Here is a 55,190-nt window from a genome sequence, read left to right on the forward strand (position 1 = left end):
TGACGTACGGTCGCTCCGAAGCCCGCAGACACAGAGCTTTCACTCAGCAGGACCCCCGGGCGACACGGGGACGACGAGGAGGGGACCTTCCCATGCGCACCACCCCCGCACGCCGCCGCGCGCGCCGCGCACTCGCGGGCGCGGGCGCTGCGGCCGTGCTGCTGGCCGGCCCGATGACGGGGTGCGGCCCGGGCGGGTCGGACGGTGGCGGGGGCCGGAAGGAGGCCCATGCCGGGCCGCGCTGGAACACGGCGCCCGCCTCCATCGCGGCGGTGGGCGACTCGATCACCCGTGGTTTCGACGCCTGTTCGGTGCTGGCGGACTGCCCGGAGGTCTCCTGGGCCACGGGCAACGACCCCGCGGTGCGTTCGCTGGCCACGCGCCTCATCGGGGACGTCGAGGCGCCCGGGCGCAGCTGGAACTTCGCGGTGACCGGCTCGCGCATGGCGGATCTGACGGGGCAGCTGGCAGAGGCGGCCGGGCACAAGCCCGACCTGGTCACGGTCATGGTGGGCTCGAACGACGCCTGCCGGCCCACGGCTTCGTCGATGACGCCGGTGGCGCAGTTCCGGGCCGGTTTCGAGCAGGCCCTGGCGGCACTGCGGGCCGCGTCGCCCGCCTCGCAGGTGTACGTCTCCAGCGTGCCGGACCTCCAGAGGCTGTGGGAGCAGGGCAAGGACAGCCCGATGGTGCGTCAGGTCTGGAAGCTGGGCATCTGTCAGTCGATGCTCGCCGATCCGCTGTCGGCGGGCTCGGGCGCGACGGCCCGGCGCGAGCAGGTGCGGGCGCGGGTGGTGGAGTACAACGAGGTGCTGCGCGAGGTCTGCGCGAAGGACGCGCTGTGCCGCTACGACGGCGGCGCGGTGTTCCAGTACCCCTTCTCGGCGGAACAGTTGAGCCGCTGGGACTGGTTCCATCCGGGCAAGGACGGGCAGGCGCGGCTCGCGGAACTGGCGCACCGACAGGTGACGGCCGCGGAACCGCCGCGTTGACGCTCGTTTGAACGAAGAAGTGGGCGAAGGACCGGGGACGGGGGTCGGGACCTTCCCCCAGCTACCGCTGGGGGACCCCCTCCCGGTCCGGCTTCCATCGACCCCGACGGGGTTGATTTCCGGCCATACGGCGTGTCACGCGAGGTCGAGCGTCGCGCTCAGTCGCGTGTCGCCGTGCGAGTGGCTCGCGCGGACCTCGTAGGTGCCGCCGATCCGCTGCCAGCCGCGGGCCTCCTCGTCCCAGATCTCGAAGGCCCGGGCGGGCAGGGCGATCTCGGTCTCGACGCTCTCGCCGGGGCCCGCCTCGACCCCGGCGAAGGCGGCCAGCCAGCTCGCCGGGCGCTCGACACCGTCCTCGGTCGGAGCCAGGTAGACCTGGACGACCTCGCGGCCCGGACGGGTGCCGGTGTTGGTGAGGCGGACCCGGACCGTGTCGGGGGTGACCTCCAGCGACTCGTACGCCCAATCGGTGTAGCCGAGGCCGTGCCCGAAGGGGAAGGCGGGCTCCACGGACCGCGCCTCGTAGGCCCGGTAGCCGATGAACAGGCCCTCGGTGTACTCCAGGCGGCCCTCGGTGGGGACGACCTCGGTGACGGGCGCGTCGGCGAAGCGTGCGGGCCAGGTGGTCGGCAGGCGCCCGCCCGGCTCCTTGTCGCCGAGGAGTACGTCGGCCAGCGCGGCCCCGCCCTCCTGCCCGGGGAACCAGGTCAGGAGCACGGCGGCGACGTCCTCGCGCCACGGGAGCTCGACCGGGGAGCCGGCGTTGACGACGACCACGGTGTTCGGGTTGACGGCGGCGACGGCGCGCACCAGGTCGTCCTGGCGGCCCGGGAGCGCGAGGTCGGTGCGGTCGAAGCCCTCGGACTCCACGCGCTCGGTGGTGGCGACCACGACGACGGCGGTGTCGGCGGCGCGGGCGGCCTCCACGGCCTCGGCGATCAGTTCGTCGGCCTCGCGCCGCGGGCCGAGGTGGAGCAGCGAGAACATGATGGCCCGCATCGGGAGCCCGCTGGTGTCGGGGACCTGGTAGGTCAGCGAGACCTCGACGGGGACGCCCTCGGTGAGGGTGAGGCGGGTCCGCTCGCTCGGGGCGCCGAAGAAGGCCTCGAAGGGGTCGGCCTCGTTGCCCATCTGCTGGACGCCCTCCCAGCGCCGCTCGCCGTCGACGGCGAGGGTGAAGGCCCCGAGGCCGCGGGTGCCGAAGGCGTGCTCGCCGCTCTCGCGCGGCAGGAAGGTGCCGGTGACCTCGATGCTGGCCATGTTCGCGTAGCTCGCGCCGGCGGGCAGGTCGTCGCCGATCCACTGCACCTGGCCGGTCGGCAGGGTGCCCTCGCCGACGACCGCTCCGGAGGCGTCGCGGCAGATCGCGCGAAGCTCGAAGCCCTTGTCCGCGGGGGTCAGTTCGTCGGAGGGGTCGGCGCCGACGGTGTAGGTGAGCGCTCCCTCGGGCAGGGCCGCGGCCAGCCCGTCGAGCGGCGAGACGATCCGCTCGGGGAAGACGGTGGCGCTGCCGCCGCCAAGGACGCGGGCGTCGCGGGCCGCGGCGCCGATGAGGGCGACGGTGCCGGCGGAGGCGTCGAGCGGGAGGGTGCCGTTCTCGTTGCGTACGAGGACGAAGCCGCGGGCGGCGAGCTCACGGGCCAGGGCCTGCCCGTCGATCGGGGCGGGGAGCTGCCGGGCGGCGGCGGGGACGCCCTCCAGGGCGCCGACACGGGCGGCGAGGCGCAGCACGTTGCGGACGGCGGTGTCGACGGCGGACTCGGGGACCTCGCCGGCGCGGACGGCTGCGGCGAGGGCGGGGCCGTAGACGGTCTGGGGGCCGGGCATGGCCACGTCCATGCCGCCGAGGATGTCCCCGGTGGTGGATCGGGCGGCCATCCAGTCGGACACGTTGTAGCCGTCGAAGCCCCATTCGGCGCGCAGGACGTCGTTGACGAGGTACTGGTGCTCGGTCATCGTGATGCCGTTGACCCGGTTGTAGGCGGTCATGATGCCCCAGGGATGGGCATTGGCGACGATGGCCTCGAAGGGCGCCAGGTACAGCTCGCGCAGCGGGCGCGGGGCGATGACGCTGTCGACGGTGAACCGCTCGGTCTCCGCGTCGTTGCCGACGAAGTGCTTGACGGTGGTGCCGACGCCGCCGTCCTGGACGCCGTTCACGTAGCCGCTGCCGATGACGCCCGTGAGGTAGGGGTCCTCCGAGTAGCACTCGAAGTGCCGGCCGCCGAGCGGGGAGCGGTGCAGGTTGACGGTGGGGGCGAGGAGGACGTGGACGCCCTTGCGACGGGCCTCCTGCGCGAGGAGCCGGCCCGCGCGGCGGGCGAGCGCCGGGTCCCAGGCGGCGGCGAGCGCGGTGGGCGAGGGCAGCGCGATGGACGGGTCGTCCGCGGTCCAGCGCACGCCGCGGACCCCGATGGGGCCGTCGGACATGACCAGGGACTTCAGTCCGATCTCGGGGATCTCGGGCAGGGTCCACATGTCCTGCCCGGACAGCAGGCGGGCCTTGGTGTCGAGATCCAGCTTGTCCAGGGCCGCTTCCACGGCGTCTTCACGGATCTGCTCGCGGGCCTGATCGGCATCGGTCACGGCCGTGCCTCCTCGTCGATTGCGGTGCGGGTGCTGTGCGGTGCCCCCATCGTGGACCCGTTCCCTGTTGAACGGTAGGGTTCGTGATGCGTTCGTGATGTAGGGATGCCGTACGGTCCTCTGGAGGCGGTGGAGGGAAGGGGTGCGGGGATGGTCCGAGCCAGGAGCGAGGAGCGTCGCGAGGAGATCGTCCTCGCGGCCCTCGAAGTGATCGCGGAGCGCGGCTACCGGGGCGCGGCCCTGGCCACCGTCGCCGAGCGGGTGGGCCTGACCCAGCAGGGGCTGCTGCACTACTTCCCGACGAAGGAGGCCCTGCTGGTCGCGGTGCTGGAGGAGCGCGACCGGTGGGACACGGGCGGCGGCTCGCGCGTCTCGGCCGACAGCTGGCGCCTGGACCTGCTGGATTCGCTGGTGGAGTACAACGCGATGCGCCCGGGCATCGTGCAGACCTTCTCGGCGCTGCTCGGCGAGAGCGTCACCGAGGAGCATCCGGCCCGCGCGTTCTTCACCGAGCGCTACGAGCAGGTCCGCCGCGAGATGACCGCGCTGCTGCAGAGGGAGTTCGGCGACCGCCTCCCGTCGGGCCTCACCCCGCAAGAGGCGGCTCCGCTGCTGACGGCCGTCATGGACGGGCTCCAGTACCAGTGGCTGCTCGCCCCGGAGTCGGTGGACATGCCGGCCGCGTTCCGTTCCTTCCTCACGCTGTTGCGGGGCCCCGCCGCGTAGCCGCCGGGTCCGTCCGGGCATCCTTCTCCCGACGGACTACCGGGGGGAGTTGGGGATGGAGACCGAGAAGAAGGTCGCGTGGTCGGAGCTGTTCTTCGACCTGGTGCTGGTGTTCGCCGTGACGCAGGTGTCGACCCTGCTCCACCACGACCACGGCTGGAGCGGCACCGGGCGGGCCGTGATCGCGTTCGTGCCGATCTACTGGGTGTGGGTCGGCAACACCGTCTACTCCAACACCCATGACGCGGAACGGCCGCTGAACCGGATCGCGCTCTTCGCGGCCGGTCTGTGCGGCCTGATGATGGCCCTGGCCCTGCCGGAGGCCTTCGGGGACCGCGGGCTGCTGTTCGCCGGGGCCTACTTCTGCGCCCGCCTGCTGCTCGCGGCGCTGGCGCACGTCCCCGGGCGGCGCCCGACGCCCACCCCGGCCGTCCTGTCGGTGCTGATCAGCGGCCCGCTGCTGCTGGCGGGCGGTGTCCTCGACGGAGCGGCCCGGATCGGGCTGTGGGCGCTGGCGGCCGCGGTGGACCTGGCCGCGCCCCGGCTGACGCGCCGCAACATGATGCGCCTGGACTTCGAATCGGGGCACCTCGCCGAGCGGTTCGGCCTGTTCGTGATGATCGCGCTGGGCGAGTCGATCGTCGCGGTCGGCGCCCCGGTGGCCTCCGCCCCGGAGCTCGGCGCCGGCTCGCTCGCGGCCGTCGCCGTGGCCTTCACCCTGGTGTGCAGCCTGTGGTGGGTGTATTTCCACCTGGCGGCGAGCGCGGTCCGGCACGGGCTGGAGACCGCGGCCGTACGGGCGGACGTGGCCCGGCAGGTCCTCTCGTACGGGCACCTCTCGCTGATCGCCTCGGTCATCGCGGTGGCCGTCGGCATGGCGGAGGCGGTCGCCCACCCCGGGCAGCGGCTCCCGCTCGGCGTGGCCGCCCTGCTGTACGGGGGCTGCGCGCTCTACCTGGCCACCTTCGGGTACACGCGCTGGCACCTGTTCCGTTCCTGGTCGGTGACCCGTCTGGTGGCCGCCGCGGTCACCCTGGCCCTGCTGCCGCCGGCCGCGCTGCTGCCCTCACTGGGCGCCCTGGCGCTCCTGACCGCGCTGGTCACCGTCCTCAACCTGACGGAACTCGCCCTCGTCCGCACCCGCGGCGGCCTCCCGGGCGGCCCGGCGCCCACCGCCGAGCCCGCGCCCGCTCCCTAGCCCACCAGGCCACTAGGCCGGCCTGATCCGCGAGAGGTCCTGGTCGGCGAGGTCCGGGCGGGCCGTGAGCGTGGCGCGCACCGCCTCCAGGATCGGTAGCGGGGCACGGCCGGTGGCCAGGGCCACGTCCTTCGCGGCCAGGGCCACCGGGAAGTGGGAGGCGTCCGCGTACGTGCGTGCCACCGCGCCCGCCAGTGGCCCTCGGGCGAGCTCCGCGCGGACCAGGGCCTCGGGCAGGCCCAGCGCGCGGCCCAGGGTCAGTGCCTCGGCCACCAGCCCGACCCCGCCGACCACCGCGTTGATCAGCACCAGCTTGAGCGCGGCGCCCGCGCCGGCCGGGCCGCACTCGGTGACCTCGCCCAGCGTGTCCAGCACCTCACGGACGGGGGCGGGCAACGGCCCCCCGGCCAGCACCCACAACTCCCCAGCGGCGGCCCGGTCCACGCTCCCCATCACGGGCGCGTCGGTCAGGGTCGCCCCCGCCGGCAGCCGCGCCGCGAGCTCGCGCACCGCCTCGGGCCCGACCGTCGAGGTGTCGATCCAGTGGACCCCGGGCCGCAGGGCGGGCAGCACGCTGTCGGAGACGGCCCGCAGGGCGTCCGGGTCGGCCAGCATCGTGATGACGAGGTCCGCGCCGTGGACCGCCTCCGCCGGCGTGTCGGCGACGGCGGCGCCGGCCTCCGCCAGCGGCCGCGTCCTGCCCGGCGTCCGGTTCCACACCGTCAGCGCGTGGCCCCTGGCGAGCAGGTGACGGGCCATCGGGGCGCCCATGTTGCCGAGGCCGAGGAAGGCGATCTTCTGTGCTGTGTCCGTTGCGTCCATGCCCCCGACGCTAGATCCCCTCCATTCATGCGACAAGCGAATGTCTAGCATGGTCGCCATGCCCACTCCACATGGCTCGCCCACGCCGGCTGCCCCGCACGCCTCGCCCGGTCTGTACGAGGTCTTCCTGCGCGTCGCCCGCCTGGCCTCCTTCACCGCGGCCGCCCGCTCCCTCGGCTACACGCAGTCCGCGGTCTCCCGGCAGATCCAGACCCTGGAGGACGAGTGGGGCACCCCGCTCTTCGACCGCCTCCCCCGCGGGGTGCGGCTCACCGAGGCGGGCCGGATCCTGCTCCCGCACGCCGAGGCCGTCGGCGAGCGGCTGCGCGCCGCCCGCGCCGAACTCGACGCCCTGCGCACGCTCGGCGCCGGCCGGCTGCGGATCGGCTCCTTCGCCACCGCCGACGCCGCGCTGCTGCCGCGCACGCTGGCCGTGTTCCGGGCACGCCACCCCGCGGTCGAGGTCACCCGCACCGAAGGCCTGTCGGCCGGGCACCTGGCGCTCCTGGCCTCCGGGGACCTCGACCTCGCGGTGGTGGCCGCCACCTCCGGGGAGCCGCCGCGCGGCTGCACCCCGCACCACCTGCTCGACGAGCGGATGTACGTGGCCCTGCCGCTCGGGCACCGGTTCGCGGGCCGCGCCGACCTGCGGCTGGCCGAACTCGCCGACGAGGCGTGGATCACGGGCGGCGCCCGCCCCGAGGACACCCTGCTGGCCTCCGCCCTGGCCCGGGGGTTCCGGCCGCGGGAGGGCCTGTTCGCCGCCGACTGGATCGCCAAGCAGGGCTTCGTGGCCGCCGGGCTCGGTGTCACCCTGGTGCCCGCGCTCGCCGCCTCCTCCGCACGGGCCGACCTCGTGCTCGTCCCGCTGCGTCCGGAGGACACCCCCCGCCGCCGGGTCTACGCCGCGACCCCGCTCGGGACCGCCCCCTCCCCGGCCGCCACGGCCTTCCTGACCCTGCTGAAGGAGGCCGCCGCCGCCCTGGCATCCTGAGCCGGGTGAAGATCGCCGCAGCGCAGCTGACCTGCGTACCCGCCGATGTCCCCGCCAACGCCGCACGGGCCGCCGCGCTCGCCGCCGCGGCCCGGGAGCAGGGCGCCGAGCTGGTCGTCTTCCCCGAGTTCACGCTGACCGGCTACGAGTTGGCGGCGCTGGCCGCCGATCCGGGGCTGTGGACGGGCGCCGACGACCCCCGGCTGGACCCGTTGCGCTCCGCCGGGATCGCCACCGTGGTCAACGTCGCCCTGCCCACCGGCGGCCCGCGGCCCGCCATCGCGACGCTGGTGCACGACGCGGACGGCGCGCACGTGACCACTTACCTCAAGCAGCACCTGTACGAGCACGAGCGGGACGTCTTCGTGCCGGGCACGGCCGACGGCCGCTTCGAGCTCGGCGGGATCCGCTTCTCCCTGGCGATCTGCTTCGACAACCACTTCCCCGAACTGCTCGGCCGGGCCGCGGCCGACGGCTGCCGGGTGCACCTGGCGAGCTCCCTGTACGGGACGGGCGGCGGGATCGAGGAGCGCGCCGCCCTCTACCCGGGGATCGCGAAGGAGCACGACCTGTACGTGGTCCTGGCCAACCACGTGGGACCCGCCGGGCCCTGGACGGGCTGCGGGGGCGCGGCGGTGTGGGGGCCGGGCGGGGAGCTACTGGCCGAGGCGGACGACCGTACGCCGTCCGTGGCGACCTTCGATGTTTCGATGTGATGAGCTGATCGGCATGAGTACCTTCGCCTTCGAGACGATCACGGTTCCGGAACACCTCCACGGCTATCCGGGGGTGGCCTACGGCGGCTACGTGGCGGGGCTGCTGGCCGGGCGCGCCACGGCGGGCACCGTACGGGTGGACTTCCGGCGGCCCGTGCCGACGCAAGCGCCCGTCCGGCCGTCCGGGCGCCCGGACGGCGGCTGCGAGCTGACCGACGCGGAGGGGGCGCTGCTGGCCGTGGCGAGCCCGGCCGCGTTCGAGGGCGCGGACGCCCCTGCGGCGCCTTCCTGGGAGCGGGCCTCGGCGGCGGCCGAGGCGTACCGGGCGGCCCCGCCGGACGGGCAGGTCGACTGCTTCGGCTGCGGCCTGGACCGCACGCCCGCCACGGGGCTGCGCCTGCACTGCGGGGCGGTGCCGGGTGGCGGGATGGTCGCCACCGCCTGGACCCCGGGCCGGGAGCTGGCGGGCGCGGACGGGTTGCTGCCGGCCGAGTTGGTGTGGGGCGCGCTGGACTGCCCGGGGAACGCGGCCGGGCGGCTGCTCGACGGGCGCCCTGCCGGTGCGGTCACGGCCGCGCTGACCGCACGGCTGCTGCGGCCGGTACCGGTGGGCGAGGGGCTGGTCTCGTACGCCTGGATGCTGGGGAGCTCGGGCCGCAAGTACTCGGTGGGCACGGCCCTGGCCACGGCCGCGGGCGAGCTGTGCGCGGTCGGCGAGGCCCTGTGGGTGCAGCCGCGGGCGTAGGGCCCGTCGTCGAACTCCCGCCGTCGCCCGCGGACGGGAGTTCGACGCCAGTCCCTGAGTCCGGCGGTTACGAGTACGCGGGCGGCGGAGGGCCGAAACCGGTGGGGGTGCCCTCGGGGGCCGGGGCGGCCCCGGCGGGCTCTTCGTCGGCCTGCGTCAGGTGCCGCACCATCAGCGTGGCTCCCGCCACCGCGCCCGGCATCAGGAAGACCGCCACCAGCGGCACCAGGAACGCGAGCACCAGCGGCACCCCGAAGCCCAGTACCAGCATCCGGCGCGAGCGCAGCAGGACCAGCCGTTCGGACAGCTCGACCTTGCGGCGCTGGAGGGCGACGGCGGTCAGCTCCTGGGTCAGGAAGTAGCCGGAGACGCAGAAGCCGAGCGCCGGTACGACGGTCTGTCCGATCACCGGGATGAAGCCGAGGGCGAACAGGACCAGCCCGTACAGGACGACCCGGGCGAGCACCTTCAGGCTGTCCCTGGCCGAGACCCACAGCTCCAGCCAGAGCGGAAGTCCGGACTCGGGGGCGTCGCCGCCCTCGCTGCGGTCGACCTGCTCGGAGAGCGACTCGTAGAAGGGCTGGCCGATCAGGAGGGTCACGGCGGTGAAGGTGATGACGGCGAGGAAGAGCCCGAGGCCGAAGACCAGGAAGGTCAGGAAGCCCCGGAACAGGGCGAGCCAGGGCGAGCTCCAGTCGTCGGCGAAGGGGGTGGCCCAGGCGGTGAAGTCGTCCGCGCCGTAACCGAGCCCGATGAGCGCGCCCGCGTACAGGACCAGCGAGACCAGCCCGGGCAACAGCCCGAACCCCAGCCACCGGCCGTGGCGCAGTACCCATCCCTGTCCGGCCAGCAGGTACCGGAACCCCTCCGCAAGATCACGCATGGCGGCAGTTTATGGGGCCCGGGAAACGGCGAAGGCCGCACCCCGTGGGGTGCGGCCTTCGGCGAGCGGTGCCGGATCAGACGGCGAGCTCGACGGTGATGTTGCCGCGGGTGGCCTTCGAGTAGGGGCACACCTCGTGGGCCTTCTCGATGAGCTCCTTGGCGGTGGCGGCGTCCACGTTCGGGATCACGGCGGAGATCTTGACGATCAGGCCGAAGCCCTCGTCGTTCTTGCCGATGCCGACCTCGGCGGTGACCGTGGAGCCGGAGATGTCGGCGTTCACGTTCTTCGCGACGACACCCAGGGCGCCCTGGAAGCAGGCGCTGTAGCCGGCGGCGAACAGCTGCTCCGGGTTGGTGCCGGCGCCGCTGCCGCCGAGCTCCTTCGGCGGGTTCACGACGACGTCGAGCTGGCCGTCGTTGGTGGCGACGCGGCCGTCACGGCCGTTCTCGGCGGTGGCGACAGCGGTGTACGCGACGTCGGACTGCTGGATGGACATGTAAGAAGATCCTCCTGGTAATCGTCGCGACTCGCGCCCACGGTCACAACGGTGTACAGAGAGACTAACCGGTGAAAGAAACGATCATCTTTCCGGTGTTCTCGCCGCGCAGCATGCCGAGGAAGGCGGAGGTCGCGTTCTCGACGCCCTCGACGACCGTCTCGTCGTACCGGAGCTCACCGGAACGCAGCCATCCGGCGACGTCCTGGACGAACTGCTGCTGGATCCCGGCGTGGTCGCCCACGAGGATGCCCTGGAGGCGCAGGCGCTTGCCGATGACCTGCATCAGGTTGCGCGGGCCGGGGGCGGCCTCGGTGTCGTTGTAGCCGGAGATGGCGCCGCACAGGGTCGCCCGGCCGTGCACGTTCATCGAGGAGATCGCGGCCTCCAGGTGGTCCCCGCCGACGTTGTCGAAGTAGACGTCGACGCCGTCGGGGGCGGCCGCGGGCAGCTGCTCGGCGACGGGGCCGTTCTTGTAGTTGAAGGCGGCGTCGAAACCGTACTTCTCCGTGAGGAGCGTCACCTTCTCGTCCGAGCCGGCGGAGCCGATCACCCGGGAAGCGCCCTTGATCCTGGCGAACTGGCCCACGAGGCTGCCGACCGCACCGGCCGCGCCGGAGACGAAGACGGAGTCCCCCTCCTTGAAGGAGGCGACCTCGAAGAGGCCCGCGTAGGCGGTCAGGCCCGGCATGCCGAGCACGCCGAGGTAGGCGGAGAGCGGGGCGAGCGAGGCGTCCACCTTGGTGGCGAACTTCGCGTCGAGCTCCGCGTACTCGCGCCAGCCCAGGTGGTGCAGGACGTGGTCGCCGACCGCGAAGCCCTCGGCGTCGGAGGCGACGACCTCGCCGACCGCGCCGCCCTGCATCGGCTCGTCGAGCTGGAAGGGCGGGATGTAGGACTTCGTGTCGTTCATCCGGCCCCGCATGTACGGGTCGACGGACATGTGGAGGTTCCGCACGAGGATCCGGCCGGCGGCGGGCTCGGCCGACAAGGGCACCTCGCGCAGGGCGAAGTCCTCGGCGACGGGCCAGCCCTGCGGGCGACGGACGAGGTGCCACTCGCGGCTCACGGCGGGGATCTCAGACATGCGGCGCTCCTGGTAAGAACGGAATTGCTTCACTAGGTGAAACAACCATGCGCCTGGATATTTCATGTTGTCAAGTAAGTCGGTACTCTGGATCCATGCCCAGTCGTCGCACAGACCCAGTGACCGTCGAGGTCGTCGAGCTCATCGGCGACGTCGTGGCCAGGTACCACATGGAGTACGAGCACGCGGCCGCCAGCCACCAGCTGACCGGCGCGCAGGCCAAGGTGCTCAACATGCTCTCGCTGGAGCCCATGCCGATGCGCCGCATCGCGGAGAAGCTGCGCTGCGAGCCGTCGAACGTGACCGGGATCGTGGACCGACTGGAGACGCGCGGCCTGGTCGAGCGGCACCCGGACCCCGCCGACCGCCGGGTGAAACTGGCCGCCCCCACGGAGGAGGGCCGGCAGACCGCGGAGCGGCTGCGCGAGTCGCTGGACTTCGCGCGCGAGCCGCTGGCCGGGCTGTCTCCGGCGGAGCGGGCGGTCCTGCGGGACCTGCTCAAGCGGATGCTGGGCTGAGCCGGCCCGTCAGGAACAGCCGAAGATCCAGAACACGCAGGTCTTGCTCGGCTTGGGCTTGGGCTTGTTCGTGGGCGTGGACGTGGGCGTGACCGGCGGGGGCGTACCGCCGGTGAGCGTCGGCGAGGGCCGACCGGAGGCGATCGGCTTCCCGGTGCCGCCCGGCCCGGGGGCCGTCGAGGTCGGCCCCGAGCTCGCGGGGGCGGGCGACGGCGGCGGCGTGACGTCCCCGGAGGGCGTCCCGGCACCGGTCTTCTTCGCGGGCCCGGCGGCGACCTTCGCGGTCGCCTTGCCGCCCGGCGCCGAGGGCGCGCCCGAGGTCGGGAGGTCCGGCAGCGGGGCGGGCTGCTGCGGCCCGTCGTCGGTGAGCACCACCTCGGAGGCGCGGTCGGTGCGTCCGTCCGCCGTCATCCGGACCACCGTCAGCGAGGCCGCGGTGGCGAGCAGCACCCCGAGGGTGACCGTCAGCGCCATACGGCTGCGCCGGCGTCGCTCGGCGCGGCGGCGCGCACCGGCCCTGCGCTCGTTCGGTACGGAAAGCGTGACGAGCTCGTCCGCGAACACGTCGGCCAGTGCGGTCGGCGCCTCGGGCACCGGTGGCGCCGCACGACCGGGCGCCCCCGGGCCTGCGGCGGGCGGGGCGGCGGTCAGGTACTCGGCCGGGGTCCCGCATCCGGCGCACGCCAGTGCGCCATTGAGGTGTCTTTGGCAGGCGTGGCAGAAGTTCATGGCGCCCGCAGGCTACGTGCTCCCCGGCAACATAAAGATCCCGAGAACGTAAGGATCCTGTGTGGAATCGTTTCCTCCATGACGTTTTTCGGGGCCACGGCCTTCCAGTTGGTGCTTCTGCGGCGGATGGCCGACTTCCAGCCGGACCTCGCGGACGAGGCCCGCCGCCGGCTCGGCGCCTCCCTCGCCGACCAGCGCGAGGCCAACAAGCGCTGGCAGGCGATGGTCCGCTCGCCCCGCTCCCGCGGCGCCCTGGCCCGGTACCGCTCGGTGCTGGGCCCGCCCGAGTCCGCCGAACGTCGCACGATCGGCGACCTCGAGTGCGAGGCCCTGCTGTGGCCGGTGCCGCTCTGGCCCGATCTGCGCTTCGAGGTGCTGGCCGCGCCGGACGGGGCGGTGTGGAACGAGTGGCTGGTACGGGCCCCGGGCGCGCACGGGCCCGTACTGGAGTCGGCGGCGGACCTGTTGCCGTGGTCGGCGACGGTCGACGAGGTGGCGCGGGCCTTCGCACCGGTCCGGCCGATGGAGGGCACCGCGCCGACGCGTTGGCGGCTGGCCTTCGACGCGCCGGGCGGGCCGTGCGTGGCGGAGTTCACCTACGGCCTGCTCCAGCGCGTCTCGGACCCTGCCGGTCAGGGCCCGTCTTTGGGATCAGGCACCGCGAGCCCGGCCTGATCCGAAAGACGGGCCCCGAGTCGTCAGGAAGGCCCGTACGCCCGCGGAGGTGGCGTCGTCGCCGAGCAGGTCGTTGTGCTTGAGGCAGCCGACGGGCGTGTTGACGGCCCCCGAGAGCGGGACGCTGCCGTCCGGGTTGACGACCTCGTCGCAGTTCGACCAGAAGGTCGCGTACTTCACCGCGCCCGGGGTCTCGTCCCCGCCGCCCAGGTTCTTCACCACGTACGACCCGGGGGTCATGTCCCGGCAGGCCTGGTCCCACAGGGCGCAGGCCCATGCCGTGGAGGTGCCGTGGTTGGGGCCGGCCAGCGAGACCCAGTGGTCCACGGTGGCCCCGCCGCCGCCGAACTTCACGTACCAGCGGCTCACCAGCGAGCCGAAGGAGTGCGAGACGACGTCGACCTTGTCGGCGCCGGTCTGCCTGCGGACGTCCTCGACGTAGGCGGCGAGCCGGGCGGAGAGGACCTCGTTGACCGACTGGTGGGTGTCGTACCCGAAGGAGAAGAGCTCCGAGTCGGCGTACCCGTCGGCGCGCAGGTCCTCGCGGAGGGATCCCCAGACGCCCGGGTCCGCGTTGTAGCCGTGCACGAAGACCACGGGACGGTGCGATGACTCCCGTTCAGGGCCCCCGGCCGCGGTCGGGCCGACGGCGTGGGCCGCCGGGGGCGCGAGCAGGGCGAAGCAGAGCGTCAGGAGCGCCGGCACCCTCTGGCGGGTCGTCAGCATCGATTCCCCTTTACCTTGTTACGCGCGAGTAGCGCGTGCGGTGCGGGCATGGTGCTGCCTGTCGGTACAGAAATCCACCCCCTTGCAGCCGCCGCGCACCCCCCGGCCGGAGCAGCTCAACGGGCGGTAAGTCCGAAATGCCCGAGATGATATGGAAGCGACCGGCAGTTCCGCCGGTCTTCTTGCGTCAGCGCTCTCGGGAGGATCTGCCGTGACCGTCAGTCTTGAGCAGTTGCGCCGCTGCCACGTCGCCGTCGACCTGGGGGCGGCCAGGACCCGCGTGTACGTCAAGGGCGCCGGCCTCGTGGTCGACGAGCCCAGCTGCGCCGCGGTGAACACGCGGACCGGCGCACTCATCGCCGTGGGGACCTTCGCCGAGCGGATGACCGGCCGCACGCCCGACTACATCCGGGTCGTGCGCCCCGTCTCCGGCGGCACCGTCGTCGACATCGAGATGGCCCAGCGCATGCTGCGCCACCTGCTCGGCGAGAAACTGCGCCGCGCCCTGCGCCGCAAGCCGCGGCTGCGGGCCGCCGCCTGCACCCCGCACGACGCTGACCCGCTGGCCCAGCGGGCCGCCGTGGAGACCCTCGTCGGCCTCGGTGCCCGGCGCGTCGAACTCGTCGACACCCTGATCGCGGCGGCCGTCGGCTGCGGACTGCCCGTGGAGCAGCCGACCGCGACGATGATCATGGTGTGCGGGGCCGCGGCCACCCAGGTGGCCGTCCTCTCCCTCGGCTCCATCGTCACCGCCGTACGGGTCCCCGTCGGCGGCGAGGCCATCGACCACGCCGTCGTCCAGCACCTGCGCCACGCGCACGAGCTGATGCTGCCCAGCCAGGCCGTCCGACCGCTCCAGCTGGCCCTGCACGGTGCCGGGATCACCGGCGACGGGCCGGCCTCCACCCTCATCCACGGCCGTGACGTGGCCACCGGACTGGCCCGCTCCGTCCACGTGGACACGGCGGCCGTGCGCGACGTCATCCGCACCCCGCTGACCGCCGTGCTCGACGGCATCGGCAAGGTGCTCCGGGACTGCCCGCCCGACCTGGTCGCCGATCTGACGGACCGGGGGATCATGATGGTGGGTGGCAGCGCCCTGCTGCCCGGGCTGGACCAGATGCTGCGGGACGCCACCGGAATGCCCGTGGCCATCGCGGAACGGCCGGACGTGTGCGCCGTGCTCGGTCTCGGCGCGATGCTCGAAGGGAAGATCGCCCCCATGGTCCTCAACCCGCTGGCAGGATGACGAACACCGGACAGGAGCCCGAGGAAGAAGATGCGGCGAGCCTCCCGGTGCTGCTGGAGGCGGTGCTCAGCGTCGGCTCCGAGCTGGAGCTGCGCACCACCCTCCAGCACATCGTGGACTCGGCGGCCGAGCTGTGCTCGGCGCGGTACGCGGCGCTCGGGGTGGTCGACCCCGAACGCGTCCGGCTGACCGCCCTCTTCACGGCCGGGATGACGCAGGACCAGCGGGCCGCGATCCCGCACCTGCCGGACGGCCGCTCCGGGGTGCTCGGCGCGCTCGTCACGGACCCGCGCCCGCTCCTGCTGGACGACCTCACCGCAGACCCCCGCGCGGCCGGCTTCCCGCCCGGGCACCCGCCGATGCGCAGCTTCCTGGGCGTCCCGATCCGCGTGCACACGGAGGTCTTCGGCAACCTCTACCTGACCGAGAAGCGCGGCGGCGGTGCGTTCACCGACGAGGACATCGCCCTGCTGCGCGTCCTGGCCTCGCAGGCGGGGATAGCGATCGGCAACGCCCGGCTGTACGAGACCGCGCGCCGCCGCGAGCGCTGGATCGACGGCGCCGCCGCGGTGACCACCACCCTGCTGGCCGGCCGCCCGGCGGCGGACGCGCTGATGTGCGTGGCCGAACGGGCCCGACTGCTCGCCGACGCCGCGGCCGGGGTGGTGCTCCAACCGACCCCCGAGGGCGGCATGGAGATCGTGGCCGCCTCCACGCACGGCGACCCCGGGGACCTGGTCGGCACGGCGATCGCCCCCGGCAGCCCGGTCCTGACGCAACTCCTGGGCGGCGAGCCGGTCTTCATAGAGGACTCGGCGACCGACCCCCGGATGACCACGCACGTACGGGAACGGTTCGGCCCCAGCATGATGCTGCCCCTCCAGAGCGGCGGCCAGCTGATCGGCACCCTCGCCCTGCCGCGCGCCCGCGGCGGCCCCCCGTACGACGCGGTGGACCGGCTGCTGGCCTCGCAGTTCGCCTCCCAGGCCGCGCTGGCCCTCGTACTGGCGGACGCGCAGCACGACCGCGAGCAACTGGCGGTCTACGAGGACCGCGACCGGATCGCGCGGGACCTGCACGACCTGGTGGTCCAGCGGCTGTTCGCGACGGAGATGATGCTGGAGTCCACCCGACGGCGCTCCTCGAACGCGCCGAGCGGGGACACGGTCGGCGAGGAGTTGAGCCGGGCCGTCGACGAACTGGACTCCACGATCCAGGAGGTCCGCACGGCCATCTTCGCCCTCCAGCAGCCGCCGACCGACGCCCCGACGACCTTCCGGGGCCGCGTCCTGCGCGAGACGGGCGGGGCGGCGGTCCTGCTCGGCTTCCAGCCGTCGGTGCACTTCGCGGGCGCGGTGGACGCACTGCTCCCGGACCCGGTGGCGGCCGACCTGCTGGCCGCCCTCCGCACCGCCCTGGCGGCGGCCCACCGCCGCTCGGAGGTCACCTCCATCGACGTGGAGGTCGACGCGACGCCGCACCGGGTCCGCCTGACGGTCACGGACGACGGCCGCACGGAATCGGGTGCCCGGGGCACGACGGTGACGTGGGAATCGGCGCTGTAGCGAACTCGGCCTCGCCGGCGGTCGAGGCGCGGGTCCGGGGCGGAGCCCCGATCGTTGAGCCGCACCGGCGATCCCGGCGCACCGACGGCTACGTCCGCGTCGGGCGAGCGGCGGCCCGCAGGGCGATCCGCGTGCTCGACTGCGCCACCCCCGCCTCCCGTTTGAGCCGCCGCAGCAACCCGTCCAGCGCCGCCGGATCGGCGGCCCGGGCCCGTACGAGGTAGTCGTACTCCCCCGTCACGTGCACCACCTCCCTGATCCCGGGCAGTTTGGCGACCCGCTGCTCGAACTCCTCGTTGGTGGTGTCCTGGCGCAGCGTGAGGTCGATGAAGACGACGAGCCCACCCCGGGTGTCGGCGGCCGGGTCCACGACGACGGTGAACCCGCGGATCACCCCGTCCCGGCGCATCCGGCGCACCCGGTCGGCGGTGGCGTTGGCGCTGAGGCCGACGCGGGTGCCGAGGTCCCGGTACGAGATCCGCGCATCCTCCTGCAGGATGCCGAGGATTTCCCTGTCGAGGCGGTCCATACCGCGATTCTCGCAGTCGGGCCCGGTATTCGCCCGCGTCCCCGGACCCCTCGCCCCGAACCTCTCGGCATGACCGAACTCCTCTCCCCCGCCCTGGGCGGCGCGGCGGCGGGCCTGGGCGTGGCGATGCCCATGGGCGCCATGAGCGTGCTGCTGCTCCAGGAGGCGATGCGCCACCGCCGCACGGCGATCGCCGCCGCCGCCGGAATCGCGGCCGTCGACCTCGCCTACGCGGCCCTCGCCACCGGCCTGGGGCCCTGGGTGGCGTCCCACATAGCCCCGGTCGAGGCCTGGGTCCGCCTCGCCTCGGCCCTCGTCCTCCTGGCCATCGCCGCCCACGGCCTGCGAACCGGCTGGGCCGCTCGCGCCGCCCCGCCGCCGGAAATGCCGGCCCCTCCGGCCACCGAGCCCCGGGGACCGGAAGCCGCGGCCCCTCCGGCGACCGAGTCCCGGGGACCGGGAAGTTCAGCCCCTCCGGCGTTTGAGGAGCGGGGTCCGGGGCGGAGCCCCGGCAGTCAGCCCCCGCCCGCCTCCTCCGGCCCCGCCCCGGCGGAACCGGCACTTGATGCGCGCCGCCCCGAGGCGGGAACGGGTGCCACCCCGCCGCCCCGCGCGGCCAAGGCCTTCGCCCGGTACGTCGCGCTCACCGCCGTGAACCCCACCACCGCCCTCTACTTCGCCGCCCTCACCACCGCGCAGGGCGCGAGCCTCTCCACCGGTGCGGCCGGAGCCGCGTTCCTGGTCGGGGTCGGCGCCGCCTCGCTCCTGTGGCAGCAGACCCTCGTCGCCGTCGGCGCCCTCGCGGGGGCCCGCATCTCCGACACCGCGCGCGTGTGGACCTTCCGCCTCGGCTACGGCCTGGTCGCCGCCTACGCCCTCAAGATCGCCTTCCCGTTGCCGACCCCGGAGTGAACCGCCGGGGCGCCGTCAGGGGCCGCTCGGGGTGATCTCGGGGTCATGCCGGATACGGCCCCGCACCTCCGGCCGAAATGATCAGTACATGACCACTCGCCCCCTGGAACTCCGCGGAACCCGCCGGCCGGCCGGCCTCAGCCGCGCCGCCTTCGTCTCCGCGCCCCTGTGCATCCTGGCCTACGGCGCCATCCGGCTCGGCGACCCCGGCCACGGTCCGGGCCCCGCCTGGACCGTGGGGCACATCGCCCTGCTCGCGGGGGTCCTGCAGTTCGCCCTGGTCTTCCCCGCCCTGCGCAGGATGACCAGGCCCGCCGGCGCGGCGGGTCGGGCGAGCGCCGGGGCCGCGGCCCTGCTCGGCCTCGCCGGCACCCTGGCGGTCGCCGCCCAGGCGGTCATCGACCTGATCGTCGGCCTGAACGCCGCCGACCGGCCGGAGATGAACCGGCTCTTCGACGAGGTCCAGAGCCACCCCGGGGTGCTGCCTGCCGTCTACACCGTCGGCCCGATGCTGTTCTACGTCGGCCTGGTCTGGCTCATGGTCCAGCTCGCCGTGCGGCGCCGCGTCGGCGCCTGGCGTCCCGCCCTGGTGGTGCTCGGTACGGTCACGATGGCCGTGAGCCTCGACCTGATGCCGCTCGGTGGCCTGATGTTCGCCGCCGCGCTCTTCCCCCGGGACCTCCCCCTGTCCGGCCCCTGAGCGCCCCTCGACTCCCGGGCTAGGGTGACCCCGTGACGACGACCCGCCTCTCGGCCCGCGCGGCCATCGCCTCCGTGACCGACCCCGGCAGTTTCGCCGAACTCCCCGCGCCCCGGCTGGAGTCGGGGCCCGACGGGCCCCTCGCCTGGGAGGGCTACGACGCCTCCCGCGCCCGCGCCGGCGCGCGGACCGGCGAGCAGGAGTCCGTCGTCATCGGCACCGCCCGTATCGGCGGGCGGGCAGCGGCACTGATCTCCTTCGAGTTCGGCTTCCTCGGCGGATCGCTCGGCGAGCGCACCGGAGACCGGCTCGAAGCCGTCTACACGTACGCCCGGGAGCACCGCCTCCCCCTCGTCTCCCTCATCGCCACCGGCGGCTCCCGGATGCAGGAGGGCATGCTCGCGCTGACCCAACTCCAGCGCGTGGCCCGCCAGTGCGTGCTGACCCGGGCGGCCGGACTCCCCCAGCTCGCCGTGCTGCGCGACCCCACCACCGGCGGCGGCTGGGCCACCCTGGGCGCCGGGGCCGACGTGGTCCTCGCGCTTCCGGGGGCCCAGGTCGGCTTCGCCGGCTCCCGGGTGCGGCCGGCGGACGCGGATCCGGCAGCCTACTCCGCCGAGGGGCAGTACGCCGCCGGGCACGTGGACGCCGTGGTCCCCGCGCCCGAGTTGCCCGGCGCCCTCGCCGACTGGCTGCGCGTACTGACCGCGCCCCGGCCCGCCGGGCCCGTCGAGCCGCCGGGCGCACTGGCCGCCGCGGAGCCCCCGCCCAGCGGCTGGGAGGCCGTCCGGCAGGCCCGGCACCCCGACCGCCCGCATGCCGGGGCCTACCTGGACGCGTACTTCGAGCTGCGCCTGCCGCTTTCCGGCGACCGCGCCGGCGGCACCGACCCCGGCATGCTGTGCGGGTTCGGGCTGCGCGAGGGGCGGGCCGTCGCGTACGCCGCCCAGTGCGGCACCGCGACCCGCCCGGCGGGCTACCGCACGGCCTCCCGCGTCATCCGCCTCGCGGACCGGCTCGGGATCCCGGTGCTCACCCTGGTGGACACCCCCGGCGCGGCCAACGACGCGGCCGCCGAGCACGCGGGCGCCGGCGCGGCCATCGCGGACACCTTCGCGGCGCTGGCCGGCGCGACCGTCCCCGTGACGACCCTGCTCATCGGCGAGGGCGGCTCGGGCGGCGCGCTCGCGCTGGCGGCGCCGGGGAACACCTGGGTCACCCCGGACAGCTACTTCTCGGTGATCGCCCCGGAACTGGCGGCTGCCATCCTCAAGCGCCCGCCGGCCGCCGCCCCCACCACCGCCGACCAGCTCCGCATCCGCCCCCAGGACCTGGTGGCCCTGGGGGTCGCCCGCGGCATCGTCGAGGGCTAGGGGGCCTGTCTTTCGGACCAGGCCCTAGCGCCGGCGCGGCGGCAGCTTGACGTCCACCCGGTACAGCCGGGTGATCTGCTGCGCGAACTCGTTGTCGTCACTGGCCAGCAGCAGCCGGACCCGGTCGGCGCCGTCGTGGTCGGTGACGGCCATGCCCTCGATGTTGTCCACGAGGGGGTGGTTCTGCGGGAGGTTCGAGGGGGCGCCGAGCGTCGGGCAGTCGTCGAAGTCCCCGATCGCGGTCTTGCGGGCGAGCCGCAGCCCCGGTCCCTCCGTCAGCGTCCGCACCTTCGAGGTGTCCGTCGCGCCCAACGGATCGGCGACGTACAACCGCACGGTGATCGCGAACTCCCGCGTGAAGCCGCGCTCCAGCACGATCAGCCGCCCGTCGCGGGTCGGCGCGAGCTCGACGAGCCCGTGCCCGGCGTCCACCGGGTAGGCGAACTGGCGGCCCAGGACGAACTCCCCGCCGCGCCGCTCCCAGGTCTGGATCCGCTGGAGGGTCCGGCCCTGCGCGTCCTTGCCGTCCCCGGCCAGCCCGCCCTCGACGCCCGCGACCAGCGTGTGGCCCCCGGGCAGCAGGGTGAGCGACTCGAAGGTGGTGTTGACGGCGGCCCGGCCCTCGGGCGCGAGGCGGAAGTCGTCCGGGATCGGCAGCGTGCCCAGCACCCGCCCGTCGCGGCCGTAGCGCCGGACGGCGGGCGCGAACTCGTCCGTGACCAGGTACGAGCCGTCGCGGTCGACGACGATCCCCTCGGAGTCGATCGCCTTCCCCGCGCCGTCCGTCAGCGGCAGCCGCGCGGTGGCGGTGGCCGTCGGGGTGTCCCCGCGCCCCACCTTCAGCGAGTACAGCGCCGACTTGTCGGAGATGGCGGCCACCGTGCCGTCCCTGTCGACGGCCAGACCGGAGATCCCGCCGACCAGCCGCCCGTCGAGCGTGGTCTTGTCGAGCGAGTCGGAGTAACCCGCGACGGAGAGGTACGGGGAGCAGACGCCCCCGCCGACCGGCCGGGCCGCCGCGGAAGCGGACGGCACGAGCGTGCCGCAGAGCGCGGCGGCGGCCACCGCGGTGGTGGCGAGCGTACGAAGGCGCATGGAGGCCTTCCTCCTGGTTCGACGAGATGACATACGGTTCGGAACTGCTGAACTGTCATATTCCGAACAGAAAGAAGTGGGAAGGCCTCGCAACACGAAGGCAACGAACCCGCCAACTCCCCTTCACATTCGGCCGGATCGGGCGAATCGGGCCGGGCCGACCCCCACGTGCCGCCCGAAGTGCCGCGTCAGGTGCGCCTGGTCGTAGAACCCGGCCGCGGTGGCGGCCGCTGCCGGCGGCATCCCCGCCAGCAGCAGTCCCCGCGCCAGCGCCACCCGCCGCCCGGTGAGGTACGCGTGCGGCGGCAGCCCGTACGCCGTCCGGAAGCTGCGGATCAGATGCGTGGGATGGACGTTCCCCAGCTCCGCCGAGGCCTCCTCCAGGGTGATCCCCTCGACCACCCGGGCATCGAGCAGCTCCCGCAGCCGCCCGGCGAGACCGGTCCCCTGTTCCCCGTCCGCGGGCGCCTCCCGCCCGGTCAGCCACCGGAGCAGTCGCTCCCGTACGAAGGCCAGCCGCGACTGGGCCTCGAACGGGTCGCGCTCCGCCAGCGCCAGGTGCAGCCCGTGCACGCGCTCGCGCAGCGCCGGGTCGGACAGCAGCGGGGCGTCGACGGCGGCCCCGGTCAGACGTTCCGGCAGCACGGAGGTGTCCAGGTACAGGTTCCGCTTGCGGAAACCGGCCTCGGTCACGGTCCGCCCGTCGTGCACCACCCCTGGCGGCAGCAGGATCACCTGGTCCGAGACCCCGACGCCGTGCTGCTCCCGGTCGAGGGCGAAGTCGACGCGCCCGCCATCGAGGACCATCAGCGTCCAGGTGTCGTGCACGTGGGCGGGGTAGGCGTGTTCGGTGAAGCGGGCGTGGAAGACCTCGGCGATGCCGTTCACCGGCGGCCGCCAGGCGGAAACGGTGCTGCGCGGGCGTAAGGGGGCCATGTCAGGAACGTACAAGACCGCCCGGCACCCGCCCCGGCACGCTGTCCGCATGACGACACCGAAGGTCAACATCGCCGAGAAGCTCGCCGGATTCACCGAGCACTGGGCCCCGCGCCGCATAGCGCGCGTCAACGACTACGAAGTCAAGGTCGCCAAGTTGCGGGGCGAGTTCGTCTGGCACTCCCACGAGGACACCGACGAGCTGTTCCTCGTGGTCAGCGGCACGCTGACGATCCGGCTGCGCGACGGGGACGTGGTCCTGGGCCCCGGCGAGATGCACGTCGTCCCGCGCGGAGTGGAGCACTGCCCGGCCGCCGACGAGGAGGTCTCCATCCTGCTGTTCGAACCGTCGGGCACCACCAACACCGGCACGGCGGGCGGCCCCCGCACCCGCGAACCGGTGGACGCGTAGCGCCTGCCGCGGGCACAGGCCCGGGAGAGCACCACGCCGCACCCGCACGGCCGACCGCGTGCCGATGCCGTGCCCGGCGCCACGACCCGCCCGGGCCCGCCAGAGGCCCACCCCGTCCGGCCACGCCGGAAGGCCGCCCGCGCAGTGGTCCCGGTCGGCACTGCACCGCGCAGCGCGGCCCGCCCTGGCCCACCACCGCCCACAGACCGTCCCCGCCCGGCGGTCCCGCCGCCCCGGCGGTCCCGGCGATCAGGCCTGGGGGGAGCGCGCGTCGTAGCGGGCGAAGCCCCGCCAGCGCAGGGCGAGCAGGCCCAGCACCAGCACGCACGCGAGGCCCCCGCCCGTGACCGCCACGGTGGGGGACGTCAGGTCGGCGGCGGTCCCGGCGAGGAAGTCCCCGAGCCGGGGCCCGCCCGCGACGACCACGATGAACACGCCCTGCAGACGCCCCCGCATCTCGTCCGGCGTGGCGGCCTGCATCATCGTGCTGCGGAACACCATCGAGATGGTGTCCGCGCACCCGGCCAGGGCGAGGAACAGCAGCCCGAGCCACAGGTTCCGGGTGAGCCCGAAGACGGCGATGGCCAACCCCCATCCGGCCACGGACAGCAGGATCGCCAGCCCGTGCCGGCGGATCCGCCCCTGCCAGCCCGAGAACAGCCCGCCCAGCAGCGCCCCGACGGCGGGCGCGGCCACCAGCAGGCCGACCGTCTTCGCGTCGCCGCCGTACCAGAGCCCGGCGACGGCCGGGAACAGCGCCTTCGGCTGCGCCAGCACCATGGCGGCCATGTCGGAGAAGAAGGTCATCCGGATGTTCGGCCGGGTCCCGAGGAAGCGCAGCCCGTCGAGGACGGAGGCCCTCCCCCGCTCGCCCTCGGCCCGGTCCGGCTTCATCGCGGGCAGCCGCCACACCGCGTAGAGCGCGGCGGTGAAGGTGACGGCGTCGATCAGGTACGCGGCCTGGTAGCCCCACCAGCCGACGATCAGCCCACCCAGCATCGGGCCGATCATCGTCCCGGAGGTCATGGTCACCGAGTTCAGCGCGTTGGCGGCGGGCAGCTGCTCGGCCGGCAGCAGCCTCGGGATCATGGCGGACCGCGCCGGTCCGGCGAGCGCCCCGGCCACCGCCTGGAGCGCGACGACGGCGTACAGGAACCACACCCGGTGGTAGTCGAGCAGCGCGGCCGCGGCGAGTGCGACGGACAGCGCGGCGGAGCCGAGGGCGCTGTAGAGGCCGAGCTTGCGGCGGTCCAGGGTGTCGGCGATGGCGCCGCCGTAGAGCCCGAAGGCAACGAGCGGGACGAGCGCGAAGAGTCCGACGAGCCCGACCGCGAAGCTGGAGCGGGTGATGTCGTAGACCTGGAGCGAGATCGCGAGGGCGGTCATCGCCTGCCCGAGCCAGGAGATGGTGCTGCCGACCCACAGCCTCCGGTAGTGCGCGGAGGTGCGCAGCGGGGTCAGGTCGGCGAATATTCGCTGCCGGGAACGCGGGCGAGTGGGCGTGGTCGTATCGGGCACAGCGGATGATAACCACCGGCCCGCCGCCGCTCCGAGCGGGTTTTGCGGCGTTCACACACCGGCAACAGTCGCCCCACCCGGCTCCGGGATCCCGACGCAGGCGCATTCCTGCCGGTAACCCGCCACTATCACCGGACATTTGACCGAATCGCCGTGCGCTACACCCCTCTCGTTCAGCTCATGATGAAAAGACTCGTATGTCCAGGGAGGCGCAGTGATCGAACCTGGCAACAGCACCACGAGCACCGGCACCGCACGGAACACGGTGCGCACCACCGTCCCCCTCACCGTCGGGGTCGAGGAGGAGTTCCTCCTCGTCGACGCCCGCACCTTCCGGGTGGTCCCGGCGGCCCCGCTCGTCCTCGCCACCGCCGGCGGACTGCCGGGCGAGCTGCACCCGGAGGGCACCCGCTACCAGGTGGAGATCTCCACCCCGGTCGCACACTCGGCGGATGCGCTGCGTACGGAGCTCGCCGCGCTGCGGCGCACCCTCGGCCGGGCGGCCCGCGCCCACGGCTGCCGGCTGCTGGCCGCGCCCTCGCCGGTCGTGGCCGTGGAGGGGCCGCTCCACCTCACCGACGACGAGCCGCGCCAGCGCGAGCAGCACCGCCGCTTCGGCGCGCTCACCGACACCCTGGTCAGCTGCGGCCGCCACGTCCATGTGGGCAGTCTCGACGAGGACACGGCCGTCGCGGTGTCCAACCGGGTCAGACCCTGGCTGCCGACGTTGATCGCGCTGGCCGCCAACTCGCCGTTCTGGGGCGGCCGTGACACGGGTCACGCCAGCTGGCGGGCGATGGCCTGGTCGGGCTGGCCCTCGGCGGGACCGCCGCCGCACTTCACGTCGACGGCCCATTTCCGGCGCTCGGTGCAGACCCTGCTCGGCTCGGGGGCGGCCCTGGACACCAAGATGGTCTATTGGGACCTGCGCCCCTCGGGGCGCTGGCCGACGCTCGAACTCCGGGCGCCCGACATGTCCCCGGACATCGACGGAGCCGTACTGCAGGCCGAGCTGACCCGCGCCCTGGTGGCGACGGCCCTGCGCGAGATCGCGGAGGGGCGCCCCGATCCGCCCGTACGGGACGACGTGCTGCGCCTCGCGCGCTGGCGGGCCGCGCACGACGGGCTGGAGGGTTTCGGCCTCGATCCGTACACGGGGGCGGAACTCCCCGCGGCGGATCTGGCGGAGGCCCTGCTGGACCTGGTCGCCCCGGAGCTGGCCGAGTCGGGCGACCTCGACCACGCGGCCAAGACCCTGGGCGGCCTGCTGCGCGACGGCTCGGGCGCCCACCGCCAGCGCGCCGCCTTCGCCCGCCGCCAGGACCTGAACGACGTACTGCGCCATCTGGCGGACGAGACGGAGAACTTCTAGCCGGACCGCCGGGCGGGGCGGGGCGGCCGCGGACACCGGTGCGGCCGGACCGCCCCGTCGCCCCGGCGGACCATTGCCGGACCACCGCCGGACCGCCGGCGCCCCCGTCCGGCTCACCGCGCGGCGGGTCGGCCCGGCGGGCCGGCGGACGGCTGGAAGCATGCACCCATGTCATCCCGGGCAGGCACGGCCGAGAGTTCCGCGAAGTCACGCATCGTCCTGTTGACGCTCGCGTCCGGGCAGTTCCTGATGGCCCTCGACAGCTCCGTCATGAACGTCTCCATCGCCACGGTGGCCGAGGACGTCGGCACGAACGTGACGGGCATCCAGGGCGCGATCACCGCCTACACCCTCGTCATGGCGATGTTCATGATCCCCGGCGGCAAGGTCGGGGCGCTGATCGGCCGAAGGCGCGCGTTCGTCATCGGCTGCTGCATCTACGGGCTCGGCTCCCTCACCACCTCGCTGGCGCCGAACCTCACCGTGCTGCTGCTGGGCTGGGCACTCCTGGAGGGACTCGGGGCCTCGCTCATCCTGCCCGCGATCGTGTCGCTCGTCGCCGGCAACTTCTCCGTCGAACGCCGCCCCGCCGCCTACGGCCTCATCATGGCCGCGGGGGCGATCGCCATCGCCGTCGGGCCGCTCATCGGCGGCATCGCGACGACGTACTTCTCCTGGCGGTGGGTCTTCGCCGGGGAGGTCCTGGTGGTGCTCGCCATCCTCGCGCTCGCACGCCGCATCGCGGACGCCCCGCCCGGTGAGCGCCGGCGCATCGACGTCCCGGGCGCGGTCCTCTCCGCTGCCGGGCTCGGGCTGTTCGTCTACGGCGTGCTCCGGTCCGACGAGTGGGGCTGGTTCCTGCCGAAGCCCGGCGCGCCTTCCTGGCTCGCGGTGTCCCTGACGACGTGGCTGATGCTGGCGGGCATGGCACTGCTCTGGTTCTTCCTCCGCTGGGAGGCCAAGGTCGTCGGGCACGGCCGGGATCCCCTCGTCGATCCCGACATGCTGCGCAACCCGCAGCTCACCGGCGGCCTGACGATGTTCTTCTTCCAGTACCTCGTGCAGATGGGCGTGTTCTTCGTCGTCCCGCTCTACCTGTCCGTCGCGCTGGGCCTGTCGGCGCTGTCGACCGGTGCCCGCCTGCTGCCGCTGTCGGTGAGCCTGCTGCTGGCCGCGACCCTGATCCCGCGTTTCCTCCCGGACGTCTCGCCGCGGCGCGTGGTGCGGGTCGGGATCTTCGCGCTGCTCGCGGGCGCGGTGGTTCTGATGGCCGCGCTCGACCTCGACGCCGGCGCGGAGATCGTCACCGTCCCCCTGCTGCTGATCGGGCTCGGCATGGGGGCGCTGGCCTCCCAGCTCGGGTCGGTCACCGTGTCCGCGGTGCCGCAGGCGCAGAGCGCGGAGGTCGGCGGCGTGCAGAACGCCGTCACGAACCTCGGCGCCTCGATCGGCACGGCACTCGCCGGATCGATCATGATCGCCGCGCTCACCTCCTCCTTCCTGACCACCATCGCCGAGAACCCGGCGGTCCCGGACAGCGTCACGAACCAGGCGACGGCCCAACTGCAGAGCGGCGCGCCCTTCCTGTCCGACGCCCAACTGGGGACCGCCCTCGACGAGGCCGGAACGAACCCAGAGGTGTCCCAGGCCGCACTGGACGCGAACGCCGAGGCCAGGCTGGACGGTCTGCGCGCGGCGCTCGCCATCCTCGCCTTCGCCGCGATCGTCGCCCTGTTCTTCACCCATCGGATCCCCGCGACCCAGCCCCGCTCCCCGGAGACGTAGCGCCCGTGTGCGCGGACCGGGCCGGGCGCGCAGCATGGAGGCATGGCCGACCGCGCATGGCCGAGCGGCCGATCCCGGGCCTCCTCCGCGGCCGTCGCAGTCCTCCTGGCGGTGGCCCTGAGCTCCGTGCCGAGCGGCACCGCCCACGCCTTCACCGGCGGCAATCACGAGGCCGTCACCCGGGCCGCGCTGCCCTGGGAGCCGGTCACGCTGACCGCGATGGCCGATGCCCGTACCGGGGCGGTCAACGCCGACGACCGCCCGCCCTACTTCGGCGTCGGCCCCCTGCACTGCGACAACGCCGACTACCTGGCCGCCCGCCACGACCCCGCCTACCCCCGCACCCGGGACGAGGCCACGACCGAGCTCCTCGCCTGCGTCCGCACCTCCGTCGCCCGCTTCCGCAACGCGGTCCGGGCCGCCGACGGCCTCGTCGACGCCGACGGCGGGGTGCGCGCCGACCAGAGCGACCTGTCCTCCCCCTGCACCTGGAACGAGGGCTCCGACCGGGCCAAATGCGCCGTACTCGAACAGCTCGGCCGCGGCTGGCACCCGATCGAGGACTTCTACGCGCACTCCAATTGGACCGACCGTCCCGCCCCCGGCCCCGTCTCGCTCGACAACCCGCCCGGGCTGGGACGTTCGGCCCCGGCGCCGTTCCCGGACATCCGCCGCTACAGCGCGATGAAGGACGCCGACTGGACCCGGGACGCCCGGGCGCGCATCCCGGAGGACCTCGCCACCGGCTGCTACCCCGACTTCGATTCCACCAGCGTCAGAGCCGCCGACTGCGAGGGCCGCATCCCCCACGACCGCGTGCTGAACAAGGACACCACCGCGGCGCCCCGCTTCGAGAGGGACGACAACTACGCACGCGCGACGGCCGGAGCCACCGCCGAGATCACCCGCCAGTGGAACGACTTCAAGGCCGAACTGCTGACCACGTACCCCGACCACGACCGCGGCGCCCGGATGATCTGCGTCCTCACCCACGACGCCCCGGCCGCCGGCTGCCCCTGACCTCAGGAAGTGAGCTGGTAGAGGCTCCTGCCCACGATCCACAGCCCCAGCGCGAGGCAGGAGACGACGATCGCCGGTTCCTTGTGCCGGTCCAGCCACTCCCGCAGGTCCGTCAGCGCCTTGTGCGCCCGTTCCGGCGAGAACACCATGTACAGCTCCATGGCCAGCAGGGTGGCGCTGGCGAGCAGGCAGAACCCCATCAGCGCCAGGTAGGACTCGGTGTGGGAGAGGTCCGCCTCCACCACCGTGCTGGCGGCCAGCCCGACCATGCCCCAGGGCTGGAGGAGCACCGCGAGCGTGGCCGCGGACCAGAAGGTGGCCTGATCGGTGCGGGAGGTGATGGAACTCTTCGGGGCCTCCGGCTTCACCCGCACCGCACCACCGTCGGCCGCGGCCGCGGCCGCGCTCTTCCTCCGCCGCCGCTTGCGCTCGCTGTAGACGATCAGTCCCACGCCGAGGACCAGCTTGATCGCGAGCACCGCGGTGGACGGCGGGGACCTCGGCGGCGGTGGCTCCCCATTGGTCAGGAGCATCACGATGGCGATCACGAGGACCAGGCAGCCGAGCCAGGCCAGGATGAACACCAGCCCCTTCCACACGCCGCGCGGCGCCGACACGACCAGCACGAAGGCCAGGATCGGCAGCGGATAGAGCGTGATGACGAGGCCGATGAGGAACAGGTCGAGCATCATGGCGCGGACGCTTCCGGCCTACGCCGCGAGGACCCTGGCCTTGGCCTGCTCGAACTCGGCGGCCGTGATGTCACCGCGGTTCCTGAGCTCGGCGAGCCGCCCGAGCTCCTCCGCAGGGCTGCCCGTCCCGGCGCTCTCCCTCACGTGGGAGCGGAACTCCACCTCGCGGTCCCGGGCCCGCCGCAGGTCCCGTTCGCCCATCCCGCGCCCCCGGGCGAGCAGGTACACGAACACGCCCAGGAACGGCAGGAGGATCACGAAGACGGTCCACCCCGCCTTGCCCCACCCGCTCAGGTCGTCGTCGCGGAAGACGTCGGCGAAGACGCGGAAGAGCAGCACGAACCAGAGGACCCAGAGAAAGATGATCATCATGGTCCAGAACGCGCCCAGCAGCGGGTAGTCCGCCGCCAGGTCCTGAAAGGACTCCGTCATGGCCGGCCTCCTGTCACCGGCGGGCACGAGCCTCCCGGCAGTCCCATGGTCGGCCCATCACCCGGTGATCGCCACGCAGCCCGGATCCGCCCTGGTGGCCCGGTCCGGCGCGCCCTTGGCACCCCCGGGGGCAAGGTCCACTTGGTCTAGACTCCGTCGAGCATCCCCGTTCGCCGCGTAGACCGAGCCAGTCCGCCGCCAAGAGGCCCGGGGGTGGATCGGAATCCTGGGGGACAGTCACGTGGAGCCAATGAACCAGCCTGCGCGGGGCATACCCACCGCGGCCGCCCCCGCCGGTCGCGGCCCGAACCCACGGGCCGCCGGGCGCCTGGTGGTGCTGGACGGACTGCGCATCCTCGCCGCGCTGATGGTGGTGTTCCACCACTACGTCGGGTACGGCGGCGCCGCGTCCGGCGCGGGCAACGCATGGTCGCGCCCGATCGCCCACGTCTTCCCGCTGGCCTCCAAGTTCGGCGCCTACATGTGGACGGGTGTCAGCCTGTTCTTCCTGATCAGCGGCTTTGTCATCGGCATGAGCACCTGGGGGCGGGGGCTGGGCGACTTCTTCACGTCCCGGGTCGTACGCCTGTACCCGGCCTACTGGTTCGGGGTGCTGGCGACCACCGCCGTGCTGACGCTCTGGCCGATGGTGGTCCAGCCGCTGCACGCGCACGAGGTGCTGGCGAACCTGACGATGCTTCAAGGTGCGATGCACATCACCAACGTGGACGCCTCCTACTGGACGCTCTGGTACGAGCTCTGCTTCTACCTGCTCTTCTGCCTCGTCGTCCGACGGGGCCTCACCTACCGCCGCGTGGTCGCCTTCTGCATGCTGTGGACGGTGGCGGGACTGGCGAGCGTCGCGATGGAGTGGGGCCCGCTCCAGGTGATCGCGATGCCCTGGATCTCCTCGTTCTTCATCGCCGGTCTCGCCTACTACCTGATGTACCGCTTCCGGCCGACCCCGCTGCTCTGGGGCATCGTCGGCGTCAGCCTCGTGCTGTCCCTCGTCTACGCCCGCGACCACCAGCGGGCGATCGACGAGGCGCTCGGCGGCCGGCACCTGCCGGTCTGGCCCGCCTACGCGATGATCCTGCTGTGCTACGCGGTGATGGCCGCCGTGTCGCTCGGCCTGCTCTCCCGCATCCGTTGGCGCCGGCTGACCGTCGCCGGCTCCCTGACGTATCCCCTGTACCTGCTGCACGAGGCGATCGGCTGGACGGCCATCAGGCTGCTCCACGACCGGATCCCGAAGTGGCCCCTGGTCGGGCTGGTCACGGTCGGCATGCTGGTGGCCGCCTACCTGGTGCACCGGCTCGTCGAACGCCCGCTCTCCCGGCTGCTGAAGCGCGGTATCGGCGCGGGCCTGGCCGAACTCCGGGCGGGCGGCGCTCCCGCACCCGTCGGACCCCCGGCGGGAGGCGGTTTCCGGCCGGACGCGCCCGCGCCGACCGAAGCCACGGCCGACCGGCCGACGAGCGTCCGGGTCTGAGGCCTCCCCGCCCCCGGGAGCGACCTCGGCCCGAACCGCCGCGAAGACGCCGTTCAGCACCCCTTCCGGCACGCCCCCGGGCCACGCGGGCCCGGATCCGGCGAAGAGCGTCGACAGACGCTCACGAAGCCGCCCAGGAGGACGGCCAGGAGGACGGCCCGCGGGGGCCGTTGTGACCGGCGACACTCCGGCGAAGGGGACGGACGCCCGCCCCCTGGAACGCGAAAGGCGGCCCCGAGGGGCCGCCAGGATCACCGTGGTGACTCGCGCGACCAGAGACATCCCTGGTCGGATCGTTTCTGCACACCTGGTGTGCAGTGGGGCGGGTGGGACTCGAACCCACGGCCGACGGATTATGAGTCCGCTGCTCTAACCGGCTGAGCTACCGCCCCTTCACGGCGTGGCGCGTACATCTGTGCGCGCCGTCTGCCGCAGCATAGCCGCTCATACGATCTCCTGCCTCGGATGCCTCGCATGATCGGCTTCGCCTGTTCAGAGAGACCGTCCTGAGGGCTGCCCGGTTCCAGGACCGGGCAAAAAAGAAGAGGACCCGCTGGGGGCCCTCTTCTTCTCTTTCTCGCTCCCCCGGCTGGACTCGAACCAGCAACCCTCCGGTTAACAGCCGAATGCTCTGCCAATTGAGCTACAGGGGATCGCGCTCCCCCGACTGGACTCGAACCAGTAACCTGCCGGTTAACAGCCGGCTGCTCTGCCAATTGAGCTACAGGGGATTGCTGCGGTGCATCGAACGGCCCACCTCCGGCCTTGCCGGGGGGCGAGCGCCCGTTGCGAGTCATAGATTAGCGCAAGCAGGGGGGTGCTCCGCCAATCGGTATCGACAGCAGGCCGGGCACCACACGACGAAGGGTGACAGGCATGCGGTACAAGGCGACGTTCCTGGCCGGACTGGCCCTCGGTTACGTGCTCGGAACCCGGGCCGGGCGCGAGCGGTACGAGCAGCTGAAGAAGTCCGCACGGGAGCTCGCGCAGAACCCGGCGGTGCGCAACGCCGCCGAAACCGCGGGGCACACCGGGCGCGCGTACGCCGGGAAGGCCTTCGCCGCGGTGGGCGAGAAGGTCGGCGACGTCGTCCCGGACTCCCTGGCCGGCCGGGTGCGGGGGCTGCGGGACCGTCGGGCCGGCGGCTTCGAGGACGACTGGGGGACCAGCAACACCTGAGACACGTCGTGAGCCGTGAGGTTCCCGGGGCTCGTGAGGTCCTGGGAACCTCACGGGACTTCCGGGCACTCCGGAGAGGTCAGTACCGGTCGTATGTGCGGCAGAATTCTCCGCATGGGGATAGTCGCCGGGTTGGACAGCTCTTCAACCTTCACTCGCATCGTCGTCTGTGACACCGAAACCGGTGCCGTCCTGCGCCAGGGCTACGCGCCCCATCCGCAGTCCGCGGGAGAGGCCGACACGGCCAACCCCCACGAGACCGATCCCCAGGCCTGGCTGCTCTCCCTCGGCGAGGCCGCCGGCGGCGGGCTCCTCGAAGGGGTCCAGGCCATCGGCGTCTCCGCCCAGCAGCACGGTCTGCTGCCTCTCGACGCCCAGGGCGGCCTCGTACGTCCCGCCCTGGTCGGCAACGACAAGCGCGGCCAGGTCGCGGCCGCCGACCTGATCGAGGCCTTCGGCGGCCGGGCGGCCTGGGCCGAGGCGGTGGGCTCGGTCCCGCACTCCGCGCAGCCCCTCGCGAAGCTCGCCTGGCTGGCCCGCAACGAGCCCGAGGCGGCCCGGCGGGTGGCCGTGCTGATGTCCCCGCACGACTGGCTGGTGTGGCAGCTGCTGGGCCGTCCCGCCCGGCGGACCACCGACCGGGGCGGGGCCTCCGGCACCGGCTACTGGTCCCCCGCCACCGGAGCCTGGCGGCCCGACCTGGTCGAGCTCGCGCTCGGCCACCGGGCGCTGCTGCCCGAGGTCCTCGGCCCGGCCGACGCCGCCGGGACCACGCCCGAGGGGCTGCTGATCTCCGCCGGCACGGGCGAGACGATGGCCGCCGCGATGGGGCTCGGGCTGGGCCCCGGCGACGCCGTGGTCTCGCTCGGCGCCTCCGGTTCGGTGATGGCGGTGCACCACGAGGCGCTGTCGGAGCCGGGCGGGCTGATCACCTCGCTGGCCGACGCCACCGGCATGCACCTCCCCGTGGTGAACACCTCCAACGCCGTACGGGCCCTGCGCGGCACCGCCGAGTTGCTGGGCACCGATCTGGAGGGGCTGAGCGAGCTCGCGCTGAAGTCGACGCCGGGCGCGCACGGACTCGTACTGCTCCCCTACCTGGAGGGCGAGCGGACGCCGAACCTGCCGCACTCCGCCGGGACCCTGTCGGGGCTGCGCCGGGACTCCATGAAGCCGGAGCACCTGGCGCGGGCCGCCTTCGAGGGCATGCTGTGCGGGCTGGTGGACGCGCTGGACGTGCTGCGTTCGCGCGGGGCCGTGATCCGCCGGGTGTTCCTGCTCGGCGCGGCGGCCGAGCTGCCCGCCGTACAGGCCACGGCGCCGGGGCTGTTCGGGACCCAGGTCGTCGTGCCGGCCCCGGCCGACTACGCGGCGCTGGGCTCGGCGCGGCAGGCGGCGTGGGCGCTCGGTGTGGCGCAGGGCACGCTCGCCCCGCACACCCCGCCGATCTGGCCCGCCCCGCCGGCGCAGGTCTTCGAGCCGGGCGAGGACCTCCCCGCCGGGCAGGCCGTGCGCCAGCAGTACGTCGCGACGCGGGAGCAGGTCCATCCGGGCGCGTTCCAGGGCTCCGGGGTCCCTCAGCAGTAGGGCTTCGGGGCCGCGCGGTCGTGGGGCCCCGGTGGCTCCGCGGCCGTAGGGCGACGGGCGCAGCGCGGTCTACGCCTTTTGACCGGGCTTTGCGAAATCCGCTGGGGATCGGGGGGCCGGTTGGCCCAAGATGGGGTGAACCCCCTCGATCATGCCGACCGGAGCCTGCGCGTGCTCATACGACTTCTGCGGACCCACCTCCGTCCGTACAAGCAACCGATCGCCGCGCTGGTCCTGCTGCAACTGCTGCAGACCAGCGCGAGCCTCTACCTGCCCACACTCAACGCGGACATCATCGACAACGGTGTCGTCCACGGGGACACCGGCTACATCCTGCGCTTCGGTGCGCTGATGCTCGGCGTCTCGCTCGTCCAGCTCGTCTGCAACGCCGGAGCCGTCTACTACGGCGCCCGTACCGCGGCCGCCGTCGGCCGTGACGTCCGCGCCTCCGTCTTCGACCGGGTGCAGAGCTTCTCCGCACGGGAGCTCGGCCACTTCGGCGCCCCGTCGCTGATCACCCGTACGACGAACGACGTCCAGCAGATCCAGATGCTGGTGCTGATGACCTTCACGCTGATGGTGTCGGCGCCGATCATGTGCGTCGGCGGCATCTTCATGGCGCTCTCGCTCGACGTGAAGCTGTCGGGCGTGCTGCTCGCCGTGGTCCCGGTGCTCGGGCTGTCGGTCGGTGCGATCGTCTTCAAGACGCGGCCGCTGTTCCGCAAGATGCAGGTCCGGCTCGACACCGTGAACCGGGTGCTGCGCGAGCAGATCACCGGCAACCGGGTGATCCGCGCCTTCGTCCGCGACGACTACGAGAAGGACCGCTTCCGGGAGGCCAACGCGGACCTCACGGGGGTCTCGCTGGCCGCGGGCAGGCTGCTGGCGCTCATGTTCCCCACCGTGATCGTGGTCGTGAACATCTCCAGCGTCGCGGTCATCTGGTTCGGTGCGATGCGCGTCGACAGCGGCGGCATGGAGATCGGCCAGCTGACGGCCTTCCTGGCCTACCTGATGCAGATCGTCATGGCCGTGATGATGGCCACCTTCATGTTCATGATGGTGCCGCGCGCCGAGGTGTGCGCCGAGCGCGTCCAGGAGGTCCTGGACACCGAGTCGAGCGTGGCCCCGCCGGTCGACCCGGTGACCAAGCTCCTCTCGCGCGGCCGCCTGGAGCTGCGCGGCGCCGACTTCCGGTATCCGGGCGCCGAGGCCCCCGTGCTGCGCGGGGTGAACCTGGTGGCCCGCCCCGGCGAGACCACCGCGGTGATCGGCTCCACCGGCAGCGGCAAGTCCACGCTGCTCGGCCTGGTCCCGCGGCTGTTCGACGCGACCGGCGGCGAGGTGCTCGTGGACGGCGAGGACGTACGCCGGCTCGACCCCGAACTGCTCGCCAGGACGGTCGGGATGGTCCCGCAGAAGCCGTACCTGTTCTCCGGAACGGTCGCCTCCAACCTGCGCTACGGGCGCCCGGACGCGACCGACGAGGAGCTGTGGCGGGCCCTGGAGGTGGCCCAGGCCAAGGAGTTCGTGTCCGAGCTGGAGGGCGGCCTGGAGGCCGCCATCACGCAGGGCGGAACCAATGTCTCCGGCGGCCAGCGCCAGCGTCTGGCCATCGCCCGCACGCTGGTGCAGCGCCCGGAGATCTACCTCTTCGACGACTCGTTCTCGGCCCTGGACTACGCGACGGACGCGGCGTTGCGCGCGGCGCTCGGCCGCGAGACCGAGGAGGCGACCGTGGTGATCGTCGCCCAGCGCGTCTCCACGATCCGCGACGCCGACCGGATCATCGTGCTCGACGAGGGCGAGGTCGTCGGCGAGGGGCGCCATCACGAGCTGATGGCCGGCAATGAGACCTACCGGGAGATCGTGCTCTCCCAGCTGACGGAGGCGGAGGCCGCATGAGCGGGCCCGGAGGACGGATGATGATGGGACCGGCCCAGCGGTCCCTGGACTTCAAGGGATCGGGCAAGCGCCTGCTGGGCCAGCTCGCCCAGGACCGGGCCAAGCTGTGGGGCATGGTCGCCGCGGTCGTCGGCAGCGTCGGCTGCGCGGTGGTCGGCCCGAAGATCCTCGGCGAGGCCACCGACCTGGTGTTCGCGGGGATCGTCGGCCGGCAGCTGCCGGCCGGCATCACCAAGCAGCAGGCGCTGGACGGGATGCGCGCCAAGGGCCAGGGCGGAATGGCGGACATGCTGTCCGGCACCGACTTCACCCCGGGCCAGGGCATCGACTTCGGTGCCGTCGGGGTCGTGGCGATCTGGGCGCTGGTGGTCTTCACCCTGGCCGGTCTGCTGATGCTGGTGGCGACGCGGCTGTCGAACCACGTCATGAACGGCACCGTGTACCGGATGCGCGAGGAGCTCCAGGCGAAGCTGTCGCGGCTGCCGCTGTCGTACTTCGACCGGCAGAAGCGCGGGGAGGTGCTCAGCCGGGCCACGAACGACATCGACAACATCGGGCAGACGCTCCAGCAGACGATGGGGCAGCTGCTGAACTCGCTGCTGACGATCGTCGGCGTGCTCGCGATGATGTTCTGGATCTCGCCGCTGCTGGCGCTGGTCGCGCTGGTGACCGTGCCGGTCTCGATCTTCGTCGCGGCGAAGATCGGCAAGAAGTCGCAGCCGCAGTTCGTGGCGCAGTGGAAGACGACCGGCGCGCTGAACGCCCACATCGAGGAGATGTACTCGGGGCACACGCTGGTGAAGGTCTTCGGTCGGCAGAAGGAGTCCGCGGCGATCTTCGCCGAGCAGAACGAGGCGCTGTACCGGGCCTCGTTCAAGGCGCAGCTGGTCAGCGGTCTGATGCAGCCGGTGATGTTCTTCATATCGAACATCAACTACGTGCTGGTCGCGGTCGTCGGTGGTCTGCGGGTGGCCTCGGGCACCCTGTCGATCGGTGACGTGCAGGCCTTCATCCAGTACTCGCGGCAGTTCTCGATGCCGCTGTCGCAGGTCGCGTCGATGGCGAACCTGGTGCAGTCCGGCGTCGCCTCGGCGGAGCGGGTCTACGAGCTGCTGGACGCCGAGGAGCAGGAGCCGGACGCGGAGGTTCCGGAGCGGCCGGAGGAACTGCGCGGGCAGGTCACCCTCGACAAGGTGGCCTTCCGCTACGAGCCGGACAAACCGCTGATCGAGAACCTGTCGCTGACGGTCGAGCCCGGTCACACGGTCGCGATCGTCGGCCCGACGGGCGCGGGCAAGACCACGCTCGTCAATCTGCTGATGCGGTTCTACGAGGTCACGGGCGGCGAGATCGCCCTGGACGGCGTGGACATCGCGAAGATGACCCGCGAGGAACTGCGCTCCGGGATCGGCATGGTCCTCCAGGACACCTGGCTGTTCGGCGGGACCATCGCGGAGAACATCGCGTACGGCGCCTCCCGAGAGGTCACGCGCGCCGAGATCGAGGAGGCGGCGCGGGCCGCCCACGCCGACCGGTTCATCCGCACCCTGCCGGACGGCTACGACACCGTGCTGGACGACGAGGGCGCGGGCGTCAGCGCGGGCGAGAAGCAGCTGATCACCATCGCCCGGGCGTTCCTGTCGGACCCGGTGATCCTGGTGCTCGACGAGGCGACGAGTTCCGTCGACACCCGTACCGAGGTGCTGATCCAGAAGGCGATGGCCCGGCTCGCGCACGGCCGTACGTCCTTCGTGATCGCGCACCGCCTGTCCACGATCCGCGACGCGGACGTGATCCTGGTGATGGAGAGCGGCTCGATCGTGGAACAGGGCACGCACGAGGAGCTGTTGGCCTCGGGCGGCGCCTACGCACGGCTGTACGCGGCGCAGTTCGCGCAGGCGGTGGCCGAGGTCGACTGACCGCGGTGTCCGTACGGGGTGGGGGCGTCCTTCGGGGCGCCCCCTGCCCGTTTCAGTCCAGGTAGCCGCGGAGCTGGTCGGCGAAGGCGTGGTCGCGCAGCTTGTTGAGGGTCTTGGACTCGATCTGGCGGATCCGTTCGCGGGTCACGCCGAAGATCCGGCCGATCTCCTCCAGGGTGCGCGGGCGGCCGTCGTCGAGCCCGTAGCGGAGCTGGACCACCTTGCGCTCCCGCTCGCCCAGCGTGGAGAGCACCGCTTCGAGGTGCTCGCGCAGCAGGAAGAACGCGGCGGATTCCACGGGCGAGGCGGCGTCGCCGTCCTCGATGAGGTCGCCGAGCGCGACGTCGTCCTCCTCGCCGACCGGCGCGTGCAGGGAGACCGGCTCCTGGGCGAGGCGGAGCACCTCCATGACCCGCTCGGGGGTCAACTCCAGGTGGACGGCGACCTCTTCGGCCGTGGGCTCGTACCCCCGTTCCTGGAGCATGCGCCGCTGCACGCGGATGACGCGGTTGATGAGTTCGACGACGTGGACGGGCACGCGGATGGTCCGGGCCTGGTCGGCGAGGGCCCGGGACATCGCCTGCCGGATCCACCACGTGGCGTAGGTGGAGAACTTGTACCCGCGGGCGTAGTCGAACTTCTCGACGGCCCGGATGAGCCCGAGGTTCCCCTCCTGCACGAGGTCGAGCATGGTGAGCCCGCGGCCCACGTACCGCTTCGCGACGGAGACCACGAGCCTCAGGTTCGACTCGATGAGGCGGCGTTTGGCCATCCGGCCCATGACGACGAGCTTGTCCAGGTCGACGGCGAGCTGGGAGTCGAGGTCGGGGGTGTTGCCGAGCTTCTCCTCCGCGAACAGGCCGGCTTCGACGCGCCGGGCGAGGTCGACCTCCTCGGCCGCGGTGAGGAGCGGGATCCTGCCGATCTCCCGCAGGTACTGGCGGAACAGATCGGCGGAAGGCCCCGATCCGCCTCCACCCTCGGCGTTGGCGCGCCTGCGCTGCTCCGGAACCGGCTGCTCGATGAGCTCCAGCACCTCGGGCCCGGGGTCGACTTCGGCCTCGGCGTCGGCGTCGGTGTCGCGCTCTTCGTCCACGGCTTCGACCTCCGAGGACTCGCTCTCGTTCACGGTCAGGGTCCGGGTCTGCACGGGGGCGACCTCCAGGGCTCCGAGGACGGGGGAACCGCACCTCAGTGTGGGGTACGACACAGCACGGCCACGAGGGGCGTGCGAGCACTTTCTGAGTCCGGCGCGTGACCGATGGTTACCCCCTGGCCGTTGTCCCGATGCGGACCGGACGCATGTCCGAGAAGATCGGCCGCATGTCTTCGTACGAAACCCACGTGACCGTGCACTGTCCGGACCCGGCGGCGCTGGCCCGGCTCGACGCGTGGGCCGGGGCACGGGAGCTGAAGGTCACCCACATCGTCCTGGCCCGGGGCCGGATGGTGTCGCAGCCGATGCTGACCCTGCGGGACCGCACGGGCCACGAGAGCCTGGTGCCGCGGCTGCGGGCGGCCGGCTTCGACCCGGTGCGCGTGAAGGTGGAGACGGTGCCGTGGACCACGGACGTACCGGGCCCGGGCGGCGGCTACTTCGAGCACCACATGAAGCTGCGCCTGCCGGCGGACTTCGACCGGGAGGCCCTGGAAGCCCTGGTGGTCCGGCACGGTGCCCACCTGTCGTGGAACGCCCGCCGCGCCCTGTCCGGGGGCCGCCACGAGCGTTTCGTGACCCAGCGGTGGCGCGGCACGGCGGCGGAGGCGGGGGCGGCCTGCGACGCGCTGGTCGCCGCGCTCGGCTCGGCGGGGTACGAGATCCGTTCGCAGGAGCGGGAGTTCGTGCTGTACGACAGTGACCTGTCGGTGGACGACGGGTGGATCGAGGCAGGGGTGACGGGATGAGCTCGTGGGCGGAATTCGGCATGCGGAGCACGCACCTTCCACGGGAGCCGCTGGACGACGCGACGCGGGAAGCCCGCGACCTGCCGCGGACGCTGCGCCCGGTGGCCGGTGACGACGTGCGCCAGCGGGCGGTCTTCGACCCGTCCCTGCGGCACAACTTCCGGGCCTACCGGGCCGGTGACCCGGTCTTCGACGATCCGGAGCGGACGGCCGCCTGGGCGCGGGCCCGGCGGGCGGCGATGGACGCCGTCCTGCTGGCGGTCTCGCGGGGCGAGTGGGTGGACTCCCTCGTGCTGCGCGGCAGCGTGCTGCTGGCGGAGCGGTTCGGGGAGGCGGCCAGGGAGCCGGGCGACCTGGACTTCGTCGTGATCCCGCGGACGCAGGCCATGGACGACGGCCGGACCGTGCGGATGCTGGAGGGCATCGCGGCGGCGGCCGACGGTCTGGCCGGGATCAAGGCCTCGGGCGCCGTGTCCGAGGAGATCTGGACGTACGACCGGGTGCCGGGGCTGCGCATGGTCCTGCCGTGGTCCGTACCGGGCCTGCCGGCCGGGCAGGTGCAGATGGACTTCGTCTTCAACGAGAAGCTGGCGTCGCCGCCGGAACCGGTCGAACTCTCCTGCGGGGCCACGGTCCTGGCGGCGACCCCCGCCCTGTCCCTGGCCTGGAAGGTGCTGTGGCTCATCAGTGACCGGCACCCCCAGGGCAAGGACCTGTACGACGCGGTGCTGCTGGCGGAGCACTGCCACCTGCCGAACGCGCTCCTCCAAGAGGTGTTCAGGGACGCCGGGGAATGGCCGCACCCGAACGCCGAGGTCGGGCCGGAGCACATCGCCCACCTGATCCCGGACGGCTATGTCGGGGCCGAGTGGGAGCACTTCGAGGCCGAGTACCCCCACTTGGCCGGTCCCGGCGAGGAGGCGTTCGTCGGCCGCCTGGTCGAGGCCCTGCGCCCGACGTTCACGACCGCCGGGCAATAGGGTCCGGGCAGCCGGGGCACGGGTGGCCCCTACGCCGGCTCGACGCGGACCGCGCAGACCTTGAACTCCGGCATCCGGGAGGTGGGGTCCAGCGCCGGGTTGGTGAGGGTGTTGACGCGGCCCTCGCCCGGCCAGTGGAACGGCATGAAGACCGTGTCCGCGCGGATGGCGTCGGTGATCCTGGCCGGGGCCACCGCCCGGCCGCGGCGGGAGGTGACCGCCAGCGGGGCGCCCTCGACGGCGCCGATGCGGGCGGCGAGGCGCGGGTGCAGTTCCACGAACGGGCCGGGGGCGGCCGCGTTGAGCTCGTCGACGCGGCGGGTCTGGGCGCCCGACTGGTACTGGGCGACGACCCGGCCGGTGGTCAGCAGGAGGGGGTAGTCGGCGTCGGGGACCTCGGCCGCCTCACGGTGGGAGACGGGGGTGAAGCGGGCCCGGCCGTCCTCGGTGGCGAAGCGGTCCAGGAAGAGCCGGGGCGTGCCCGAAGAGCCGTCCGGGCAGGGCCAGAAGACGCCCTGTTCGGCCTCGATGCGGGCGTAGTCGATGCCCGAGTAGTCCGCCGGTCCGCCCGCCGAGGCGCGGCGCAGTTCGTCGAAGACCTCCTCGGGGTCGGTCGGGAACCCCTTCTCCACGCCGAGGCGGGCGGCGAGTTCGTGCAGGACGTACAGGTCGGTGCGGACCCCCGGCGGCGGCGTGAGGGCGCGGCGCCGGAGCAGGACGCGGCCCTCCAGGTTGGTGGTGGTGCCCGTCTCCTCCGCCCACTGGGTGACGGGGAGGACCACGTCCGCGAGGGCGGCCGTCTCGGAGAGCACCACGTCGGCGACGGCGAGGAAGTCGAGGGAGCGGATGCGGTCCTCGACGTGGGCGGCGCGGGGGGCGGAGACCACCGGGTTGGAGCCCATGAGGAGGAGGGCCTTCACGTCCGTGCCGAGGGCGTCGAGGAGTTCGTACGCGCTGCGCCCCGGGCCGGGGAGTTCGGCGGGGTCGATGCCCCAGACCCCGGCGACGTGCTCGCGGGCCGCCGGGTCGGTCAGCTTGCGGTAGCCGGGGAGCTGGTCGGCCTTCTGGCCGTGCTCGCGGCCGCCCTGGCCGTTGCCCTGGCCGGTGAGGCAGCCGTAGCCGGACAGTGGGCGGCCGGCCCGGCCGGTGGCCAGGCACAGGTTGATCCAGGCGCCGACGGTGTCGGTGCCCTTGGACTGCTGTTCCGGGCCGCGGGCGGTGAGGACCATGGCGGATTCGGGGGCGCAGAAGAGCTCCACCGCCTGCCGGAGCCTGGGGACCGGCACGCCCGTGATGCGTTCGACGAGTTCGGGCCAGTGCGCCATCGCGGCGGCCCGGGCCTCCTCCCAGCCGGTGGTGCGGGCGGCGATGAACTCCTCGTCGGTGCGGCCCTCGGCGACGATCAGGTGCAGCAGGCCCAGGGCGAGCGCGAGGTCGGTGCCGGGTCGGGGCGCCAGGTGCAGGTCCGCCTGCTCGGCGGTGCGCGTGCGCCGCGGGTCGATGACGATCAGGGTGCCGCCGCCCGCCCTGAGCTCGGTGAGGTAGCGCAGGGCGGGCGGCATGGTCTCGGCCAGGTTGGAGCCGACGAGGATCACGCAGCCGGTGCGGGGGACGTCCTCCAGCGGGAAGGGCAGCCCGCGGTCGAGCCCGAAGGCCCGCTGGTGCGCGGCGGCGGCCGAGGACATGCAGAAGCGGCCGTTGTAGTCGATCTGCGAGGTGCGCAGGGCGACGCGGGCGAACTTGCCGAGCGCGTACGCCTTCTCGTTGGTGAGCCCGCCGCCGCCGAAGACCCCGACGGCGTCGGGCCCGTGCGCGCGGCCCGTGCGGGCGAGGCCGTCGGCGACGGCGGCGAGGGCCTCCTCCCAGGTGGCCGGTTCGAGCCGTCCGGCGTGGGTGCGGACGAGCGGCTCGGTCAGGCGCACCCGGGAGGAGAGCACGGCGGGGGCGGTGCGGCCCTTGCCGCAGAGCGCGCCCCGGTTGACGGGGAACTCCGCCCGTTCCTCCACCGTCACGCCCGCGGCCCCGTCCGGGTCCGGGCGGAGGTTCATGCCGCACTGCAGGGCGCAGTACGGGCAGTGCGTGGCGGTGACTGCGGGGGCGGCGTCCGGCGTGTGCATGCGTCCCAGCGTGCTTCGGCGGTGTTACACCGGCGGCCGTCCCGCGTTACGAGTACGGATGCTCGGCCTCAGCGGCGGCCGGGGGCGACGGTGAGGCCGGGGTGGCGGTGAGGCCGGGGGCGACGGTGAGGCCGGGGGTGGCCCGCCGCCGGTCCTTCACTGGCCGGTCAGGTACTTCACCGTCAGGCCGGCCGTCCAGCCGCCGTCGACCGCGAGCTCGGCGCCGGTCATGTACCCGGCGGCGTCCGAGAGCAGGAAGGCGACCGCGGCCGCGATCTCCTCGGGGGCGCCGACGCGACCCAGCGGGGCGCCGGGGTAGTTGCCGTCGCCGGCCTGGATGCCGATCGGCGCGGTCATCGGGGTCAACGTCATGCCGGGGTGCACGGAGTTGACGCGGATCTTCGCCTCGGCGAGCTCGACGGCGCCGATCTTCGACAGGCCGCGCACGCCCCACTTGGAGGCGCCGTAGCCGGCGGTCAGCGCGAGTCCGGTCAGGCCGGCCGCGGAGGAGATGTTGACGATGGAGCCGCCGCCGGCGGCGCGCAGCAGCGGGACCGCGGTCTTGATGCCGATGAACACGCCGACCAGGTTGATCTCGATCACCCGGCGGAAGTGCTCGACGCTCTCGTGCTCCAGGAACTGGCCGGTGGAGATGCCCGCGTTGTTGACCAGTCCGTCGATCCGGCCGAACTCGGCGACCGCGTACTCCAGCGCCGCCGCCCAGTCGGCCTCGCTCGTCACGTCGTGCCGCACGAAGCGGGCCGCGTCACCGAGCTTGGCGGCCGTCTCGGCACCCTCCGCCTCCAGCACGTCGGTGATCAGCACCTTGCCGCCGCCGTCCACGACGGCCTGCGCCGCCGCGGCGCCCAGGCCGCGGGCTCCACCGGTGACGACGACGACCTTGCCGCTCAGATCCACAACAGCCACGGTTCCACCTCTGATCACATCAGACTGATCGGTATATGACTAATCGGAATAACCGATGTCTTCGTCAGTGTGCCAGAGCGGCCAGGGCCCGCGACACCCCCTGCTCCTTCGGCCCCAGGAACTTCGGCTCCGGCTCGAAAATTGCGTCGAGCACCGCCTTGCCCGCCGCGAAGACCTCGCGGGTGCCGCCGTAGTACCAGGTCGAGTCGTGCTCGTCGTCGACCCCGATCCCGTACGAGTCCACGCCCGCGGTCTCGCACAGGGCCACGGCCCTGCGGATGTGGAAGCCCTGGCTGATCAGCACCGCCCGGTCGACCCCGAAGATCTTCTTGGCCCGTACGCACGAGTCCCAGGTGTCGAAGCCCGCGAAGTCGTCCACGATCCGGTCGGCCGGCACCCCGTGCCCGGTGAGGTAGGTGCGCATCGCGCTCGGCTCGTCGTACTCGGTGCGGCTGTTGTCCCCCGTGACCAGGACCACCCTGACCTTGCCTGCCCGGTACAACTCGGCCGCCGCGTCGAGCCGCCGGGCCAGGTAGGGCGTCGGCCTGCCGTTCCACAGCCCCGCCCCGAACACCACCGCCACCTCGCCGGCCGGAGCCTGCGCCGTGGTCCCCAGCCGGCCGGCGGCCGCCGCGTGCGTCCAGGCCGACGGCAGCAGTGCCAGCACGCAGCCCGCCATCACCGCCTGCACGGTCAGCCGCCGCGCCCGTACGGTACGCGGCCGCGCGGCCGCCCGGCTCCACTCGACCTTCGGCAGGCGCGGTACGCGCATCGTCCATCCCCCGGTTCCTCGGCTGTCGTTCCGCTGGTCAGGACGCCGCCGGGGACCGCGCGGTTTCCCGGAACGCCCCCGCGAAGGCCCGCCGACAGGCCGGACGAACGCCCTGTGAGCACCCGGAAAACACCCGTCACCCCCGCGCAACGCATCGGCAACCTCCGGCGCGCAGGATCGATCCATGACGGAGCCGGTGCACCCTCCCGCCATCCCGCCCCTCCCCTTCGGCAGCACGGCCGAGCTGCTGACCCGGATCACCGCGCAGCTCGGCACGCAGCTCAGCGGGCTGCGGCCGCCCCGCGCCCGTCCCCACGGAGACCGCCCATGCAGCAGCCCACCCTCGTCGCCGTGGCCCACGGCAGCCGTGACCCGCGTGCCCTGCACACCGCCCTCGCCCTCCTCGACCGGGTCCGCGAGCTCCGGCCCCGCCTCGACGTCCGGCTCGGCCATGTCGAGCTGAACCGGCCGCTGCTCGACGACACCCTCCGCGAGACCTCCGGGGCGGCGGTCCTCGTGCCGCTGCTGCTCGGCCGCGGCCACCACGTCAAACGCGACCTGCCCGCGGCCGCCGCCCGGGCCGCACACCTGCGCACCCGCGTCGCCGCCCCGCTCGGCCCGCACCCGCTGCTGGTCGAGGCCCTGTACGAGCGCCTCACGGAGACCGGCTGGACCCCGCACCCGGCGGCCGCCGTGGTGCTCGCCGCGGCCGGGTCCCGCGATCCGGACTCCGCCGCCGACACCCGGCGCACCGCCACCCTGCTGTCCGAACGGCTCGGCGGCGTCCCGGTGGTGCCCGCCTACGCCTCGGCCGCCGCACCGACCGTGCCCGACGCGGTCCGGGCCCTGGCCGCCCGCGGCCGTCACCGCATCGCCGTGGCCTCGTACTTCACCGCTCCCGGCCGGTTCGCCACCCAGTGCGCGGTGGCCGCGCCGGGCCCGGCGTCCGCACCGCTGGGCGACCACCCTGCCCTCGCGCGACTGCTGCTGCACCGCTACGACGAGGCGGCCGCCCTGCCCGTCACCCCGCTCCGGCCGGAACTCGTCTCCGCCTGATCCCGGTTTGTCGGACGTTCCGGTTACCGTCGATCCATGGAAGGCACCGCGCACGCCCCCGCAGACGACCCGACCGACCTCTACGACGCCTCCGCCACCGAACGCTGGGCCGCCGAGCCCGACAAGCGGCCCGGGCGGACCGCCTTCCAGCGCGACCGGGCGCGGGTCCTGCACTCCGCCGCGCTGCGCCGGCTCGCCGGGAAGACCCAGGTGGTCACGCCGGGCACCCGTTCGTACGACTGGGACGCGAGCCCCCGGACCCGGCTGACGCACTCCTTGGAGTGCGCCCAGGTCGGTCGGGAGCTGGGGGCCGCGCTCGGCTGCGATCCCGATCTGGTCGAGGCGGCCTGCCTCTCCCACGACATGGGGCACCCGCCCTTCGGCCACAACGGCGAGGAGGCGCTGAACGAATTCGCCAAGGACTGCGGCGGTTTCGAGGGCAACGCGCAGTCGCTGCGGCTGCTGACCCGCCTGGAGCCCAAGCGGTTCGCGCCCGATCCGCGGACCGGCGCACCCGTCAGCGTCGGCCTCAACCTCACCCGCGCCTGCCTGGACGCCGCCACCAAGTACCCCTGGGCGCGCGGCGGCCACCCCACTGACCCCGACTCGGTGAAGTTCGGCGCGTACGAGGACGACCTGCCGGTCTTCGAGTGGCTGCGCCGCGGCGCGCCCGCGGACCGCAAGTGCTTCGAGGCCCAGGTGATGGACTGGTCCGACGACGTCGCGTACTCCGTCCACGACTTCGAGGACGGACTGCACGCCGGCCACCTCGACCCCAACCTGCTCTTCGCCGACCCGGAGCGCGCCGCGATCTGGCAGGTGGCCATCGGCCGCTACGTCCCCGCGGACACCGAGCCGGAGGAGCTGCGCGAGGCCCTCGACCGGCTGATGGAGCAGGAGTGGTGGCCGCACGGCTACGACGGCTCGGCCGTGGCCCAGGCCCGGCTGAAGGACGCCACGAGCCAGCTCATCGGCCGCTTCTGCCTGGCCGCCGAGGGTGCGACGCGGGAGGCGTACGGCAGCGGGAGGCTGACCCGGTACGGCGCGGAGCTGGTGGTGCCCCGGGCCGCGCGCAACGAGTGCGCCGTGCTGAAGGCGGTCGCGGACCTGTACGTCATGCAGCGCGACGAGCAGGAACGGATCCGCGCCGACCAGCGCATCGTCCTGGCCGAACTCGCGGAGGCCCTCCAGGCCCGCGCGCCCGAGGGGCTGGACCCGCAGTTCCGGGCGATCTTCGACGCGGCGCCGGACGAGAAGGCCAGGAAGCGGGCGGTCATCGACCAGATCGCGTGCCTCACCGACGCGTCCGCCCGCTCGCTGCACGCCCGCCTCACCCGGCGCACGCGACGCGCCGAAGGGTGAGTTGATCGGGCCACTCCCCCTTCACGCGGCAGGCTCGGTGCGGGACGCTCGCATGTGGTCGCATGTGGCGGAGAGGTTATGAGGAGGCATCAGGTGGTCGACGCACACCAGACGTTCATCATCGTCGGCGCGGGGCTGGCCGGGGCTAAGGCCGCCGAAACGCTGAGGTCGGAGGGGTTCACCGGCCGGGTGATCCTGATCGGCGACGAGCGCGACCGCCCCTACGAGCGGCCCCCGCTGTCCAAGGGCTACCTGCTCGGCAAGGAGGAACGCGACAGCGTCTTCGTCCACGAGCAGTCCTGGTACGCGAGCGCCGACGTCGAGCTGCACCTGGGCCAGCCCGCGGTGCACCTGGACCGCGATGCGAAGACCGTGCGTCTGGGCGACGGCACCCTGCTGCACTACGACAAGCTGCTGCTGGCCACCGGCTCCGAGCCCCGCCGCCTGGACATCCCGGGCACCGGACTGGCCGGGGTCCACCACCTGCGCCGGCTTACCCACGCCGACCTGCTGCGCAAGGCGCTCACCTCGCTCGGCCGGGACAACGGCCACCTGCTGATCGCGGGCGCCGGCTGGATCGGCCTGGAGGTGGCCGCCGCGGCCCGCTCCTACGGCGCCGAGGTCACCGTGGTCGAGCCGCTGGCCACCCCGCTGCACGCGGTCCTCGGCCCGGAGATCGGCCGGTTCTTCGAGGACCTGCACGCCGAGCACGGGGTGCGCTTCCACTTCGGGGCCAAGCTGACGGAGATCGTCGGCCAGGACGGCATGGTGCTGGCGGCCCGTACGGACGACGGGGAGGAGCACCCGGCGCACGCGGTCCTCGCCGCGATCGGGGCGGCGCCGCGCACCGCGCTCGCCGAGACCTCCGGGCTGGCCCTGGTCGACCGGGAGCACGGCGGCGGCATCGCCGTGGACGCCTCGCTGCGCACCTCGGACCCGGACGTGTTCGCGGTCGGCGACGTGGCGGCCGCCCACCACCCGGTGCTCGGGACCCGGCTGCGGGTGGAGCACTGGGCCAACGCCCTCAACGGCGGCCCGGCGGCCGCACGGGCGATGCTGGGCCAGGAGGTCGCGTACGACCGCGTGCCGTACTTCTTCTCCGACCAGTACGACGTGGGCCTGGAGTACTCGGGACACGCCCCGGCCGGCAGCTACGACCAGGTGCTGGTGCGCGGGGACGCGGGCAAGCGGGAGTTCATCGCGTTCTGGCTCTCCGAGGGCCGGGTGCTGGCCGGGATGAACGTGAACGTGTGGGACGTCACGGAGCACATCCAGGCCCTGATCAGGGCAAAGGCCCCGGTGGACCGCGAGGCGCTGGCGGACCCGTCCGTTCCGCTGGAGTCGCTGGTCCCGGCCGAGGGGGCCTGACGGGTTTGCCGGCGCCCGGCCGTAGACTTCACGGGTGGCAGGACGGATCAATGACGACGACGTGAAGGCGGTACGGGACGCGGTCCCGATCGACGCCGTGGTCTCCGACTACCTGCAGCTGCGCAACGCGGGCGGCGGCAACCTCAAGGGCCTGTGCCCCTTCCACGACGAGAAGTCCCCGTCCTTCCAGGTCAGCCCCAGCAAGGGCCTCTACCACTGCTTCGGCTGCCAGGCCGGCGGGGACACCCTCGACTTCGTCATGAAGATCGACCACCTCTCCTTCTCGGAGGCGGTCGAGCGGCTCGCCGGCCAGGCGGGCATCACCCTGCGGTACGAGGAGGGCGGCTACACCGCCGGCACCAGTGGCCGCGGCGAGCGCATCCGGCTCGTCGAGGCCCACAAGGCCGCCGCGCAGTTCTACGTGGACCAGCTGGGCGGTCCCGAGGCGGAGATCGGCCGCAAGTTCCTGGCGGAGCGCGGCTTCGACCAGGCCGCGGCCGCGCACTTCAGCGTGGGCTACAGCCCGGCCGGCTGGGACCACCTGACCCGCTTCCTGCGCGGCAAGGGCTTCACCGACAAGGAACTGATCACGTCCGGGCTCGCCCAGGACAGCCGCAGCGGCAAGCCGATCGACCGCTTCCGCGGCCGGCTGATGTGGCCGATCCGGGACATCAGCGGCGAGGTGGTCGGCTTCGGCGCGCGCAAGCTGCGCGAGGACGACAACGGCCCGAAGTACCTGAACACCCCCGAGACCTCGATCTACAAGAAGTCGCAGGTCCTCTACGGCATCGACCTCGCCAAGAAGGAGATCGCGAAGACCTCGCGGGCGGTGGTCGTCGAGGGCTACACGGACGTGATGGCCTGCCACCTGGCCGGGGTCACCACCGCGATCGCCACCTGTGGCACCGCCTTCGGCGGGGACCACATCAAGATCCTGCGTCGACTCCTGATGGACAACGCCACCGCCGAGGTGATCTTCACCTTCGACGGCGACGCGGCGGGCCAGAAGGCCGCCCTGCGGGCCTTCGAGGACGACCAGAAGTTCGCCGCCGAGACCTCGATCACCATCGCCCCCGGCGGCATGGACCCCTGCGACCTGCGCCTCGCCCAGGGCGACGCGGCCGTGGCGGGCCTGGTGGAGGCCCGCACGCCGCTGTTCGAGTTCGCGCTGCGGCACATCGTCTCCCGGCACAACCTGGAGAACCCGGCCGGGCGGGCGGCGGCACTGGACGAGGCCGCCCCGGTCGTCGCCAACATCAAGAACATCGCCATCCAGCACGAATCGGCGGTCCAGCTCGCGGGCATGCTGGGCATCCGCGACGAGCAGTTCGTGGTCAAGCGGGTGGCGCAGCTGGCGCGGTGGGCGCGGGAGCGCGGGAACCAGCCGCAGCAGGGCCGCGGCGGCCGCCGCTCGTTCGACCCCGCCCCCGAGCCCGCGGCCGCGTCGCCCTCCGGCCCGGCGCTCAACCTGCGCAGCCCGGCCCACCGCACCGAGCGCGAGCTGCTGAAGCTGGCCCTGCAGCGCCCGGCCCTGGTCTCGCCGGCCTTCGACGCCTACGGGATCGACGAGTTCACCGCGCCGCCGTACGCGTCGGTGCGCCAGGCCATCCAGGACGCGGGCGGCGCCTCGCTCGGCGCCGACGACTACCTGGCCCGGGTCCGCGAGGCCGCACCGAACGACACCGTGCGGGCGCTGGTCACCGAGCTGGCGGTGGAGGCGATCCACGCGAAGACGGTGGACGAGATGTACGCGGGCGTCCAGCTGGTCCAGGTACGACTGCGCGCGGTGGACCGGCGGGTGCACGAGATCCAGGGCACCCTGTCCCGCCTGGGCCCGCAGGCGCCGCCGGAGCAACTGGCGGCGGTCCAGGAGGAACTGTGGATCCTCCAGCAATACGGCCAACGCCTCCGCAACCGCGGAGCGGAAGGGCTGTAACAGCCCGCACCACCACACCGGCCCGCCCGGCCACTGAGCCTCGCCGGCGTTTCGGGCATCTCAGCCCCGCCGGCGTTGGGGCATTTCAGCCTCGCCGGCGTTTGAGGCGCGGGTCCGGGCAGAGCCCGGGGAACGGTGGAAGGGCGGGTAGGGGACCAGCCCCGCGCAGCGGCACACCCCGGGGCGGCCCGCACGCGAAGGGCCGTCGGGGCCGGGCGCGCGCCGGGGCACCTCCTCGGGCGTCGAACCCAATGCCGCACCGGCAACACGAGCGGGTTTCGTTCGACGCCCTGCGGGGGCGCCCCACCGCACACCCGACCCCGACGGCGCGGAGGTGTCAGGGGCGGTCCTCCGCGCACCCGTGTACACCCCGCCGGAGGCTACCGACGGTGGAGCCAGTCCCCGCCCCGTATCTCCCTGCCCGACTCCGCCAGCCGGCAGGCCACCGGCGGGGCCGCCACGTAGACCCAGGCCCGGACCGCGGAGCCATCGGCCCGCACGACCTCGCAGGCGATGCGGTCGTACACGTTCCCCGGGAGCCCCGGGCCCCGGTACTCCTCCAGGTGGTCCAGCGCGGCCAGAAGTTCCCCATAGGCCTCCGGCGCCGCGGTGATCAGCTCCCCGACGACGGCCGAGCCGCGCCGCCGGACCGCGTACGGATACCCGGGGCCGTCGTAGAGCGCCGTGTCCGGGAGGCTCGCCGGTTCCTCCGAGGCGGTGCGTCCGCGGAGGAACAGGTCGTGGTTGACCTGCCCCGGCCGCAGGGTCCCGTAGACGAAGAACGGGAGCGATGTCACGGGGTCTCCTCCGGGTGCGGCGGTGCCTTCGGGCCGGGCCGAAAGTCCCGACTTTTCCGCGTCACTCCACCGTACGCAGCGCTGTTACACAACCTCCCGGTGCCCGTGACCCCGGCCGTCTAGCGTCGGCCCGCCATGACACCTTCCTCCCGCCGTCTCTCCGCCGCCCTGCTGGGCCTCTGCGCGGCCGTCGCCACCGGCTGCGCGGCCCCCGGAGGCCTCGGCTCGGCATCGCCCGCGCCACCCGTTTCCATGCAGCCGCGCCCCGAGCCGCTCTGGCCGGCCTGGACCGAGGCACCCGGCGCCACCGTGGGCCGGCGGGAGCCCGCGCCGGTGCCGCTCAAGAGCGCTCCGGCGCCGGGGGCGCGCGGACTCCTCGGGGTGGACCCGAAGCAGGTCGCCGCGGCGGATCCCCGGATGCGCCCGTACCTCGGCACGGCGGAGGAGCTCCGCGGGCCCGGCCGGGCCGGTGTCCGGCCGCCCGTGTACACGGACCTGACGGGCGACGGGCAGCCGAATCTGGTCGTCGCCGCCGACATGCCGACGGGCCGCTCGGCGCTGAGCGTGTACGCGATCTCCGACGGGAAGATCGTCTCGACCCTGTTCACGATCGGCCGGCAGCTGACGGCCGAGTCGATCGGCTCCGACCTGCTCGTCCGCACCGCCGCCGACGACGGCTCGGAGCAGGCCGTCCGGTACCACTGGGACGGCGACCGGATGACGGTGGTCAACGACGAACGGACCTTCCGCAAGCCCGACTCCGGCTGTTCCCCCTCCCCCGGCCGCTCCGCGCAGGACGCCCGGTGAGGGCCGTCCTGATCCGCGGCCGGCGGCTGGTGCGGGCGCTCGGCCTGCGCTGGAAGATCTCCGTGCTGCTGGCCGTCGGCTGCTCGCTCGTCGCGGTCGGCATCGGGCTGCTCATCCACGAGGCGCGCACCCGTCAGATCGGCGAGGCCGCGCGCGCGAGCGCCACCGCCCAGCTGATCAGCGTACGGAAGCTGTACGAGCTCACCGGGCGGCTCGATTTCGACAAGGGCGGCGACAGCGACGGCCGGATCGATTCCCCGGACCTCCCGCGTCCGCTGCGGACCGCGGCGCTCGACGGGCAGCGCAGCACCTACCTCGACCTGTCCGGAGCGGACCCCGCGGTGTGGGCGGCGCGGCCGGTCGGCGGGGACCACGTGCTCTCCGTACGGCTGTCGCTGGCGGAGGACCGGGCCGAGCTCGCCGACCTGGACCGGCAGCTGGTGGCGTACGGGGTGCTGGTCGTGGCGCTCGCGGCGACCGGTGGGGCGCTGCTCGCCAGCCGGTTGAGCCGGGAGCTGCGCACGGCGGCGGAGACGGCCCGGCGGATCAGCGAGGGCGAACTGGACGCGCGGATCGGGCCCAAGGGGCTTCCGGGCAGCCGCGACGAGGTCGCCGAACTGTCCTCGGCGGTCGACACGATGGCGGCCAGTCTCCAGCAGCGGCTGGAGGCCGAGCAGCGGTTCACCGCGGACGTGGCGCACGAGCTGCGGACCCCGCTGACGGGCCTGCACACGGCGGCCGAGCTGCTGCCGCAGGGGCGGCCGACGGAGCTGGTCCGGGACCGGGTCGCGGCGCTCAGGAGCCTGACGGAGGACCTGCTGGAGGTGGCCCGGCTCGACGCGAAACGGGAGGAGGCGCAGTTGGAGGCGCACCGGCTGGGTCCGCTGGTGGAGTCGGTGACGCGGCGCTCGGGAGTGCCCGCGCGGGTCGTGGGCGCGCAGGAGGAGGTGTACGTGCGCACCGACGTGCGGCGCCTGGAGCGGATCCTGACGAACCTGCTGGCCAATGCCAGGCGGCACGGCGGGGGCCCGGTCACGGTGACGGTGTCGGGGACCACGGTGACGGTCCGGGACCGAGGGCCAGGTTTCCCGGAGCGGGTGCTGCGCGAGGGCCCGCAGCGGTTCCTGACGGGCACGACCGAGCGGGGCCAGGGCACGGGGTTGGGACTGACCATCGCGCTCGGGCAGGCGCAGGTGATCGGCGCCCGGGTGATCCTGTCGAACGCGCAGCCTTCGGGGGCCCGGGCGGCGGTGGTGCTGCCACCGGCCTGACCCGCTCGTGGGGCGGCCGATCACCCGGACGGGGTGGGGTGGCACGAATGGCCTCACTGCCCTGCTGACGTGCGCAAACGTGGGGCGGTGGGGCGCGCCGGGCACTATCTGACGAGACATCAGCAGGCGCCCGTCGGGAGGGCGGGGTTACCTCTGGAGACACGACCCCGTGTCTCCAGGAGAGCCTCATGCGCCGACGTACCGCACACGCGCTGACCGCGACCGCGCTGACCGCCGCCGCGTTCACCGTCCCGGTGGCGGGTGCGTTCGCGGCCGCGGACATCGGCATGGTGGCCTTCGCGCCCGGGGACTTCGCGCCGCTGGAGGTGTGGCCCAAGTCGGCCGCCCCCGGGGCCACCGTCACGGTGAACACCACCGCGTGCGGCCCCGGCAGCCACGCCGAGGGGGATGCGACCACGGTGGGCGGCGGCCGGTTCAAGTTGGTCCCCACCACCCACAAGGAGGTGGTCGTGGGGCAGTTCCAGGTCGCCCGCGGCATCCGGCCCGGCAGCTACGGCATCGGCGTGACCTGCGCGGACGGCAAGTTCGCGACCGGCGACCTGGCCGTCACGGAACGCGGCCCCCAGGGCCACGTCCACACCGGGGTGGGCGGTGGCACGACCACCACCACCGACCCCGCCAAGATCGCGGCGGGAGCGGCCGTGCTGGCCGCGACCGCCGTCGGCGGTACCTGGCTCCTGCGTCGCCGGGCGAGCGGCACGCGGAGCTGACGGACGCCCACCGCGGCTCCGGCCGCGGTCCGACCGGTACCGTCCCCCGTCGCCCGCTCCGCGAGGTCCCCCCGTTCGCGGGCGGGCGACGGCCATTGACCCCGCCACGGACGCCGAGGGGGTTCTCATGGGTGGCGATTTCGGTGGCGGTTCCGGTGGCGGCCGGGCCCGCCACCGGCAGCCCCGCCCCGCCGCCGGCAGCCGCCACGGATCGGGTGCGCGCCCGCCGAAGCGGGCCCTCCCCTCCCCCGCCCCGCGTCACGGGGGAATCGTCGCGCTCGCCGCCTGCATCGGGATCTGGCTCGTCTCCAGCGGTTCCCGCGAGCCGATCGGGCCGCCGCTGCCCTCTCCCGCCGACGCCCTGAGCTCGGCCGGAACCACCGGGCCCGGCATCGCCCCGCTCCCCGGCTCCCCGCCCACCCGGATCCGGATCCCCTCGATCCGGGTCGACGCGCCGCTGACCGGGCTCGGCCTGGAGCCGGGCGGCAGCCTGGAGGTGCCGCCACCGGCCCGGCGCGACCTGGCCGGCTGGTACCGCGACGGCACCACTCCAGGCGCGACGGGCACCGCCGTCATCGCCGGTCACGTGGACAACGCGGTCGGACCGGCCGTCTTCTACGACCTCGGCGCGCTGCACCGGGGGGCTTCGATCGAGGTCCGGCGCGCGGACGGTCGTACCGCCGTGTTCACGGTCCACGCGGTCGAGGTCTACGACGCCGGCGCCTTCCCCGACCAACGCGTGTACGGGGCTTCGCGGCGCGCCGAGCTCCGGGTGATCACCTGCGGGGGCGGCTTCTCCCCGCGCACCGGCTACCGCGGCAACGTGGTCGTCTTCGCCCACCTCACCGGGACGTACTGACCGGGGGTCGACTCCCTAGGGCCTGTCGTCAAACTCCTGTCGTCGCCCGGAGGGCAGACGGGAGTTTGACGACAGGCCCTAGCCCCACTGCTCAAGGCCGAGCTTCACCACGAGCGCGCTGACCACGGTCAGCAGTACCGCGCGGACGAAGCCGCTGCCCTTCTTGAGCGCCATGCGCGCGCCGATCATGCCTCCGGCCAGGTTGAACACGGCCATCAGCGCGGCGAGCTGCCAGAGCACCATCCCCTGGTAGGCGAACATCGCGAGCGCCCCCGCGTTGGTGCAGCAGTTGACGATCTTGGCGGTCGCGGAGGCGGTGACCAGGTCGAGATGGAGCAGCGCGGTCAGCGCGAGCACCAGGAAGGTGCCCGTGCCCGGGCCGATGAGGCCGTCGTAGAAACCGATGCCCAGGCCGGCCAGGCCGATGGCCAGCAGGACCCGCCGGCGGCTGACGGGCGAGGTGGACGGGGCGGCGCCGAAGCCGGGCCGGAAGATCACGAAGCCGGCGACGACCACCAGCACCACCATGATCAGCGGCCGGAGCGCGTCCTTGCTGATCCCGCCGGCGAGCGCGGCGCCGCCCATGGAACCGGCGAGCGCGGCCAGGCCGATCCGGACGGCGAGCTTCACGTTCACCGGGGCCTTGCGCGCATAGGTGATCGCGGCGCCCGCGGTGCCGACGATGGCCACCGCCTTGTTGGTGCCGAGGACGGTGGCGGGGTGGGCGTTCGGCA

Annotated in this window: 51 protein-coding genes and 3 tRNA genes (1 of these 54 only partly in view); 32 read left to right on the top strand and 22 right to left on the bottom strand. The window is 73.4% G+C overall.

Going from position 1 to position 55,190, the window contains the following annotated elements; translation table 11 throughout:
- Nucleotides 1-92: 92 nt before the first annotated feature.
- On the top strand, nt 93-992 hold the full coding sequence (locus tag ACFYZL_RS17515; protein ID WP_384746229.1) for an SGNH/GDSL hydrolase family protein: 900 nt from the start codon (nt 93-95) through the stop codon (nt 990-992).
- Nucleotides 993-1,127: 135 nt separating this feature from the next.
- On the opposite strand, the gene ACFYZL_RS17520 is transcribed toward ACFYZL_RS17515, so the two are convergent.
- Nucleotides 1,128-3,578, bottom strand: a complete 2,451-nt coding sequence (locus ACFYZL_RS17520) for a beta-glucosidase (protein WP_384746230.1) — start codon at nt 3,576-3,578, stop codon at nt 1,128-1,130.
- 150 nt (nt 3,579-3,728) lie between these two features.
- Here ACFYZL_RS17520 and ACFYZL_RS17525 point away from each other — a divergent pair, with 150 nt between their 5' ends.
- Both ACFYZL_RS17525 and ACFYZL_RS17530 read left to right on the top strand, forming a co-directional pair.
- Entirely contained in the window at nt 3,729-4,304 is a 576-nt protein-coding gene (locus tag ACFYZL_RS17525) for a TetR/AcrR family transcriptional regulator (protein ID WP_388679790.1), read from the top strand.
- Nucleotides 4,305-4,359: 55 nt separating this feature from the next.
- Complete coding sequence (locus tag ACFYZL_RS17530; protein WP_384746232.1) at nt 4,360-5,502, top strand: low temperature requirement protein A; 1,143 nt, start codon at nt 4,360-4,362, stop codon at nt 5,500-5,502.
- A 12-nt stretch (nt 5,503-5,514) separates the two neighbouring features.
- Here ACFYZL_RS17530 and ACFYZL_RS17535 read toward each other — a convergent pair whose 3' ends face one another.
- Nucleotides 5,515-6,324 carry an NAD(P)-dependent oxidoreductase gene (locus tag ACFYZL_RS17535; RefSeq protein WP_388679793.1) on the bottom strand — a complete coding sequence of 270 codons (810 nt, stop codon included), beginning with the start codon at nt 6,322-6,324 and terminating at the stop codon, nt 5,515-5,517.
- Between the two features lie 58 nt (nt 6,325-6,382).
- Between ACFYZL_RS17535 and ACFYZL_RS17540 the strand changes: the two genes are divergently transcribed.
- Genes ACFYZL_RS17540 through ACFYZL_RS17550 form a run of 3 tightly spaced genes read left to right on the top strand, consistent with a single transcriptional unit; the run spans nt 6,383 to nt 8,779 of the window.
- On the top strand, nt 6,383-7,318 hold the full coding sequence (locus ACFYZL_RS17540) for a LysR family transcriptional regulator (RefSeq protein ID WP_388679796.1): 936 nt from the start codon (nt 6,383-6,385) through the stop codon (nt 7,316-7,318).
- Between the two features lie 5 nt (nt 7,319-7,323).
- Nucleotides 7,324-8,034 carry a carbon-nitrogen hydrolase family protein gene (locus ACFYZL_RS17545; RefSeq protein WP_384746235.1) on the top strand — a complete coding sequence of 237 codons (711 nt, stop codon included), beginning with the start codon at nt 7,324-7,326 and terminating at the stop codon, nt 8,032-8,034.
- Nucleotides 8,035-8,047: 13 nt separating this feature from the next.
- Nucleotides 8,048-8,779 carry a hypothetical protein gene (locus ACFYZL_RS17550; RefSeq protein ID WP_388679799.1) on the top strand — a complete coding sequence of 244 codons (732 nt, stop codon included), beginning with the start codon at nt 8,048-8,050 and terminating at the stop codon, nt 8,777-8,779.
- 67 nt (nt 8,780-8,846) lie between these two features.
- Here the strand turns inward: ACFYZL_RS17550 and ACFYZL_RS17555 are convergent, their stop codons facing one another.
- The 3 genes from ACFYZL_RS17555 to ACFYZL_RS17565 all read right to left on the bottom strand — a co-directional run bounded on the left by ACFYZL_RS17555 (nt 8,847) and on the right by ACFYZL_RS17565 (nt 11,248).
- The gene (locus ACFYZL_RS17555; RefSeq protein ID WP_384746237.1) at nt 8,847-9,662 is read right to left on the bottom strand and encodes an EI24 domain-containing protein; all 816 of its coding nucleotides are present in this window, start codon (nt 9,660-9,662) and stop codon (nt 8,847-8,849) included.
- A 76-nt stretch (nt 9,663-9,738) separates the two neighbouring features.
- Nucleotides 9,739-10,161: an organic hydroperoxide resistance protein gene (locus tag ACFYZL_RS17560; RefSeq protein ID WP_030657091.1), complete on the bottom strand. Its 423-nt coding sequence runs from the start codon at nt 10,159-10,161 to the stop codon at nt 9,739-9,741.
- A 64-nt stretch (nt 10,162-10,225) separates the two neighbouring features.
- Nucleotides 10,226-11,248 (bottom strand): NADP-dependent oxidoreductase, encoded by a 1,023-nt coding sequence (locus ACFYZL_RS17565; protein WP_384746239.1) that lies wholly within the window; start codon nt 11,246-11,248, stop codon nt 10,226-10,228.
- A 95-nt stretch (nt 11,249-11,343) separates the two neighbouring features.
- Here ACFYZL_RS17565 and ACFYZL_RS17570 point away from each other — a divergent pair, with 95 nt between their 5' ends.
- Nucleotides 11,344-11,766, top strand: coding sequence for a MarR family winged helix-turn-helix transcriptional regulator (locus tag ACFYZL_RS17570; protein ID WP_388679803.1), 423 nt, complete (start codon nt 11,344-11,346; stop codon nt 11,764-11,766).
- A gap of 9 nt (nt 11,767-11,775) precedes the next feature.
- On the opposite strand, the gene ACFYZL_RS17575 is transcribed toward ACFYZL_RS17570, so the two are convergent.
- Nucleotides 11,776-12,360 carry a hypothetical protein gene (locus ACFYZL_RS17575; RefSeq protein ID WP_388679806.1) on the bottom strand — a complete coding sequence of 195 codons (585 nt, stop codon included), beginning with the start codon at nt 12,358-12,360 and terminating at the stop codon, nt 11,776-11,778.
- A gap of 213 nt (nt 12,361-12,573) precedes the next feature.
- On the opposite strand from ACFYZL_RS17575, the gene ACFYZL_RS17580 reads away from it, so the two are divergent.
- The gene (locus ACFYZL_RS17580; RefSeq protein ID WP_388679809.1) at nt 12,574-13,170 is read left to right on the top strand and encodes a hypothetical protein; all 597 of its coding nucleotides are present in this window, start codon (nt 12,574-12,576) and stop codon (nt 13,168-13,170) included.
- Here the strand turns inward: ACFYZL_RS17580 and ACFYZL_RS17585 are convergent.
- Complete coding sequence (locus tag ACFYZL_RS17585) at nt 13,147-13,896, bottom strand: esterase/lipase family protein (protein ID WP_384746243.1); 750 nt, start codon at nt 13,894-13,896, stop codon at nt 13,147-13,149. The two genes, ACFYZL_RS17580 and ACFYZL_RS17585, sit on opposite strands and share 24 nt — an antisense overlap.
- 211 nt (nt 13,897-14,107) lie before the next feature.
- Between ACFYZL_RS17585 and ACFYZL_RS17590 the strand changes: the two genes are divergently transcribed.
- A complete protein-coding gene (locus tag ACFYZL_RS17590; protein ID WP_384746244.1) occupies nt 14,108-15,145 on the top strand; it encodes a rod shape-determining protein in 1,038 nt (345 codons plus the stop codon).
- Nucleotides 15,142-16,710, top strand: a complete 1,569-nt coding sequence (locus ACFYZL_RS17595; RefSeq protein ID WP_388679813.1) for a GAF domain-containing protein — start codon at nt 15,142-15,144, stop codon at nt 16,708-16,710. The genes ACFYZL_RS17590 and ACFYZL_RS17595 overlap by 4 nt, the downstream gene beginning before the upstream one ends.
- A gap of 88 nt (nt 16,711-16,798) precedes the next feature.
- Here the strand turns inward: ACFYZL_RS17595 and ACFYZL_RS17600 are convergent, their stop codons facing one another.
- Nucleotides 16,799-17,239: an Lrp/AsnC family transcriptional regulator gene (locus ACFYZL_RS17600; protein WP_388679816.1), complete on the bottom strand. Its 441-nt coding sequence runs from the start codon at nt 17,237-17,239 to the stop codon at nt 16,799-16,801.
- 69 nt (nt 17,240-17,308) lie between these two features.
- Here ACFYZL_RS17600 and ACFYZL_RS17605 point away from each other — a divergent pair, with 69 nt between their 5' ends.
- The 3 genes from ACFYZL_RS17605 (at nt 17,309) to ACFYZL_RS17615 (ending at nt 20,224) form a co-directional block, all read left to right on the top strand.
- Nucleotides 17,309-18,151, top strand: a complete 843-nt coding sequence (locus ACFYZL_RS17605; protein WP_388679819.1) for a LysE family transporter — start codon at nt 17,309-17,311, stop codon at nt 18,149-18,151.
- 88 nt (nt 18,152-18,239) lie between these two features.
- On the top strand, nt 18,240-18,851 hold the full coding sequence (locus tag ACFYZL_RS17610) for a hypothetical protein (protein ID WP_388679822.1): 612 nt from the start codon (nt 18,240-18,242) through the stop codon (nt 18,849-18,851).
- A 32-nt stretch (nt 18,852-18,883) separates the two neighbouring features.
- A complete protein-coding gene (locus tag ACFYZL_RS17615) occupies nt 18,884-20,224 on the top strand; it encodes a carboxyl transferase domain-containing protein (protein ID WP_388679825.1) in 1,341 nt (446 codons plus the stop codon).
- A gap of 24 nt (nt 20,225-20,248) precedes the next feature.
- Here ACFYZL_RS17615 and ACFYZL_RS17620 read toward each other — a convergent pair whose 3' ends face one another.
- Both ACFYZL_RS17620 and ACFYZL_RS17625 read right to left on the bottom strand, forming a co-directional pair.
- Nucleotides 20,249-21,319: an esterase-like activity of phytase family protein gene (locus tag ACFYZL_RS17620; protein ID WP_388679828.1), complete on the bottom strand. Its 1,071-nt coding sequence runs from the start codon at nt 21,317-21,319 to the stop codon at nt 20,249-20,251.
- Nucleotides 21,320-21,442: 123 nt separating this feature from the next.
- Entirely contained in the window at nt 21,443-22,255 is an 813-nt protein-coding gene (locus ACFYZL_RS17625) for an AraC family ligand binding domain-containing protein (protein ID WP_388679831.1), read from the bottom strand.
- Between the two features lie 49 nt (nt 22,256-22,304).
- Between ACFYZL_RS17625 and ACFYZL_RS17630 the strand changes: the two genes are divergently transcribed.
- Complete coding sequence (locus tag ACFYZL_RS17630; protein WP_388679834.1) at nt 22,305-22,667, top strand: cupin domain-containing protein; 363 nt, start codon at nt 22,305-22,307, stop codon at nt 22,665-22,667.
- A 249-nt stretch (nt 22,668-22,916) separates the two neighbouring features.
- Here ACFYZL_RS17630 and ACFYZL_RS17635 read toward each other — a convergent pair whose 3' ends face one another.
- Complete coding sequence (locus ACFYZL_RS17635) at nt 22,917-24,185, bottom strand: MFS transporter (RefSeq protein WP_384746253.1); 1,269 nt, start codon at nt 24,183-24,185, stop codon at nt 22,917-22,919.
- Between the two features lie 214 nt (nt 24,186-24,399).
- Between ACFYZL_RS17635 and ACFYZL_RS17640 the strand changes: the two genes are divergently transcribed.
- The 3 genes from ACFYZL_RS17640 (at nt 24,400) to ACFYZL_RS17650 (ending at nt 28,362) form a co-directional block, all read left to right on the top strand.
- Entirely contained in the window at nt 24,400-25,557 is a 1,158-nt protein-coding gene (locus ACFYZL_RS17640; RefSeq protein WP_384746254.1) for a glutamate--cysteine ligase, read from the top strand.
- 168 nt (nt 25,558-25,725) lie between these two features.
- Nucleotides 25,726-27,342 carry an MFS transporter gene (locus ACFYZL_RS17645; RefSeq protein ID WP_384746255.1) on the top strand — a complete coding sequence of 539 codons (1,617 nt, stop codon included), beginning with the start codon at nt 25,726-25,728 and terminating at the stop codon, nt 27,340-27,342.
- Nucleotides 27,343-27,384: 42 nt separating this feature from the next.
- Complete coding sequence (locus ACFYZL_RS17650; protein ID WP_388679839.1) at nt 27,385-28,362, top strand: hypothetical protein; 978 nt, start codon at nt 27,385-27,387, stop codon at nt 28,360-28,362.
- Between the two features lie 2 nt (nt 28,363-28,364).
- Here the strand turns inward: ACFYZL_RS17650 and ACFYZL_RS17655 are convergent, their stop codons facing one another.
- The gene (locus ACFYZL_RS17655) at nt 28,365-29,054 is read right to left on the bottom strand and encodes a GAP family protein (protein WP_384746257.1); all 690 of its coding nucleotides are present in this window, start codon (nt 29,052-29,054) and stop codon (nt 28,365-28,367) included.
- An 18-nt stretch (nt 29,055-29,072) separates the two neighbouring features.
- Nucleotides 29,073-29,486 (bottom strand): SHOCT domain-containing protein, encoded by a 414-nt coding sequence (locus ACFYZL_RS17660; RefSeq protein WP_384746258.1) that lies wholly within the window; start codon nt 29,484-29,486, stop codon nt 29,073-29,075.
- Nucleotides 29,487-29,736: 250 nt separating this feature from the next.
- On the opposite strand from ACFYZL_RS17660, the gene ACFYZL_RS17665 reads away from it, so the two are divergent.
- Nucleotides 29,737-30,978, top strand: coding sequence for an acyltransferase family protein (locus ACFYZL_RS17665; RefSeq protein WP_384746259.1), 1,242 nt, complete (start codon nt 29,737-29,739; stop codon nt 30,976-30,978).
- A gap of 318 nt (nt 30,979-31,296) precedes the next feature.
- Here the strand turns inward: ACFYZL_RS17665 and ACFYZL_RS17670 are convergent.
- The 3 genes from ACFYZL_RS17670 to ACFYZL_RS17680 all read right to left on the bottom strand — a co-directional run bounded on the left by ACFYZL_RS17670 (nt 31,297) and on the right by ACFYZL_RS17680 (nt 31,709).
- Nucleotides 31,297-31,370: transfer RNA gene (locus ACFYZL_RS17670), tRNA-Ile, on the bottom strand.
- Nucleotides 31,371-31,558: 188 nt separating this feature from the next.
- Nucleotides 31,559-31,631 (bottom strand) — tRNA-Asn (locus tag ACFYZL_RS17675).
- A gap of 5 nt (nt 31,632-31,636) precedes the next feature.
- A tRNA-Asn gene (locus ACFYZL_RS17680) sits at nt 31,637-31,709 on the bottom strand.
- 145 nt (nt 31,710-31,854) lie between these two features.
- Here ACFYZL_RS17680 and ACFYZL_RS17685 point away from each other — a divergent pair.
- The 4 genes from ACFYZL_RS17685 to ACFYZL_RS17700 all read left to right on the top strand — a co-directional run bounded on the left by ACFYZL_RS17685 (nt 31,855) and on the right by ACFYZL_RS17700 (nt 37,568).
- Complete coding sequence (locus ACFYZL_RS17685; protein ID WP_384746260.1) at nt 31,855-32,157, top strand: YtxH domain-containing protein; 303 nt, start codon at nt 31,855-31,857, stop codon at nt 32,155-32,157.
- A 114-nt stretch (nt 32,158-32,271) separates the two neighbouring features.
- Nucleotides 32,272-33,744 (top strand): FGGY family carbohydrate kinase, encoded by a 1,473-nt coding sequence (locus ACFYZL_RS17690; RefSeq protein ID WP_384746261.1) that lies wholly within the window; start codon nt 32,272-32,274, stop codon nt 33,742-33,744.
- A 171-nt stretch (nt 33,745-33,915) separates the two neighbouring features.
- Nucleotides 33,916-35,649 carry an ABC transporter ATP-binding protein gene (locus ACFYZL_RS17695; protein WP_388679846.1) on the top strand — a complete coding sequence of 578 codons (1,734 nt, stop codon included), beginning with the start codon at nt 33,916-33,918 and terminating at the stop codon, nt 35,647-35,649.
- Complete coding sequence (locus ACFYZL_RS17700) at nt 35,646-37,568, top strand: ABC transporter ATP-binding protein (RefSeq protein ID WP_384746263.1); 1,923 nt, start codon at nt 35,646-35,648, stop codon at nt 37,566-37,568. The genes ACFYZL_RS17695 and ACFYZL_RS17700 overlap by 4 nt, the downstream gene beginning before the upstream one ends.
- Before the next feature lie 52 nt (nt 37,569-37,620).
- On the opposite strand, the gene ACFYZL_RS17705 is transcribed toward ACFYZL_RS17700, so the two are convergent.
- Nucleotides 37,621-38,778, bottom strand: coding sequence for an RNA polymerase sigma factor (locus tag ACFYZL_RS17705; RefSeq protein ID WP_384746264.1), 1,158 nt, complete (start codon nt 38,776-38,778; stop codon nt 37,621-37,623).
- A 113-nt stretch (nt 38,779-38,891) separates the two neighbouring features.
- Between ACFYZL_RS17705 and ACFYZL_RS17710 the strand changes: the two genes are divergently transcribed.
- Both ACFYZL_RS17710 and ACFYZL_RS17715 read left to right on the top strand, forming a co-directional pair.
- Nucleotides 38,892-39,473, top strand: coding sequence for a hypothetical protein (locus tag ACFYZL_RS17710; protein ID WP_384746265.1), 582 nt, complete (start codon nt 38,892-38,894; stop codon nt 39,471-39,473).
- Nucleotides 39,474-39,493: 20 nt separating this feature from the next.
- Nucleotides 39,494-40,453 carry a nucleotidyl transferase AbiEii/AbiGii toxin family protein gene (locus ACFYZL_RS17715; protein WP_384746266.1) on the top strand — a complete coding sequence of 320 codons (960 nt, stop codon included), beginning with the start codon at nt 39,494-39,496 and terminating at the stop codon, nt 40,451-40,453.
- A 29-nt stretch (nt 40,454-40,482) separates the two neighbouring features.
- On the opposite strand, the gene ACFYZL_RS17720 is transcribed toward ACFYZL_RS17715, so the two are convergent.
- The 3 genes from ACFYZL_RS17720 to ACFYZL_RS17730 form a co-directional block, all read right to left on the bottom strand.
- Nucleotides 40,483-42,570, bottom strand: coding sequence for a molybdopterin oxidoreductase family protein (locus ACFYZL_RS17720; RefSeq protein ID WP_384746267.1), 2,088 nt, complete (start codon nt 42,568-42,570; stop codon nt 40,483-40,485).
- 156 nt (nt 42,571-42,726) lie between these two features.
- Nucleotides 42,727-43,497 (bottom strand): glucose 1-dehydrogenase, encoded by a 771-nt coding sequence (locus ACFYZL_RS17725; protein WP_384733007.1) that lies wholly within the window; start codon nt 43,495-43,497, stop codon nt 42,727-42,729.
- A 64-nt stretch (nt 43,498-43,561) separates the two neighbouring features.
- Nucleotides 43,562-44,269: a vancomycin high temperature exclusion protein gene (locus ACFYZL_RS17730; protein WP_384746268.1), complete on the bottom strand. Its 708-nt coding sequence runs from the start codon at nt 44,267-44,269 to the stop codon at nt 43,562-43,564.
- A gap of 327 nt (nt 44,270-44,596) precedes the next feature.
- Here ACFYZL_RS17730 and ACFYZL_RS17735 point away from each other — a divergent pair, with 327 nt between their 5' ends.
- The 4 genes from ACFYZL_RS17735 (at nt 44,597) to dnaG (ending at nt 49,991) form a co-directional block, all read left to right on the top strand.
- Entirely contained in the window at nt 44,597-45,325 is a 729-nt protein-coding gene (locus tag ACFYZL_RS17735) for a sirohydrochlorin chelatase (RefSeq protein WP_388679854.1), read from the top strand.
- Between the two features lie 36 nt (nt 45,326-45,361).
- On the top strand, nt 45,362-46,687 hold the full coding sequence (locus ACFYZL_RS17740) for a deoxyguanosinetriphosphate triphosphohydrolase (protein ID WP_384746270.1): 1,326 nt from the start codon (nt 45,362-45,364) through the stop codon (nt 46,685-46,687).
- Between the two features lie 93 nt (nt 46,688-46,780).
- A complete protein-coding gene (locus tag ACFYZL_RS17745; protein ID WP_384746271.1) occupies nt 46,781-48,055 on the top strand; it encodes an NAD(P)/FAD-dependent oxidoreductase in 1,275 nt (424 codons plus the stop codon).
- Nucleotides 48,056-48,089: 34 nt separating this feature from the next.
- Nucleotides 48,090-49,991: a DNA primase gene (dnaG, locus tag ACFYZL_RS17750; protein ID WP_388679857.1), complete on the top strand. Its 1,902-nt coding sequence runs from the start codon at nt 48,090-48,092 to the stop codon at nt 49,989-49,991.
- Nucleotides 49,992-50,371: 380 nt separating this feature from the next.
- Here the strand turns inward: dnaG and ACFYZL_RS17755 are convergent, their stop codons facing one another.
- Entirely contained in the window at nt 50,372-50,788 is a 417-nt protein-coding gene (locus ACFYZL_RS17755) for a gamma-glutamylcyclotransferase family protein (RefSeq protein ID WP_384759106.1), read from the bottom strand.
- Between the two features lie 135 nt (nt 50,789-50,923).
- Here ACFYZL_RS17755 and ACFYZL_RS17760 point away from each other — a divergent pair, with 135 nt between their 5' ends.
- The 4 genes from ACFYZL_RS17760 (at nt 50,924) to ACFYZL_RS17775 (ending at nt 54,456) form a co-directional block, all read left to right on the top strand.
- A complete protein-coding gene (locus ACFYZL_RS17760) occupies nt 50,924-51,595 on the top strand; it encodes a hypothetical protein (protein WP_388679860.1) in 672 nt (223 codons plus the stop codon).
- A complete protein-coding gene (locus ACFYZL_RS17765) occupies nt 51,592-52,866 on the top strand; it encodes an ATP-binding protein (protein ID WP_388679863.1) in 1,275 nt (424 codons plus the stop codon). The genes ACFYZL_RS17760 and ACFYZL_RS17765 overlap by 4 nt, the downstream gene beginning before the upstream one ends.
- Before the next feature lie 188 nt (nt 52,867-53,054).
- Nucleotides 53,055-53,597 carry a hypothetical protein gene (locus ACFYZL_RS17770; protein WP_385127717.1) on the top strand — a complete coding sequence of 181 codons (543 nt, stop codon included), beginning with the start codon at nt 53,055-53,057 and terminating at the stop codon, nt 53,595-53,597.
- A 127-nt stretch (nt 53,598-53,724) separates the two neighbouring features.
- The gene (locus ACFYZL_RS17775) at nt 53,725-54,456 is read left to right on the top strand and encodes a class F sortase (protein WP_388679866.1); all 732 of its coding nucleotides are present in this window, start codon (nt 53,725-53,727) and stop codon (nt 54,454-54,456) included.
- A gap of 78 nt (nt 54,457-54,534) precedes the next feature.
- Here the strand turns inward: ACFYZL_RS17775 and ACFYZL_RS17780 are convergent, their stop codons facing one another.
- Nucleotides 54,535-55,190, bottom strand: partial view of a sulfite exporter TauE/SafE family protein gene (locus ACFYZL_RS17780; RefSeq protein WP_384759064.1) — the 3' portion only. It continues 121 nt past the right edge of the window; the window shows 656 of its 777 coding nt (coding positions 122-777); the start codon falls outside the window, past its right edge; the stop codon is at nt 54,535-54,537.

The organism is Streptomyces sp. NPDC001717, assembly GCF_042892775.1.
In the GTDB taxonomy this organism is placed as follows: Bacteria; Actinomycetota; Actinomycetes; order Streptomycetales; family Streptomycetaceae; genus Streptomyces.

Coding starts and splice junctions, on each gene's coding strand:
- ACFYZL_RS17515 (WP_384746229.1), top strand. CDS start 93: ATGCGCACCACCCCCGCACGCCGCCGCGCGCGCCGCGCACTCGCGGGC.
- ACFYZL_RS17525 (WP_388679790.1), top strand. CDS start 3,729: ATGGTCCGAGCCAGGAGCGAGGAGCGTCGCGAGGAGATCGTCCTCGCG.
- ACFYZL_RS17530 (WP_384746232.1), top strand. CDS start 4,360: ATGGAGACCGAGAAGAAGGTCGCGTGGTCGGAGCTGTTCTTCGACCTG.
- ACFYZL_RS17535 (WP_388679793.1), bottom strand. CDS start 6,324: ATGGACGCAACGGACACAGCACAGAAGATCGCCTTCCTCGGCCTCGGC.
- ACFYZL_RS17540 (WP_388679796.1), top strand. CDS start 6,383: ATGCCCACTCCACATGGCTCGCCCACGCCGGCTGCCCCGCACGCCTCG.
- ACFYZL_RS17550 (WP_388679799.1), top strand. CDS start 8,048: ATGAGTACCTTCGCCTTCGAGACGATCACGGTTCCGGAACACCTCCAC.
- ACFYZL_RS17555 (WP_384746237.1), bottom strand. CDS start 9,662: ATGCGTGATCTTGCGGAGGGGTTCCGGTACCTGCTGGCCGGACAGGGA.
- ACFYZL_RS17560 (WP_030657091.1), bottom strand. CDS start 10,161: ATGTCCATCCAGCAGTCCGACGTCGCGTACACCGCTGTCGCCACCGCC.
- ACFYZL_RS17565 (WP_384746239.1), bottom strand. CDS start 11,248: ATGTCTGAGATCCCCGCCGTGAGCCGCGAGTGGCACCTCGTCCGTCGC.
- ACFYZL_RS17570 (WP_388679803.1), top strand. CDS start 11,344: ATGCCCAGTCGTCGCACAGACCCAGTGACCGTCGAGGTCGTCGAGCTC.
- ACFYZL_RS17580 (WP_388679809.1), top strand. CDS start 12,574: ATGACGTTTTTCGGGGCCACGGCCTTCCAGTTGGTGCTTCTGCGGCGG.
- ACFYZL_RS17585 (WP_384746243.1), bottom strand. CDS start 13,896: ATGCTGACGACCCGCCAGAGGGTGCCGGCGCTCCTGACGCTCTGCTTC.
- ACFYZL_RS17595 (WP_388679813.1), top strand. CDS start 15,142: ATGACGAACACCGGACAGGAGCCCGAGGAAGAAGATGCGGCGAGCCTC.
- ACFYZL_RS17600 (WP_388679816.1), bottom strand. CDS start 17,239: ATGGACCGCCTCGACAGGGAAATCCTCGGCATCCTGCAGGAGGATGCG.
- ACFYZL_RS17605 (WP_388679819.1), top strand. CDS start 17,309: ATGACCGAACTCCTCTCCCCCGCCCTGGGCGGCGCGGCGGCGGGCCTG.
- ACFYZL_RS17610 (WP_388679822.1), top strand. CDS start 18,240: ATGACCACTCGCCCCCTGGAACTCCGCGGAACCCGCCGGCCGGCCGGC.
- ACFYZL_RS17620 (WP_388679828.1), bottom strand. CDS start 21,319: ATGCGCCTTCGTACGCTCGCCACCACCGCGGTGGCCGCCGCCGCGCTC.
- ACFYZL_RS17625 (WP_388679831.1), bottom strand. CDS start 22,255: ATGGCCCCCTTACGCCCGCGCAGCACCGTTTCCGCCTGGCGGCCGCCG.
- ACFYZL_RS17630 (WP_388679834.1), top strand. CDS start 22,305: ATGACGACACCGAAGGTCAACATCGCCGAGAAGCTCGCCGGATTCACC.
- ACFYZL_RS17645 (WP_384746255.1), top strand. CDS start 25,726: ATGTCATCCCGGGCAGGCACGGCCGAGAGTTCCGCGAAGTCACGCATC.
- ACFYZL_RS17650 (WP_388679839.1), top strand. CDS start 27,385: ATGGCCGACCGCGCATGGCCGAGCGGCCGATCCCGGGCCTCCTCCGCG.
- ACFYZL_RS17655 (WP_384746257.1), bottom strand. CDS start 29,054: ATGATGCTCGACCTGTTCCTCATCGGCCTCGTCATCACGCTCTATCCG.
- ACFYZL_RS17660 (WP_384746258.1), bottom strand. CDS start 29,486: ATGACGGAGTCCTTTCAGGACCTGGCGGCGGACTACCCGCTGCTGGGC.
- ACFYZL_RS17665 (WP_384746259.1), top strand. CDS start 29,737: ATGAACCAGCCTGCGCGGGGCATACCCACCGCGGCCGCCCCCGCCGGT.
- ACFYZL_RS17685 (WP_384746260.1), top strand. CDS start 31,855: ATGCGGTACAAGGCGACGTTCCTGGCCGGACTGGCCCTCGGTTACGTG.
- ACFYZL_RS17690 (WP_384746261.1), top strand. CDS start 32,272: ATGGGGATAGTCGCCGGGTTGGACAGCTCTTCAACCTTCACTCGCATC.
- ACFYZL_RS17700 (WP_384746263.1), top strand. CDS start 35,646: ATGAGCGGGCCCGGAGGACGGATGATGATGGGACCGGCCCAGCGGTCC.
- ACFYZL_RS17710 (WP_384746265.1), top strand. CDS start 38,892: ATGTCTTCGTACGAAACCCACGTGACCGTGCACTGTCCGGACCCGGCG.
- ACFYZL_RS17715 (WP_384746266.1), top strand. CDS start 39,494: ATGCGGAGCACGCACCTTCCACGGGAGCCGCTGGACGACGCGACGCGG.
- ACFYZL_RS17720 (WP_384746267.1), bottom strand. CDS start 42,570: ATGCACACGCCGGACGCCGCCCCCGCAGTCACCGCCACGCACTGCCCG.
- ACFYZL_RS17730 (WP_384746268.1), bottom strand. CDS start 44,269: ATGCGCGTACCGCGCCTGCCGAAGGTCGAGTGGAGCCGGGCGGCCGCG.
- ACFYZL_RS17735 (WP_388679854.1), top strand. CDS start 44,597: ATGCAGCAGCCCACCCTCGTCGCCGTGGCCCACGGCAGCCGTGACCCG.
- ACFYZL_RS17740 (WP_384746270.1), top strand. CDS start 45,362: ATGGAAGGCACCGCGCACGCCCCCGCAGACGACCCGACCGACCTCTAC.
- ACFYZL_RS17760 (WP_388679860.1), top strand. CDS start 50,924: ATGACACCTTCCTCCCGCCGTCTCTCCGCCGCCCTGCTGGGCCTCTGC.
- ACFYZL_RS17770 (WP_385127717.1), top strand. CDS start 53,055: ATGCGCCGACGTACCGCACACGCGCTGACCGCGACCGCGCTGACCGCC.
- ACFYZL_RS17775 (WP_388679866.1), top strand. CDS start 53,725: ATGGGTGGCGATTTCGGTGGCGGTTCCGGTGGCGGCCGGGCCCGCCAC.